Here is a 41,904-nt window from a genome sequence, read left to right on the forward strand (position 1 = left end):
GTCCTGACGGCGTCGGCCTGGCCGGCGAACTTCGGCAGCGCCGAGGCGACGAGCAGGAACGCGGCGAGCAGGATCTGCGCGCCCCACAGCACCTTGCGCAGCGTGCGTCGGTCCCCGGCGGAGGCGCGGGCGTTGGTCTTGCGGGGGGTGGTGACGGGGGTGGTGGTGTGGGTCTGGGCGCTCATGGCGGTGGTCCTTCCGTGCGCTGTCTCATCGGCCTTCACAGACGCGTCGCACGGACCCCCGCCGGATCGACATCCGGCCCAGGATTTCTCCAGATAATTTTCTGCGGCGGTATCAGTGCAGGTGAGAGCCGGTGGACGTGGCATGACCACGCTGATCGGAGCCCGCGACACCGGCCGGGGCGAGAAGGCGGCCGCGGCGCCGCGCGAGGCCGGGCACGACGCCCCGGCTCGCCGCTCTGGGCGGTGACGGCTTCCCCGGCGGGACGGGGGGCGGGGGTTTACTCCTTGCGCGGATGGCGGGCGCGGACGGCGTCGATGCAGCGGTCCCGCGACACCGGGCCTGCGAACCGCAGCCGGTCGTAGGCGGTGAACGGCGGCTCCAGCGCGTCGAGCTCGTCGACCAGCGCGTGCAGGCGCCGCGTCCACGCCGGCGTCCCGGCGTCCGGCTCCGCGGGCGCCGCCTCGATCGCGGTGACCAGGGCGTCCTTGTACCGGATGTTGCGGGGCGTCACCGAGCGCAGGCACACGTACTGCCCGTCCAGGTAGGCGGCCCACTCCCCCTCGGCGGTGGCCGGGTCGTCCCAGTGCGCGAGGAACCAGCCCTCCATCGCGTCCAGGCCCCCTGCCTGCTCGGCGAGGTCGAACAGGTCCCGCGGCACCATCTGCGCGCCGTCGGAGCGCAGGTAGCCGGGCAGGGGCAGCCTGCCCGCCAGCATCAGCCGCCGCACCTGGTCGGTGTCGCGGCCGGCGGCGCGGCACAGGTCCTCCAGGTCGGTGAACCAGGCGGTGACGTAGGCGTCGTCGGCGGCGGTCATCGGATGGTCGCCGTTGACCTCCCGGAACCGTGCCGCCAGCCGCGCCTTCAACTCGGGGTCGCTCATGCGCGCACGCTAGCCCGGGGTCGTTTCGGCATCCGCCGAAACGTCACCGCGCGGCGCTCACCAGGGGGACAGCACGAGCGCCTGGACGGCCAGCGCGGTCACCGCCTGCGCCGCCAGCCACGCCCGCACCCGGGGGCGGTCGACGGCGGCGGCGGCCGTCAGCCAGGCGGCGAACGGCACCCAGATCCGCTCGACCTCCCCGCGCGTGACGCCGGACGCGTCCAGGACCAGCACGCCGATCAGCGCCGCACCCGCCAGCGCCGCCACCGCCGCCGCGGGAGCGGCCGAACGGGCCCGCGCCCCCCGTCCCAGCACGCCCCGCCAGAGGGCGCCCCGGCACAGCTCGGCCAGCGTGCGCGGCAGCGCGTGCGCCACCGCCGGGCCCGTCAGCAGGCCCAGCACCGCCAGGTTCGCGAACAGGAAGTAGGCGTAGGAGCGCTGCGCCGACCCGCGGCTGACCAGGTAGGTGTCCAGGGTGGCGCGGACGCCGTCGGGCCACCAGAACCCCAGCAGCGTGAACGCGGCCGGGACCACCGCCAGCGCGACGCCTGCGGCCGCGAGGACCCGGAGCCGGGGACGGCCGAGCACCACGACCGCGAGCGGCACCGCGAACAGAGGCAGCAGCCCGTAGCTCAGATACGGCAGGCACCCCAGCAGCAGCCCGCCCGCCGCGGCCGGGACGAGCGCCCGTCTTCGCGCGCCGCGCGCGGCGAGCGCCAGCAGGGCCGTGCCCCAGGCCCCGACGGCCAGGAAGAACGCGTCCATCGCCGTGGCGATCCACACCGCCAGCGGCGCCAGCGCCAGGAACGGCACCGCGGCCCGCGCCGCCCGCTCCCCCGCCAGGCACCGCACCGTCACCGCGATCGCCGCCGCCGCCGACGTCCCCGCCGCGACGATCAGCGCCGCCGCCCACCCGGTGCCGCCGAGGCCGGCCTTCTCCAGCGCCCACAGCACCAGCATCGGCAGCGGCGGATGCCCCCGCACGTGGGTGGTGTAGCCGCCGAGCCGCTCGGTGAAGGTCCGCAGCCAGGCCGACGGGTCGGGGCGCAGCTGCGCCAGGCCCGCCGGGTACTCGGTCGGGGCGTCCAGCGGCCGGGCGAGCGCGTCCCATCCGTCGCAGGCGGCCAGGGCCACCGTCCACGCGGCGGAGGCCGCCCACGCGGCCGGCGGCAGCGCCCGCCACGGCAGCCGGGCCGCGAGCGCGGGCAGCGCCGCCACGGCCAGGGCCGCGACGGCGGCCGCGGGCAGGAGCCGCCGGACCGGCGGCGGCCACCCCCGCGCCCGGGCGTGCAGCGGGGGCAGCGGGTCCTCGGTGGCCAGGCCCGCGCGCCGCAGGTACCAGCCCACGGCGAACGCCGCCGCGATCCCGGCCGCCCACACCGCGACGGCGACCCACCCCGGCCATCGGCGCCCCGCCCGCCTCTCGGCCGTCTTCGCGGGGCCGTGCGCCTCGGTGAGCGTCATCGCCGCGCCCCTTTCCGGGAGGGGCGCGGGGCGCGCGTCGCTCCGCCGCGCCCGCCGGCGCGCCCGGCCCTGCGGCGTGCGGCGACCGCGCGGGCCGCCATGACGCAGGCCGCCGCGGCGGCGATGACGCCCAGCACGATCGCCAGGTTGCGGCCGTAGGGCAGCGGAAGGCGGGACGGCTCGTCGGGGCGGCGCCCGTACCCCAGCACGACGGGGATGGCGACCGCGGTCACGCAGGCGCCGATGACCAGCGCTGCGCGCGCGACGCGGCGCTGGCCCGCGGGCACCAGGCCGGTGAGCGCGCCCGCGGCGAGCACCGCCGGGACCAGGACGGCGTCGTGCAGGACGGCCGCGCCGGCGAACCACTTCGCCCACCCGGCGAGGGGAACTTCGTCCACGATCCCGCGCAGCCCGAGGCCGATGAGCGCCAGGCCCGCCGCGTACGCCGCCGCCTTGGTGAGGGTCCCCGCGTTCACGACACCACCAGCCGGTGGATCCATTTGGTCTGCATGACTCCGGGCCGGTTCGGGGCGATGAGGCGGCAGGGGTAGCCGTGGTCGAGGGCCAGGGGCGCGCCGTTCAGGCCGAGGGCCAGCAGCGTCAGCGGGTCGCGCCAGTGCGGCGGGGCGACCATGGAGGTGCGGTAGAGGCCCTGGCGCTGCAGCGACTCGACCCGCACCTGCGCGTCGTCGGCGACGCCGGCCAGGCGCAGGACGTCCCGCAGCCGCACGCCCCGCCAGTCCGCCTCCACGCTCCACCCCTCCACGCAGGAGATGGGCAGCCGCGCGGTGTGCTGGGGCAACGCGGCCAGGTCGGCCAGGGACAGGGTGACCTCTCGCGCGACCCGGCCGGTGACGGTGAGGCGCCAGCGGGGGTCCCGGGCCTCGGCGGTGACGCCGGTCGCGGCGGCCGACTTGTTGACCGGGACGTCCTGCGGCCCGGTGCCGGGGCGGCGGGGCGCCAGCACCGCCAGCGGCGCCAGCGGCGTGACCGCCTCCCCCACCGTGGTCAGCGCGACGACGCCGCTCGCGCCGGCGACGGTGAGCAGGAAGCCGCGGCGGCCGACGCCGTCCTCGGGGCGGGTCATCACGGTGCGGCGCGCCTTGGCCCACTGGTCGGCGATGTGGATGACCAGCGCGCCGACCAGGATGTAGGCCGTCCAGTAGTGCGCGGTGGTGAAGTAGAACCGGAACGCGTACCAGTACGCGACGTTCAGGACACCGGTGACGAACTGGAACAGCGCGGCGGCGACGAGGACGAACACCAGCAGCCGCTGCGCGCCGTGGACGAGCGAGCGGACCGGCGGCCACTGCCACAGCCGCGGGTAGACCGTCCACAGCTTGGCCAGCAGCAGCGGGACGGTCGCCAGCCCGCCGATGACGTGCACGCCCTGGGTGACCCGGTACAGGTTCACCGGCCGCGAGGGCCACAGCATCCATCCGGCGGGATGCTGCATGAAGTGGCTGACCAGCCCGGTCCCGAAGGAGACCAGGACGCTGGCGCCCAGGGCGATGCCGAGCCAGGAGGCGACCCGCTCGTCGTGCAGGCGGCTGGTGAACCGTCCCGGGACACCGCGCAGCACGGCGGTGGGCGCGGGCGGCCTGTACCTGTCGAGTGGAGGTCTCATGGGCGCTCGTCCCTGGAGCGCAGGGTGACGAACCACCGGTCCGCGTCCTCCCAGGATTCGGTCACGGTCGCGGCGCACGCGGCGGCCAGCGCGGCGACGGCGTCGGCGGACACGTGCGCCCAGGGGAACCATTCGCCGACCGACCGGTCCGAGCGCAGCCGCAGCGGCTCGACCCGGGACGCCGTGCCGGGCGGGCCGACCTCCAGGAGCGCCAGGACGCGGCGCAGCAGCGCGGCGGGGTCGCCGCCGATGCCGATGTTGCCGTCGGCGAGCAGCGCGGTGCGCCACCGCCCGGCGCCGGGCACGCGGCCGAACACGTCGCGGCACAGGGCGGGGCCGCCCGCCGCGACAGTCAGCGCGACGGCGGAGGGGGCCAGGTCGATGCCCAGCACCGGCAGGCCGCGGCGGGCCAGCGCCACCGTCAGCCGTCCCGGCCCGGATCCGACGTCCAGGGTGGCGCCCGCGCAGCGGCGCAGCAGCCCGCCGTCGCCGGGCCGCACGGCGAGCCAGTCGTGCACCGGCAGCGGCCGGCGGCGCCCGTCGGCGTGCTCGATCTCCACGGGGGCGCGGCCCCGCAGCGCCTCCTCGTACAGTTCGCCGATCATGCCGGGACGGTCCGGTGGCCGAGGGCCGCGACGGCGGCGGCGAACCGGCCGCCCGGCGCGGCGGCGGCGACGGCCGCGGCGTCGGCGGGGGTGTCGACGTCGGTGAGCTCGGGCAGCGTCGCGGTCCGCAGGCCGGCGGCGCGCAGCCGCGCGAGCTGGACCGCGCCGGTGTCGGGGCGCGACATCGGGACACCGCGCAGCAGCGCCGCGGCGGGCCGGCGCAGCCCGAGCAGCCAGAACCCGCCGTCGCGGGCGGGGCCGAACACCGCGTCGGCGCGGCCGAGCGCGCGGCGGGCGCGGTCGAGCAGCGCGGGGGTGACCTGGGGGGTGTCCATGCCGATCAGCACCAGCGGCCGGCCGGCGTAGGCGTCGGCGAAGGCGTGGGCGAGGCGCTCGTCCAGGCCGCCGCCGCGCTGGGCGATGACGGTGAAGCCATCCGGCAGCCACGGCCCAGGGTCGCCGGCGAGCGCGAGGACCCGGCGGCCGGCCGGTGCGGCGGCGACGGCGGCGAGGGTGTCGCGCAGGGACGCCTCAGCGAGCGCGGCGGCCTCGGCGGGAGTGTAGGCGGGGGTCAGGCGCGTCTTGACCCGGCCGGGGACAGGCTGCTTGGCGATGACGAGGAGGTCGGCGCCGCCGGTTCCGGGTGCGCCGGTCGCGGGTGCGCCGGTCATCGGGCGACCTCCGCCAGGACGCGGCGCATGTCGCGGACGGCGCGGACCGTCCCGCCGAGCGTCCCGGTCACCTTCGAGGCGCCGGTGCGGGGCCGGTAGGGGACGTCGATCTCGCCGATGCGCCATCCGGCGCGGGCGGCGTGCAGCACCATCTCCAGGGGGTAGCCGAAGCGGCGGTCCCTCAGGCCGAGGGCGAGCAGGGCGTCGCGGCGGGCGGCGCGCATCGGCCCGAGGTCGCGCAGCCGGGTCCCGGCGCGCCGGTTCAGCGACCGGGCGAGCACGGCGTTGCCCAGGCGGGCGTGCGGCGGCCACGCGCCCGGCCCGGTCGGCCTCCGCCGCCCCAGCACCAGGCCGGGGGGCGGCGGGCTGGACGGCAGCGCGCGGCCACCGGGCTCCAGGCCGCCGGATTCCAGGTCGTCGAGTGCGGCGACCAGGCGGGGCAGGTCGGCGGGGTCCAGCGAGGCGTCGGCGTCCATCACGCACACGACCTCGGTCCGGGCGGCCCGCAGCCCGGCGTGGCAGGCGGCGCCGAAGCCGCGCTGCGGCGCCGCGACGACGCGGGCGCCGTGGTCGGCGGCGACGCGCGCGGAGTCGTCGGTGGAGGCGTTGTCGACCACCAGGGCCTGGAAACCCTCGGGCATCCGGTCCAGTACCCAGGGCAACGCCTCGGCCTCGTTGAGACAGGGGAGAACCACATCGATCACGGCTCAGACGCTACTTTCGGTGATGGGGCGGCGACCCTTACGAACTGGTGACGTGCGGGCGGGCGAACTCGGCCATGCCCTCGGCGAACGGGACCGCCGGCCGGAAGCCGAGCTCGCGGCGGGCGCGGTCGGGCCGGGCGACGATGTGGCGGACGTCCCCGAGCCGGTAGTCCCCGGTGACACGGGGCCGGGGGCCGCCGAACGCGTCGGCGAGGGCGCCGGCCATGGCACCGACGCTGCGGGGGTCGCCGCTGGCGATGTTGTAGGCGCGCAGGCCGCCGGGCTCGGGCGGCGCGGCCGCGGCCCGCTCCAGCGCCAGCACGCCGGCGCGGGCGACGTCGCGGACGTGGACGAAGTCGCGGCGCTGCGCGCCGTCCTCGAACACCAGCGGCGCCAGGCCGTCCATCAGCCGCGACCGGAAGAGCGCCGCGACGCCGGCGTAGGGGGTGTCGCGCGGCATCCGCGGCCCGTAGACGTTGTGGTAGCGCAGCGCGGCGACGGTACCGCCGGTCGCGCGGGCCCAGGACGCGGCCAGGTGCTCCTGGGCGAGCTTGGTGTCGGCGTAGACGTTGCGGGGGCCGGGCGGGGTCTCCTCGCCGACGGCGCCGGGGGTGAGCGGTTCCCCGCACGCCGGGCACGGCGGCTCGAACCGGCCGGCGCGCAGCGCGTCCTCGGGGCGGGGCCCGGGGCGGACGAGGCCGTGCACGGTGCAGGTGTAGGCGCCCTCCCCGTAGACGACCATCGAGGAGGCCAGCACGAGGGCGCCGACGCCGGCGCGCGCCATCTCGGCCAGCAGCACGGCGGTGCCCTGCACGTTGACGGAGGTGTAGTCGGGCAGGTCGGACACGTCCACGCCGAGGCCGACCTTGGCGGCCTGGTGGCAGACGGCGTCGACGTCCTCCAGCCGCCGCGCGACCGCGGCGGCGTCGCGGACGTCGGCGGGCGGGTCGCCGAGCCCGTCGGGGCGCGTGTCGAGCCCGCGGACGCGGTGGCCGGCGGCGGTCAGCGCCTCGGCGATGTGCGAGCCGATGAATCCGGCCGACCCGGTGAGCAGTACGTTCATGCGCACGAACGTAGGGCGCGGGGCGCGTCCGGGACCGCCGGGACGGGCCGGTCAAGGCACCTTGTTCGAACCTTGTAAGAACTTCACCCGGCGGCGGGGACGAGGGGGGCGAGCAGCCCGGCGGCCTTGTCGACGTCGGCCTCGGTGGTGCTGAGGTGGAACGCGCAGCGCAGCCGCCCGGCGCGCACGGCGGCGATGACGCCGTTGCGTCGCAGCAGGTCGGCGGTGCCGTCCGGGACGGGCAGCGACACGATCGCCGAGTCGCCCGGCGGGAGGCCGAGGCCGGCGGCGAACCGGCGCGCGAGCGCGACGTCGTGGTCGTGGATCGCGGGGATCCCGACCCGTTCCAGCAGTTCCAGTGCGGGGGCCTGCCCGGCCCAGCACTGCCACGCCGGGGACAGGTCCAGGCGGCGGGCGTCGCCGGCCAGGCGCAGCGGCAGCCCGTAGACGGAGTCCCAGATGTCGGCGCCGGCGTACCATCCGGCGCCGATGGCGGGCAGGGCGTCCAGGGCCTCGCGGGTGCCGGTCAGGAAGCAGGTTCCGCGCGGGCCGAGCAGCCACTTGTAGCCGCCGGCGACCAGCCAGTCGACGCGGCCGGCGGGAAGCGGGAGCCATCCGGCGGCCTGGGTGGCGTCCAGCAGGACGCGGGCGCCGTGCGCGCGGGCGGCCTCGATGATCTCGTCCATGGGGGCGATGCGGCCGTCGGCGGACTGCACCGCCGACACCGCGACCAGGCCGGTGCCCGCGCCGACGTGCTCGGCGATGCGCTCCAGCGGGACCGGCCGGACGCTCAGGTCCGGGCGGGCGGCGAACGGGAACAGCAGCGAGGTGAAGTCGCCGTCGGCGACGACGACCTCGGCGCCGGCGGGCAGGGACGCCGCGACGAGCCCGGTGAAGTAGGAGACCTGCGGGCCGCACGCGACGCGATCGGCCGGGACGCCGAGCAGCCGCGCGAACGCCTCCCTGGACCGGGTGACCGCCTCGTCCAGCGCGCCGGGCTCCAGGATCCCGGCGGCGCGGTCGCGCTCGGCGGCGAGCATGGTCTCGTGCGCGGCGCGCGGCGGAAGCCCGTAGGTGGCGGTGTTGAGGAAGGCTACGCCGGCGCCGAACTCGCGCTGCGCCTCCGGCAGGGAAAGGGTCATGTCCCGATCGTGGGACACCGGTGCGCCATAGCGCAAAGTACGGTTTTCTTGGCGTCCCATCAATGGCGTTGATACCTTGCGGCGATGCTGGACCTGCATCGGGGCCGGATCCTGCGCGAGGTGGCGCGGCTCGGGTCGATGACCGCCGCCGCGCGGTCCCTGGCCTACACCCAGCCCGCGGTGTCGCACCACATCGCCCGCCTGGAGGCCGAGGTCGGCACCCCGCTGGTGGTCCGGCACGGCCGGGGCGTGCGGCTGACCGAGGCGGGCCGGGTCCTGGTCGAGCACGTCGAGGACGTGCTGGCCCGCATGAGCGACGCCGAGGAGCGGATCGCGGCGATCGCCGGGCTGCGCGCCGGGCGGGTGCGGGCCGCGGTGTTCCCCACGGCGGCGGGCGGGCTGATGCCCGGCGCCCTGGCCCGGCTGCGGGCCCGCGCGCCGGGGGTGTCGGTGACGCTGGTGGACGCCGAGCCGCCCGAGGCGCTGGCGCTGCTGCGCGCCGGGGAGGCCGACGTCGCGGTGGTGTTCCGGCACGTGTCCATGCCGCCCGAGACCGACGCGCGGTTCCGGGAGGTGGTGCTGTGCGAGGACCCGCTGCGGCTGCTGGTCCCGGCCGCGCATCCGCTGGCGTCGGCGCGGCGGCCGCGGCTGGAGGACCTGGCCGGGGAGACGTGGGCGTCGGGCTGCGCGCGGTGCCGCGACCATCTCCGGTGGGCGTGCGCCAGGGCGGGGTTCGTCCCCGACATCGCGTTCGCCACCGAGGATCATGTCGCGATCCAGCGGCTGGTCGCGCAAGGCCTGGCCGTGACGACGCTGCCGGGGCTGGCGCTCGGCCTGCACTCCGAGCCGGGCGTGGCGCTGCCCGACGTGCCCGGTGTCGGCAGCCGCCGCGTCAGCGCGGTCGTCGCGGCAGGCCCGCGTCCTCCCGCGGTGGCGGCGCTGCTGGACGAACTGGCCGCCGCCGGCACGGCCGGGGCGGGCGACGGCTAGGACAGGTGGCGGTGCAGGTCGGTGAGGCGGCTCGCGGCCGCCATCACCGCCGCGGCCAGGGCGGGCATCGCGTCGTCGCCGAACCGCACCGAGGGGCCCTGCAGCGCGACGGCCGCGAACACGCGCCCGCCGCCGTCGCGGACCGGCGCGGCCACGGCGCGGACCCCGGCCAGCCGCTCCTCGTCGTTGACGGCGTAGCCGCGCTCGCGGACGGCCCGCAGGTCGGCCTCCAGACCGGCGCGGGTGGTGAGGGTCGCGGGGGTGTGGCGGGCGTACGGCTCGTCCATCGCGACGGGGTCGCCGTCGAAGGCCAGCAGCGCCTTGCCCATCGCGCACGCGTGGACCGGGTTGCGGTCGCCGGGCGGCTGGTCGTAGCGCAGCGGGTGGACCGACGGCAGGTGCAGCAGCACCGCGACCTCGTCACCGGCGCGCACGCCGAGGCTGACCGACTCGCCCGTCCCGTCGCGCAGCGCGGTCAGCTCGGGCTGCAGCAGGGTCGCGCCCATCCGCTCCAGCGCGAGGCGGCCGAGGATGGCGGTGGTGGGGCCGAGGAAGTACCGCTCGGTCGCGGGGTCCTGCGCGAGCATCCCGGTGGCGTGCAGGGCGCGGACGATGCGGTGCGCGGTGCTGACCGACAGGCCGAGGCGGTGCGCGATCTGGGTGGGGGTCTGCCGGGCGGCGCCCTCGAAGGAGCGGAGCACCGCCACGGAGCGGTCCACCGTCTGCGTGCCCGGCTTGGGCTGCTGCGTCCCTTCCGCTCGGTCGTCCGTCACGGATCCCATCCTCCCACCGCTCCCGGCGCGGGGACGGCGGGGGGCGTGCGATAGTGGGGCGCGTGGCACCCGACACCCCGGTACGCGCGCCCCGTTCCCGCAAGGCCCGCACGGCGGGCGGGAGGGCGCGGGGCCCCTCGCCGTCGCTGACGGTCCGGCACGGGATCGGGTTCACGCGCAACCCGTGCGCGAGCCTGCTGCGCCTGCACGCCGAGGCGGGCCCGGTCGCGGTCGTCGGGACGCGCCGGATGCCGTTCGTGCACCTGTTCGGCCCCGACGCCAACGCGTTCGTGTTCGCCAACTCGGGCCTGTTCCGGTGGCGGGAGGCGTTCGACCTGCTGGTGCCGGTGAACGGGGAGACCGCGCTGATCGTCAGCGACGGCGCCGACCACCGGCGGCGGCGCCGGCTCGTCCAGCCGGCCTTCCACCACCGGCGCGTCGCCGGGTACGTGGCGCGGATCGCGGCCAACACCGACGTGGCGCTGGAGTCCTGGCGCCCGGGCCGGACGCTGGACGCCTACGCCGAGCTGCGCGCGGTGATCCGCCGCAGCACGGTGGAGGTGCTGTTCGGCGACGGGCTCGCCGCCGACAGCGAGGTGATCGGGCGGCGCCTCCAGGTCGCGCTCGCGGCGGTCGACCGCAACTTCGTGCTGCAGATGGTGCTGCGGTCGGTGCCCAACCCCTACATGCGGCGCGTCGCGGCGTCGCGGGCGCTGGTCGCCGCGCGGGTGGACGAGGAGATCGAGCGGCGGCTGCGCGAGGGCGGCGAGTACGACGACGTGCTGGGCATGCTGCTGGCCTCGCGCGACGAGGACGGCGCGGGCCTGACCCGCCAGGAGCTCCAGGACCAGGTCATCAGCCTCATCTCGGCCGGCTACGACACCACCAGCGCCGCGATGGCGTGGGCGGTGCACGCGCTGCTGGCCCATCCGGAGGCCGAGGAGCGGGCGCGGCGGGAGGTGGCCGAGGTGGTCGGCGACCGGCCGGTCGAGGCCGCAGACCTGCCCGCGCTGGAGTACCTGGACGGGGTGGTGAACGAGACGCTGCGGCTGTTCCCGCCCGCCGTGCTCAGCGCCCGCGTCCCGGTCGAGGACTTCTCCTACGGCGGGCACCGGGTCCCGGCGGGGGCGATGGTGTTCTACTCCCCGTTCGTCACCCACCGGATGCCGGAGGCGTGGCCGCAGGCGGGACGGTTCCGGCCCGAGCGGTGGGACCGTTCCTCGGAGCTGTACCGTCCCACCACCCCGGCGACGTACCTGCCGTTCGGCGGCGGCCCGCACCGCTGCATCGGCTCGACGCTGGCGACGGTGGAGATCAAGACGATGCTGGCGTGCCTGCTGCGCCGCACGCGGCTGTCGCTGGTCTCCACCGCCGCCACGCCGACGAGCGTGACCGCGATGCGCCCCCGCGGCGGCGTACCGGTGCGAGTGCTCGGCTAGCTAGCGCCTGGGATGTGACCTCGTCCACGCGCGCGAACGCGTGACCTGCCCGGTGCCGCGAAGCCGGAGGCGAGCGGAACCGGGCAGATCGCGTTCGCCCAGGCACGGTCACGTAGCGAGCCGCCAGGCGAGCGGAGTGGGCCGGGACTGCGAAACGCAACCTAGTTCTGGCGGAGGCAGACGCAGAAGGGGTGCCCGGCCGGGTCGGTCAGGACGCGCCAGCGGTCGCCGCCGGGCTGGAAGCCGGGCCTGGCGCCGCCGAGGCCGGTGACGGTCTCCTCGGCCTTGTCCAGGTCGTCGACGTAGAAGTCGAGGTGGAACTGCTGGGGGCGGTCCCCCTCGGGCCAGGTGGGCGGCCGGTGCCCGGCGACGCCCTGGAAGTAGACGTCCATGCCGCCCGGCAGCTTGACGGCGGAGGCCTCGGGGGTGTCGTAGGTGACCTCGCCTCCGGTCACCGCCGCGTAGAACGCGGCGAGCACGGGCGGCTCCGGGCAGTCGAGGGTGACGGCGACGAATTCGGCGATACCAGGCATCTATGGGCTCCTTCGTGGTCGGTGTGTTCCCAGGCTCCCAGGGGAAGCTGACATCTTCTGTCAGGTACCGGGAACGCTCTCGCGGCGTTCGCGTACCGGTCGAGGCGGCCCGGCCGGCTCGCTCACCGGGCGGCGCGGGCCAGGCGCTCGGCCATGGCCGCCACGCGGTCGCGCAGCCCGGCCGGTTCGCGGATCTCGAAGTCGATGTCGAGGTAGGCGATGCGCAGCGCCGTCCACTCCAGGGAGTCGGCGGAGGTGCGCAGCACGCAGGTGCGGTCGTCGACCGGCTCGACCTCGCCCTCGGTCACGCGGAACCGGTCGGCCAGTTCCCGCGCGGACGCGTGCACGAGCAGCACCGCCCGCGTCGCCGGGTGCGTCCCGGCCATGAAGCGGGTGACGAACTCGGCCGTGCCGGCGGCGGGCAGCTCGCGCGGCGCGACCCGCACGCCGGTCGGCAGCGGGCCGGACACGCGGTCGACGCGGAAGATCCGCCAGTCGTCGCGGCCGGCGTCGAACGCGACCAGGTACCAGCGCCGCCCCGCCGACACCAGCCCGTGCGGCTCGACCAGGCGCCGGGTCTCCCGGTCGTCGGCGCCGCGGTAGGCGAAGCGGACGCGCTCGTGGTCGCGGCACGCCGCGGCCAGCACCGTCAGGGTCTCGGGGGCGGCGACCGGCCCGGCGGGCGGGGAGCCCAGCGTGGTGGTGGCGGCGTGCAGGGCGGTGACGCGGCGCCGCAGCCGCGCGGGCAGGACCTGTTCGAGCTTGGCCAGGGCCCGCACGGACGCCTCGGCGATGCCCTCGACCGCTCCCCCGGTGGCGGCGCGCAGCCCGACGGCGATCGCGACGGCCTCCTCGTCGTCCAGCAGCAGCGGCGGCATCGCGGCGCCGGCCTCCAGCACGTAGCCGCCGGCCGCGCCGAGCGTGGCGTGCACCGGGTAGCCGAGGCCGCGCAGCCGCTCGATGTCGCGGCGCACGGTCCGGGGGCTGACCGACAGGCGCTCGCACAGCTCGGGCCCGCTCCACTCCCGGCGGGTCTGCAGCAGCGACAGCAGCCGCAGCAAACGTTCGGACGACATACCCCCAGTATGCGGCGAATGCGGTCAGGTTCTGGCCTCTTTGCCGCCTAGCGTGGCGGCCATGAACGGGGACCACATCGTCATCACCGGCGCCAGGAACAACAATCTCAAGGACGTCTCGCTGCGCATCCCCAAGGACCGGCTCGTGGTGTTCACCGGGGTGTCGGGGTCGGGCAAGTCGTCGGTGGTGTTCGGGACGGTCGCGGCGGAGTCGCAGCGGCAGCTGAACGAGACGCTCAGCTGGTTCGCCCGCGACCGGATGCCCCGCCGTGAGCGGCCCGACGCCGACGTCATCGACCGCCTCACGCCCGCGGTCGTGGTCGACCAGCGGCCGATCGGCGGCAACGCCCGCTCCACGGTCGGCACCATCACCGACATCTCCCCCGTCCTGCGGGTCCTGTTCTCCCGGCACGGCACGCCCAGCGCCGGGGAGGCCGCCGCCTACTCCTTCAACGACCCGCGCGGCATGTGCCCCGAATGCGACGGCCTCGGGCACGTCGCGCGGGTGGACCTGGACCTGTTCCTGGACACCGGGCGGTCGCTGAACGAGGGCGCGGTGAACTTCCCCCCGTTCGAGGTGGGGACGTTCGTGTGGCAGCTGTACGCCGAGTCGGGCCTGTTCGACCCGGACAAGCCGCTGCGGGACTTCACCCCCGAGGAGCGGGACCTGCTCCTGCACGGCAAGGGGTTCCGGGTGCCGCGCCGCAACAGGACCGGGTCGATGGGCCACAACGCCTACGAGGGCGTGATCGAGCGGTTCGACCGGCTGTACCTGAAACGGGACCTGGCGTCCCTGCCGCCCAAGGTGCGCGACGCGGCCCGCCGCGTGGTGCGCGAGGACACCTGCCCGGCCTGCGGCGGGGCGCGGCTCAACGCCGCGGCGCTGGCCTCGCGCGTCGGCGGCCGCGGCATCGCCGAGATGTCCCGGATGGAGGTCGGCGACCTGGTCGCCGCGCTCGGCGAGATCACCGACCCGGTCGCCGCGCGGGTCGCCGGGGAGGCCGTCGCGCGGCTGCGGCGGCTCGCCGACATCGGCCTGTCCTACCTGTCCCTGGACCGGCCGACCCGCACCCTGTCGGGCGGGGAGGCGCAGCGGCTCAAGGTCGTCCGGCACCTGGGGTCCAGCCTGACCGGGATGACCTACATCTTCGACGAGCCCAGCGCGGGCCTGCACCCCCGCGACGTCGACCGGCTGAACGCGCTGCTGCTGCGGCTGCGCGACAAGGGCAACACCGTGCTGGTGGTCGAGCACGACCCCGCCGTGATCGCCATCGCCGACCACGTCGTCGACATGGGGCCCGGCGCGGGCGTGCACGGCGGAGAGGTCTTGTTCGCCGGGACGGTCGCGGGGCTGCGCGCGGCCCCGACGCCGACCGGCCGGGCGCTGGGCGCCGCGTCGCCGGTCAAGGCCGCGTTCCGGGAGCCGGACGGCTGGCTGGCGGTGGCCGGCGCCCGCACCCACAACCTCAAGGACGTGACGGTGCGGTTCCCCACGGGCGTGCTCACGGCGGTCACCGGCGTCGCCGGGTCGGGCAAGAGCACCCTGGTCATGGACGAGTTCGCCGCGCGGCACCCCGGCGCGGTCGTGGTGGACCAGTCGGCGATCGCGGCGTCGCGCCGCTCCAGCCCGGCGACCTTCGTCGGCGTGATGGACCCGCTGCGGCGGCTGTTCGCGCGGGTGAGCGGCGCCGGCGCGGCGCTGTTCAGCCACAACTCCAAGGGCGCCTGCCCGGAGTGCGACGGCAACGGCGTCATCGTCACCGACCTGGCGTTCATGGATCCGGTCACCACCACGTGCGAGGCGTGCCGGGGCGGCCGGTACCGTCCGGAGGTCCTCGCGCACACGCTGCGCGGCCGCACGATCGTGGACGTCCTGGCGATGACGGCCGAGGAGGCCCTGGCCTTCTTCGCCGAGCCCGCCGGCGCCCCCGGCGGGGACGCCGGCCGCGCCGAACGTTCGATCGCCGCGCGGCTGCGGGCCCTGGACGACGTGGGGCTCGGCTACATGACGCTCGGGCGGCCGCTGGGCTCGCTGTCGGGCGGCGAGCGGCAGCGCATCAAGCTGGCGACCCGGCTGCACCGCGCCGGCACCGTCTACGTGCTGGACGAGCCCACGACGGGCCTGCACATGTCCGATGTCGGCGCGCTGCTGGCGCTGCTGGACCGGCTGGTGGACGGCGGCGGGACCGTCATCGTCGTCGAGCACGACCCGCAGGTGGTCAAGCACGCCGACTGGGTGGTCGACCTCGGGCCCGGCGGGGGCCGGCACGGCGGCGAGGTCGTGTTCGAGGGAACCCCCGCCGCGCTGCTGGAGGCGCCGTCCTCGGTCACGGCGCGGTTCCTGCGCCGCGGCCTGCCCGGGCAGGCCGCGGCGCGCCGCTAGTTGTCGGGGACCAGGCGGGCGGGGAAGCCGCCGGTCGCGATCGGCCCCCACCGCTCGATGGTGACGCGGATCAGGGACTTGTCCTGGCGGCGCATCGCCTCCCGGTACTCGTCCCAGTCGGGGTGCTCCCCGGCGATGCAGCGGTAGTAGTCGACGAGCGCGTCGGCGGCCTCGGGCATGTCGATGACCTCGGCGGTGCCGTCGACCTGCACGTAGGGGCCGTTGAAGTCGTCGGACAGCACGCACACCGACACGCGCGCGTCACGGCGGGCGTTGCGGGCCTTGGCCCGCTCGGGGTAGGTGGAGACGACGACGCGGCCCTGGCCGTCGACGCCGCACGTCACCGGCGACATCTGGGGCCGCCCGTCGGCGCGGGCGGTGGACAGCAGCGCGTGGTGGCGGGGACGCAGGAACTCCAGCAGTTCGGAGCGGTCCACGCGGTTCGCGGTGGCGATCGAAGGAGCCATGCACGCAACTCTAGGAACCCGGCACCGATGAGTTCCCCTCCGCCCCGCCGTCTACCTCTTCGAAGGCTCCAGGCAGGCCGCTTCCCAAGGGAGGACGACGATGAGCGACCGCGATCCCGTCGAGGCGCGCGACCTCGACATCTACGGCGCCGGAGAGCTGGCGTGGGACGGCGTGCGGGAGGCGCTGGAGGCGGCGCTGCCGAAGGCCGAGACGCCGGTGTTCCTCGGCACGGTCCGCCCGGACGGGCGCCCGCACTCGGCGGGCGTCGGCGCGCTGTGGCACGACGGGGACCTGTACGTCGTCAGCGGGCCCGGCACGCGCAAGTCCCGGAACCTGATGGCGAACCCGGCGTGCACGGTCTCGGTCCGCACCCCTGTCGGGGACGTGGTGCTGGAGGGCGAGGCGGAGCGCGTCACCGACCCGGCCGTCCTGGAGGCGGTCGCGGCCGGCTACCGGGACGGCGGATGGCCGGCGCGGGTGGAGGGCGAGGCGTTCACCGCGCCCTACAGCGCGCAGAGCGCGGGCCGGCCGCCGTGGCACCTCTACCGGATCGCCTTCCACACGGTGTTCACGGTGGGGACGGTGGAGCCGTTCGGCGCGATGCGGTGGACGTTCGCGCGCTGACCCCGCTGACCACGGCGCCGACCGGCGGGCATGCCGGCTCGGCGGTCAGCCGCTCAGCAGGGCGAACAGGCCGGCGCAGGTGAGCGCGACCATGACGGCCGCGACGGGCAGCTGCGCCCGCGCGGCCGGGCCGGGGCCGCGCAGGGCGAGGTCGTGCGCGGCGATGGTGCCACAGATGTGGCCGAGGACGATGGCGTTGACCTGGACCTGCGCGATGAGGGTGGGTCCGGCGAGGTCGTAGTCGACGCGGTTGCCGGTGGAGCCGAGCAGGTTCAGGCCCGTCCCGAAGGGGTCGCCGGCGAGGATGAACGTGGTCTGGCCCTCCAGGACGAAGAACGAGAAGTAGTGGGCGAGGGTGTAGCCGAGGGCGATCGGCAGCAGGGTGGCGGCGAACCGCGCGGGCCAGGACCGGGTGTGCGGGAGGGCGGGGTCGTGGCGGGTCAGCCGTTCGCTGAGCGTCAGCGCCGCGACGTACAGCAGCGCGACGGCGCCGACGGCGGCGGCGAGCCCCAGGGTGCCGGCGGGAACGCTGGCGGGGTCGACGTTGTCGCGCCAGTAGGTGGTGCGGGTGATGCCGTCGAATCCGGTCGAGCCGATCAGCACGCAGGCGGTCGCGGTGAGGCCGGGTTCGGGGTCGCCCTTCATCAGTCCGGTGAGCGGGGTGCGCAGGACGAGGGCGCCGTCGCCGCGCCGCCCGATCGGGCACAGGCGGGCCAGCAGGCTGGAGTAGGCCTCGAACCCGTCGCCGCGGGTGAACCAGTCGCGGCCGAACCACCAGGCGGGGGTCAGGTTCCCGGCGGCGTAGGCGAGGATGAGGGCGCCGACCAGGCGCGGGTCGGAGCGGTGCGGGGCGACCAGTTCCAGCCAGACGAATCCGGTGAGCCAGGCGGCCGCGGGCCAGTAGCCGAGCCGGGCGGGCAGGGGGCGCCGCCCCGACGGCGGGGTGCGGGTGGCGCGGCACAGCGCGGCGTGCAGGGTCCGCAGCGGGTTGACGCGCCGCCACACGGGTCCGAGCAGGACGCTGGCGGGGACCAGGCCGACCCAGAACGTGACGAACAGCGCCCACGGTGCGAGGTTGCGGGCGTCGGAGGGGGGTCCGGCGAACGCGACGGCGACGACCAGGGCGGCCGCGGCCAGGGCGAGAGCGCGTCCGGCCGCGGTGAGGGCGGTCGAGTCCAGCGCGCGGGCGAGGGCGGGCGGCAGCGGGCGTCCGGCGCCGGGGTGGAGGCGGGGCCGCTTCCACGCGGCGGTGAGGGCGAGGAAGGAGGCCGCGACGGCCAGGCCGCCGCCGGCGATGGCGGCGACGGCGTCCAGCGGCAGGTCGGTGCGGCCGCCGAGCCCGTGGGCGAGCACGTGCACGGGTCACCCGACCTGGAGTTCGAGGACGCGGGCGCCGGAGTGGTGCAGTTCGGCCTCGAAGACGCCCGGGGTGCCGGCGGTGAACCGCAGGGTGGCCGCCCGTCCGGGGCGCAGTTCGAGCTCGCGGTCGTAGCCGTGCAGGTGGAACTCGTCGGCGGTGTCGCCGGTGACGGTGATCTCGACGGTGGCGCCGCGCGGGACCTTCACGCGGCGCCGCGCGGTGTGGGCCTTCCCGCCGGTCACGGTCACGGTGATCCGGACGGCGGACGGCCCGGACGCGGCCGGGGCGCTTCCCGGCGCGGCGGGTGAGCCGGACCGCGCGGCCGGCGGGGTCCGGGGCGCGGGCTCGCCGCAGGCGGCCGCGGCCGCCAACGCCGCCGCGGCCGCGATCAGCGCCGTGGTCGCTCTGGTTCGTGTCCGCCGCCGCATGTGTCCCCTTCCGTTCCGGTGTCGCACACCACAAATTGTGACACTAGACAATGACACATTGGGAAGTGGCATACTCCGGCCAGGGGTTCGTCCTGTTCGGTTGAGGGACGTCCCGGTTCGCGCGTCGAGGGAGCAGCGGTGTTGGAGCACGTGACGGGCATGAGCGCGACGATCGGCGGCGCGGGCGCGCGGCTCGCCGCGGCACCGGCCAAGCCGGCGGGCGGCGCCGCCCTCGACCAGATCCTCATCGCCTCCGGCGCCGCGGCCGCGCTGACGGCGGCGCTGCTGGTGCTCGGCTGGGGGCATCGCAGCGGCCGCATCACCGTCCTGGCGAGGGCGGCCGACCTCGCGACGCGCGGCCCGGGCCGCGGCACCCCGGGGTGGGCGGCGCTGCCGATCCCGGTCGCGATGGTGTCGCTGATGGTCGCGCTCCTCGGAATGTACTGGGACATCTCCCTGCACATCTCGCACGGCCGGGACGAGGGGCCGCTGGCCAACATCGCCCACTACCCCATCCTGGTCGGACTGTTCGGCATCTTCACCGCCGGTGTCCTGGCCGTCGTGCTGCCCAGGGGCGAGCGCCCCGGGGCCGCGTCGCTGCGGATCACGCGGGACTGGCACGCCCCCGCGGGCGGCGTGCTGCTGGCCGGCGCCGGCTTCTACGCGCTGCTGGGGTTCCCCCTCGACGACGTGTGGCACCGCATCTTCGGCCAGGACGTCACTCTGTGGGGGCCCACGCACCTGATGCTGATCGGCGGGGCGGGCCTGTCGCTGGTGGCGATGATGGTGCTGGAGCGGGAGGGCCGCCGGGCCTGCGGCGACACCGGCCGGCCGCCGGGATGGCTGCGGTACGCGCGGCGCTGCATGCACGCGGGCGGGCTGCTGATCGGGCTGTCGGTGTTCCAGGCCGAGTACGACTTCGGGGTGCCGCAGTTCCGGCTCGTCCACCAGCCGCTGCTGATCGCGCTGGCGGCGGGCTGCGCGCTGGTCGCCGCGCGGCTGTGGGCCGGGCGCGGCGGCGCCGTGTTCGCCGTGCTGTTCTACATGGTGGTGCGCGGCGGGGTGTCGGTCCTGGTCGGCGGGGTGATCGGGGAGCTGTGGGCGGCGGTGCCGCTGTACTTCGCCGAGGCGCTGTGCGTGGAGATCGCGGCGCTGGTGCTGGCGCGGCGGCCGCTGGCGCTGGGCGCGGTGTCGGGCGTGCTGATCGGCACCGCCGGGTTCGGCGCCGAGTACGCCTACGGGCAGGTGGCGTTCCGGCTGCCGTGGACGCCGGACATCGTGGCCGAGGGCATGGCGATGGCCGTGGCCGGCGGTGTCGCGGGCGGCGTGTGCGGGGCGCTGCTGGCCGAGGGGCTGCACGGCAGGTCGTCGCGGCCGGCGGTGGCGCGCGGGCTGTTCGCGGCGGCGATCCTCGCGGTGGCGGCGGCGGTCGCCAACGGCCTGGTCGTCTCGGTCCCGCAGGGCCGCACGGCCACCGTCACCCTCACCGGCGTCCGCGGCGACGCCGCGCACCGCACCGCCGAGGCCCGCGTCGAGTTCTCCCCCGCCGACGCCGTCGACGGCCCGGCCTGGGTGACGGTCACGGGCTGGCAGGGGCAGGGCCTGCACGTCGACCGCCTGGTGAAGGTGCGCGAGGGCGTCTACCGCACGAGCGGGCCGATGCCGCTGCACGGCGAGTGGAAGACGCTGGTGCGCGTCCACGACGGGCGGACGCTGGCGGGCGTCCCCGTCTACCTGCCCGACGACCCGGCGATCGGCGCGAAGGAGCTGCCCGCTCCGCCGCGCTTCACCCGGGACCTGCAGGGCGAGCGGACCATCCTGCAGCGGGAGCTGAAGACCGACGTGCCGGGCTGGCTGTGGGCGGCGTGCTCGGCGGTGGTGCTGCTGTGCACCCTGGCGCTGGTGCTGTCGCTGGGCTGGGGCGTGGCGCGGATCGCGCGGCGGCTGCCGGACCGTCCCGGGCCCGCCGCCGGACGGGACGGGGAGCGCGCGGGGGCGGGCGCGTGACGGCGCCGGACGGGGTGCTGGCGTCCCATCCGATCATCACGGCGGTGCCGTTCTTCGTGCCGACCTTCGTGGTCGTCGCGGTGATCGTGTTCGTGGTGTGGCGGGACCGCCGCCGCGGCGACGACGACCCGCCGGACGCCCCGTAGACTCTGCGGTCATGAACGACCGGCCGTCTCCCGTCCCGTACCTGTCCGAGCTGTTCTCGCTGGAGGGCAGGGTCGCGGTGGTGACGGGCGGCAGCTCAGGGATCGGCCGGGCGATCGCCGGAGCGCTCGCGCGGGCCGGGGCCTCGGTGGTGGTCGTGGCGCGGCGGGAGGCCGAGCTGGCGGCGACCGTCCGTGAGCTGGAGGGGCACGGCTGCCGGGCGGCGGCGGTGAGCGCCGACCTGGGGTCGCGCGACGCGGTCGCCGAGGCCGCCGATGCCGCGGCGGCGGCGTTCGGCGAGCCCGACATCCTGGTCAACGCGGCGGGGGTGAACCTGCGGCCGCCGATGGACGAGCTCGGCACCGACGTGTGGGACGCCACGATGGCGGTGAACCTGGAGGCGCCGTTCCTGCTCGGGCAGCGGTTCGGGCCGGGGATGGCCGAGCGCGGCTTCGGGCGGCTCATCCACATCGCCTCGCAGCAGGCGTTCCGGGCGTCGGTGACCAGCGGCGCCTACGGGGTGTCCAAGGCGGGGCTGGTGGCGCTGGCCCGGTCGCAGGCCGAGGCGTGGTCGCCCCGCGGCGTCACCGCCAACGCCCTGGTCCCGGGTTTCGTGATGACGCCGCTGAACGCGCGCCTGTCGTCGGACCCGGCGAAGGTCCGGGCGCTCGCCGAGCGGACGATGACCGGCCGCAACGGCCTGGCGGACGACTTCGCCGGCGCGGCGGTGTTCCTGGCCTCGCCGTCGGCCGCCTACGTCACCGGCCAGTCGATCTTCGTCGACGGCGGCTTCTCCGCCCACTAGAGCACCCCCCGGAACGGGCCGGGCGGCTACTGCGACCCTGGCCGTGGCTTCAGGTGTTCTGGGTCTTGCATGAGGACGCTGACCCCGAAGGGCGGCACCGTCATGCGCAGCGGGCCGTCCCCTGGTCCGCCGACCGGCGCGGGGAGGCCGGGATCGAGGATGTCCACCAGCGGACCCCCTGGTTCCACGTCCGTCGAAAGGTCCAGCGCTGAGAGGTCCAGGCGGCGGGCCCGGTCGGCGGTGTTGAGGACGACCAGCGCCGACCCCTCGCGGTGGCGGCGCACGAAGGCGTAGATCCCGGGCCCGCCGGGATCGGAGAAGACCACCTCCTGCTCCCCGAAGCGCAGCGCGGCATGCCGCCGGCGGATCTCGATCAGCCGCCGCGTCCAACCGAACGCCGGCGACGACCGGTCGAACCCGTCGCCGGCGGAACTCGCCGAGACGAATTTCCCCGCCGCGAACATGTCCTCCCGATTTCCCGGATCGGCGGGATCTGCGAGATTCTCCGGATCGAGCCTTCCGGACGCCTGCCGAAATCCCCTCTCGGTACCGTAGTAGAGCATGGGAATGCCGAGCGAGAAGAGAACGAAGGCCAGGCCGACGCGGAGTCGTTCCAGTGGTTCGCCGTCCCTGAGGAACCGGTAGAGGTCGTGGTTGTCGATGAACCTGACGGTGGATCCGTGGTCGCCGCCGAACGCCTTCGCCGCGATCTCGAAGCTGTGCTCCAGTAGGCGGGCGGGCCCGCACCCGTGAAGTGCCCGGTTCTGCCGCCGGTATTCGCCGTAGTTGTACATGGCGCTCACCCCGGACTCGAAGCAGGAGGCGATGAGCGTGTCATCACTGCTGGCGTGTTCTCCGATGACCGCGAAATTCGATTTCCCCAGCGAACGCGCATAGTTCTTGACGGCCGAGCTGAGATCTTGGATGAAAGTGCGGTCCATGTGCCGGATCGCGTCCAGGCGCACACCGTCGATGTCGGTTTCTTTGATCCACCAGCAGGCGATGTACTGGAGCAGTTCCCGGGTCCGGGGATTTTCCGTGGCGAGCCTGCGGTAGTCCGGCGGGAAGTCGCCTTGCGTCTCCTGGTCGGTGTCCTCCCAGTCGTCGATGACGCCGCGCCGGGAGAAATGCTGAGGTGAGGCGAGTTCGATCGGCAGGACCGCGATGCCGTTCGCCGCGACGTCGGCCGCCTCCCGGGTGCCCTTCCATGCGTTGCTGCCGTCCGCGTAGTCGAAGACGGGTCCGGCGTGGTTGAGGACGAGGTCGAGGACGACCCGGAGGCCGAGGCGGTGGGCGGTGTCGACGAGGCGGCGGAGCTCGGCGAGCTCGCCCAGCCTCGGGTCCACGGCCATGAAGTGCACGGGGGCGTAGCCGTGGTAGGCGCCGGATCCGTTGAGCGCCACCGGCGACAGCTGGACGGTGGTGGCGCCGAGATCGTGAACGTAGCCGAGCCGGGACGTCAGTCCGCGCAGGTCTCCGCCGTGGCGCGAGGTCCCGTCCGCGCGGTCTCCTTCGGCCGCGATCGGTTCGGTGGCCTGAAAGCGGTCCGTGACGATCGAATAGAAGATCTCCGCTCGCCAGTCCTCCGGTGAGGGGTGATAACGGCGCCCCGCCGGTTTCTCAAGTGAGGTGGCGGCGATGGACTCTGGTGCGCCGGCCTCGGGGGCGGGCACGGACGGACCGGCGTTCCGGGAGGGGTCCGGAGACTCGATCATGGTGATGACTATAGGCATGCGAGAGCTCGCCGGACCAGTCCCGCCCGCCCTACTTGTCACTGCCCGAAGATGAATGATTCACTGCAGGTGATCGCCGCCTTGACGGTCCGGCGGCCAGGCTTCGAACAGAAGGAGGGCCCGTGTCAGGCCGGGGCAGGGGCGCCGTGTCACATGCCGCCCGGAATCTCGTTCACCGCATCCGGTGGTTCTTGAAAAGAAGGCGGCTGCGGAATGACGATCCATTCATGTACAAGTGAGCGGGGAAACCCGTGATCACCTGGGGGATCTCCGCGCTCTCGCATGACGCGGCCCTGGCCGTCGTCCAAGACGACCGGCTGCTCTTCGCGGCGCATTCAGAGCGCTATTCCCGCGCGAAGAACGACGCGCTGCTCCATTCCGAACTGCTGAGCGAGGCCCGGGCCTTCGGCCCTCCGGACCAGGTGGTCTGGTACGAACGGCCCCTGGTGAAGAAACTCCGGCATCTGAGAGCCGGGCAGTGGGAGCACGCCCTGGCGCGATCGGACCTGCCGAGCCGCTACCTGCGCTCGATCGGCCTGCGGCGCAACATCCCGGTCGCGTACGCGAGTCACCACGAGTCGCACGCCTGGGCCGGGATCGCCACGAGCGGATTCGACTCCGCGGCCGTCGTGGTCGCCGACGCGATCGGCGAGTTCGACTGCTTCAGCATCTTCGGCTACACCGCCCGCGACGGCCTCCGCCCGCGCTACCGGTGCCGCTACCCCCACAGCCTCGGCCTGCTCTACAGTGCGTTCACCCGGCGCTGCGGCTTCAAGCCGAACGAGGACGAGTACATCCTCATGGGGATGGCCGCGTTCGGAGAGCCCCGGCATGTCGACGACATCCTGGACGCCTGGATCCGCCTCGACGGGCCGGGTTACGCCCTCAGGGCCAACGTGCACCGCGGCATCGGCGACTGGCTCCCCGACGCGCGGCCGGAGGACCTCGCCGCCAGCATCCAGGAGATCACCGAGCGGGTCATGCTCAGGGCGGCGGTCTGGGCCCGGGAGGAGACCGGCTCCCCGAACCTGATCCTCATGGGAGGGGTGGCGCTGAACTGCGTCTCCAACGCCGTCGTCGCCCGGGACGCGGGCTTCTCCGAGGTGTGGATCTTTCCCAACCCCGGGGACGCGGGGTCCAGCGTCGGCGCGGTGGCCGCGCACCTGGAGCGGCCGCTGCACTGGCCGGGCCCCTACCTCGGGACCCGCATCGACCGCGAGCTCGACATCGCCGCCGTGGTCCGCAGCCTCACCACGGAGGGCATCGCCGCGGTCGCCAACGGCCCCGCCGAGTTCGGGCCGCGCGCCCTGGGCAACCGGTCGCTGCTGGCCGATCCGCGGCCGGCCGACATGAAGGACCGCGTCAACCGGGTCAAGGGGCGCGAGCGGTTCCGGCCCTTCGCCCCGATGATCCGGGAGGAGCTACTTCACCGGCACTTCGACGTGCCCGTGCGGCACACCCCGTACATGCAGTTCACCGCGCTGTGCCGGAACCCCGGGGAACACCCCGCGGTCGTGCACGTCGACGGCAGCAGCCGCGTCCAGAGCGTCTCCCGCGACCAGCACCCGGCCCTGCACGACCTGCTCACCGCGTGGGAGGACGCCTCGGGCTGTCCGATGCTGCTCAACACCAGCCTCAACTCTCGCGGAGAACCCCTGGTGAACTCCTGGCGGGACGCCGAGCGGTTCGGCGAGCGGGAAGGAGTCCGGGTCCATTGACGTCACGACCGGTACGTCTGCTCGTCGCCAACGGATGCAGCTACACCCGGGGTGCGGAACTCGGGCGGGCGGAGGACGCCTGGCCTGCCCTGGTCGCCGACGCCCTCGGAATCCCGTGGGTGAACCTGGGCTGCGACGGCGGCTCCAATCGGCGCGTCGTCCGCACGACGGTGGGCAACCTCGACCGCCTCGCCGCCGAGCACCATGTGCGGGTCGAGGACGTCTTGGTGATCTGCATGTGGACGGGTCTGTCCCGCCACGAGTGCTTCACCCGGGCCCGCGACAAGGGCCACGGGTTCCGTCCCGCCCTGCCCGACGAACTCCACTGGCACCGGCTGGGGAAATGGCGGATCCAGATGAAGGACCGTCTGGCGGAGGCCTACTACCGGCATCTGTGGAGTGAGCGGGCTTCCCTGACCAACTTCGCGCTGGACTGGCTGATGCTCGACGGCTACCTGCGCTCCCGCGGAGCGTGCGCCCGCTACGTCTTCGCCTGGGACGTGCTGAGGTTCGACCAGGACGACCAGAGCAGGGCCCTCCTCGCGAGCCTGGACCCCGCCGCCGTCTACGGCGGGACGGCGACGCACTCCCGGACCTCCTTCAACGACGAGATCACCGGCAGGTTCCCCCTCGGTGACATGCAGCACCCCTTGGAGGAGGCCCACGCGGCCTTCGGCGCCTCCATGACCCGCTGGCTCCGCACCCAGGGCATCGACACCACGCCCAACCGCTGCTGATCACGGCCGCCCCCGACCGCCGGCCTGGCCACCGGGGCATGCGCGGGCACGAGGGCCGCATCGGCCGCCTGCAAGCGCGTGCCGGGGCACGGGTCAGGGCCACAGGCCGGTGGCGTCGACGGCGGCGGCGGGGTCGGCGGCGTGGACGATGCCGCCGACGGGGCGCCCGTCCTCGTCGTGGACGCGCCAGCCGCCGAGCTGGACGACGGGGATGCGCCCGGCGCGCATGGCCAGGGCGATCTCCGACAGCGTCCCCCAGGACCCGCCGACGGCGATGACGGCGTCGGCGGTGTTGACGATGACGTTGTTGCGGGCCTGGCCGAGGCCGGTGGGGACGGCGACGGTGAGGTCGGGTCCGGCGGCGGCGCGGTCGGCGGCGGGCAGGATCCCGACCACGAGGCCGCCGGCGGTCCGGGCTCCCGCGGCCGCGGCGGCCATCACCCCGCCGTGCCCGCCGCACACGACCACGGCGCCGCGGCCGGCGAGGATGCGGCCGGTCTCGTAGGCGTGGTCCCACTGCCGCTCGGTGCACTCGCCCGGCCCGCACACCGCCACCTGCACGGCCATCGCGGCGCTACCCGGCACCGTGCCGGGCGGCGATCTGGTCGATCACCGCGGCGAGGGCGAAGTCCTTGCCGGTGAGGCCGCCGGCGCTGTGGGTGGACAGGGCGAAGGTCAGGGTGCGCCAGCGGATGTCGATGTCGGGGTGGTGGTCGGCGTCCTCGGCGGCGCGGGCGACGTCGGCGACCACCTCGATCCCGGCCGGGAACGAGGGCGCGGTGACCTGCCTGCGGATCTGGTCGCCGTCCCGGCTCCAGGCGGGCAGGCCGCGCAGGCGGTCGGCGACTTCGGCGGCGTCGAGCGTGTCGGCCATCGGGTCACTCCCTGTTCGCTGATGCCGTTCTCCTGTCTCCCTTCCCGCTGCGGGACGCCCGGTCACCCCGCGCCGGGGGTCAGGTCGTACAGGACGGTGCCGCCGACCCTGGCGGGGGTGTAGTTCGCGGCGACCCAGGCGCTGATCCGCTGGGCGGCGTCGCTGCCGGTGCCGGTGCCGCGCGTCCGGGCGCCTGCCTGGCCGCGGTCTCCGCCGACGAAGTAGTGGATCCTGCCTTGGCGGGCGAGGCGCTGGAACTCGGCGAGGGTGGGGGCGGGGTCGGTGCCGTTGAACCCGCCGACGGCCATCACGGGCCTGCCGGTGGCGAGCTGGTAGCCGGCGGCGGTATTGGAGCCGACGGCGGCGGCGACCCAGGTGTAGGAGGCGGCGCCGGCGTTGAGGGCGGAGGTGACGGCGGCGTCCGGGGTCCCGGCGTTCAGGAGCCCGCCCGGTCCCCCGCCCGGTCCCCCGCCCGGTCCTGCCGCGCCGGGGCGGCCGGTGCGGGGGCCCGCGGGCATGCGCCCGGTGGTTCCGGGGCCCTGGGGCGGGGGCCCGCCGGGGCCGCGGGCCCAGCCGCCGGGTCCGGCGCGTCCGGGGCGCCCGCCCCGGGCGCCGCGTCCTGGGCCGAACCCGGTGGAGGTGGCGGGGCCGGCGGTGACGATGGCGCCGGTGTGCGGGGTGCGGACGGTTTCGGCGGCGTAGGCGGCGGGTCCGGCGAGGCCGGCCAGGACCGCCAGTGCGGCGGCCGCGGTCAGGACGGGCCCGCGCAGCAGCCGCACGGCCGCCAGCCCGGCGGCGGCGAGCAGGCCCGCGGCGGCGACGGCGGGCGCGAGCCAGGGGTGCCAGTCCGGTGACCGGTCCAGCAGGACGTAGGCCCACAGGGCGGTGAGGGCGACGGTCGCCGACAGGACCGCGGCGGCCCCTGGGGTGCGGCGGCGTTCCCACAGCAGCGCGGCGCCCATGCCGGTGAGCGCGGCGATCGCGGGGGCGAGCGCGACGGTGTAGTACTCGTGGAAGATGCCCTGCATCCAGCTGAAGACCGCGGCGGTGAGCAGGAGCCATCCGCCCCACAGCGCCAGCGCGGCGCGGGCGGGGTCGGTGCGGGGCGCGCGTCGCGTCGCCCACAGCCCGGCGGCGAGCAGGAGCAGCGCGGCGGGCAGCAGCCAGGAGATCTGGCCGCCGATGACGGGCCCGAACATGCGGCCCCATCCGGCGTCCTGGTCGAGGTTGCCGAGCCCGCCGGTCTCCTCGCCGTTGAGGCGTCCGAGGCCGTTGTAGCCGAGGGCAAGTTCCAGGACGGAGTCGTGCTGCGACCCGCCGATGTAGGGGCGGGCGGAGGCGGGCACCAGCGCGACGGCCACGACCCACCACCCGGCCGAGGCCAGCAGCACTCCCCCGGCGGCGGCCAGCTGCCACAGCCGCCGCCGCAGGGGCGCGGGCGCGGCGAGCAGGTAGACCAGCGCGAACACCGGGACGACCAGGAACGCCTGGAGCATCTTGGCCAGGAACCCGGTCCCGGTGAGCGCGGCGGCGAGCAGCAGCCAGCGGGTGCTCGCGCTCTCCTGGGCGCGCAGCGCCGCGTAGGCGCCGAGGGTCAGCAGCAGCACCAGCAGCGCGTCGGGGTTGTTGAAACGGAACATCAGCGCGGCCACCGGCGTCACCGCGAGCGCGGCGCCGGCGAGCAGCGCCGCCCAGGCGGGGAAGCGGCGCCGGACGGCCGCGTGCAGGGCCGCGACGGTCGCCACGCCCATGAGCGCCTGCGGGACGAGGATGCTCCAGGTGTTGACGCCGAACACGCGGGCGGTCAGGGCCATCGGCCACAGCGCGGCGGGCGGCTTGTCGACGGTGATGGCGCCGGCGGCGTCGGAGGAGCCGAAGAAGAACGCCTTCCAGCTGGTGGCGCCGGCCTGGACGGCGGCGGAGTAGAACGCGTTGGCCCATCCGGACGCGCCGAGTCCCCAGAGGTAGGCGACGCCGGTGGCGGTGAGCAGGGCCAGCAGCGCGGGCCGGGCCCAGGCGGGGTCGGCGGCGGGGCCGCGCAGCAGCCGCCGCGGGAGGCCGCCCCGCCCGCGCGGGGTGCGGGGCGCGGGCGGGGCGGCCGGGATCGTGGTGGTCATCGTCGTCTTCCCTGTTCAGCCGAGCTTGTACAGCCGGGCGCCGGTCGAGCCGCCGGCGGTGCCGCCGTAGGCGGTCGCGTCGACGGGGGTGGCGTTCTTCTGGACCCAGGCGGTGACGGCGGTGTCGCCGCCGCCGGGGCCCATGCGGCCGCCGAGCAGGATGAAGCGGAGCTCGCCGTCCTTGACGTACTGCTGGAGCTTGGCGACGGTCATGGCGGGGTCGCTGCCGGTGAAGCCGCCCATGGCGATGGCGGGGCGCCCGGTCCGAAGGATGATCGAGGAGGCCTCCTGGGCGCTGGAGACGGCGACGAGCCAGGTGGCGCCGCCCTGGTTCCTCTCCAGGTAGGCGAGCATCCGGGTGTCGACGCCGCCGCCGGGCCCGCCGCCGAAGCCGCCGCGTCCGCCGGTTCCGCCGGGGCGCTGCCCGCGCCCGTCGGCGGCCCGTCCGTTGGCGGCCTGTCCGTCGGGTCCCTGCCCGTTCTGGCCGCCGGCCTGCCACGGGGGCGTCTGCCCGCCGGGCGGCCTGCCGCCGGGCATGGCGGGGGGCGCGCCGCCGCCGGGGAAGGCCCCGGACCGGCCGGGTCCGGCTCCGGGCCCGCCGCCGAGGCCGCCGCCGGAGGCGGGTCCGGCCAGGGGGTTGGTGCCGTTGGAGGTGGTGGAGGCGGCCGCGACGGCGTAGGCGCCCGGGCCCGCCAGGCCCGCGGCCGCGGCGAGGGCGAGACCGGCGACGGTGGCGCGGGTCCCGGCGCGGCCGGAGACCCGTCCGGCGATCAGGGCGGCGACGGCCAGGGCGGTGGCGGCGGCGACGGCCCACCGCAGCCACGGGTTCCAGGACGGGGTGCGGTCCAGCAGGACGAACGCCCACGCGCCGGTGACGGCGACGCCCGAGGGCAGGACCCACGCCCAGGCCCGCGACGTGCGGTGGGCGCGGGCCAGCAGGACGGCTCCGGCGCCGGTGAGCGCGGCGATCGCGGGGGCCATGGCGGTGGAGTAGTAGGGGTGGAAGGTGCCCTGCGCGAAGCTGAACACGACGTAGTGGACGGCGAGCCATCCGCCCCACAGCAGCAGCGCGGCGCGGGCGGGGTCGGTGCGGGGGCGGCGGCGCAGCAGGACCAGGCCGGCGGCCAGGGCGAGGACGGCGAAGGGGATGAGCCAGGAGATCTGGCCGCCGAGGATGTCGTTGAACAGCCGCCCGGCGCCGGACTGGCCGCCGAAGCCGCCGCCTCCTCCGGGGCCGCCGCGACCGCCCGGGCCGCCGCCCTGGCCGAGGATGCGGCCGAGGCCGTTGTAGCCGATGACCAGGTCCCACGCGGTGCCGTCGGTGCTGCCGCCGATGTAGGGGCGGGAGCGGGCGGGGACGGCGTCGACCAGCAGCGTCCACCACAGCGAGGACGCGGCCAGGACGGCGCCGGTGGCGAGCAGGTGCGCGACGCGGCGCGCCGGGCGGGGCCGGGCGGCGACCAGGTAGGCCAGGGCCAGTGCGGGGACGACCAGGAACGCCTGCAGCATCTTGGTGTTGAAGCCGCATCCGACGAGGAACGCGGCGAGCAGCAGGGGCCGCAGCCGTCCGGTGTCGACGGCGCGCTGGCAGGCCCAGGCGGCGGCGACCAGGAACAGCACCAGGAGGGTGTCGGGGTTGTTGTCGCGGTTGATCGCGACGGTGATCGGGGTGAGGGCCAGGACGGCGGCGGCGGTGAGCGCGGCGGCGTGGCCGAACGCGCGGCGGACCGTGGTGTACAGGACGGCGACGGCGGCGACGCCGGCGGCGACCTGCGGGAGCAGCAGGCTCCAGGTCCCGAATCCGAGGACGCGGGCGGTGAGTCCCATGGCCCACAGGGCCATGGGGGGTTTGTCGACGGTGATGTAGGAGCCGGCGTCCAGGGAGCCGAAGAAGAACGCCTTCCAGCTCTGGGTGCCGCTCTTGACGGCGGCGGAGTAGTAGGAGTTGGCGTCGCCCGCGGCCGTCAGGCCCCACGCGTACAGGGCGGTGGCGGCGATGAGGACGGCCCACAGGGCGGGCCGCGCCCAGCGGGGGTCGCCGCCGGGGCCGAGGAGGAGGCGGCGGGCGCGGCTGCGGGGCGCGGTGTGCCCGGCGGCGGGCGGCGGGGTGAGGGTGGAGGTCATGCCGTGGTCCCCCCGGTGTTGTCGTGGGCGGGCGCGGCGACGGTCCCCGCGGCGGGTGCGGCGGGTGCGGTGGGGTGGTGGCCGAGGCGGCGGGGGTGGAAGATCCAGGCGCGCATGAGCAGGAAACGCGCGAGGGTGGCCAGGGCGTTGGCGGTGACGAGCGCGGCGACCTCGACGGCGCGTCCGGCGCCGGGCGCGGCGGCGTGCAGCAGGGCCAGGCCGCCGGTGGACAGGGCCAGGCCGAGCAGGAACGCGGCGCCGCCCTCGAGTTGCTGGCGCAGCGCGCGGCGGTGGCCGGTGACGCCGAAGGTGAAGCGGCGGTTGGCGGCGGTGTTGCCGACGGTGGTGATCACCAGGGAGAGCGCGTTGGCCCACAGCGGCCCGAGGAACAGGCGCAGCAGGACGAACAGGATCAGCTGGGCGAGGGTGCTGAGGACGCCGATGGCGGCGAAGGCGGGCAGCTGGCGGGCCATGCCGGCGGGGAGCGCGTCGGTGGCCCGGCCCGCGGCGGGGCCGGGGCGGCCGCCGACGGGGGCGCGGAACGCGCCGGTGAGCATGCGGTGGGCGACGCGGGCCATGCCGCGCAGGTCGTCGCGGGCGGTGCGCAGGACGTCGACGCGGCTGTCGGGGTCGTCGACCCAGTCGACGGGGACCTCGTGGATGCGCAGCCCGTTGCGTTCGGCGAGCAGCAGCAGCTCGGTGTCGAAGAACCATTCCTCGTCCTCGACCGAGGGCAGCAGCGCCTGCACGATCTCGGTGCGGGCGGCCTTGAAGCCGCACTGGGCGTCGGTGAAGCGGGCGGCCAGTGCGGTGCGCAGCAGCAGGTTGTAGCAGCGGGAGATGATCTCGCGGCGGGGGCCGCGCACGACGGCGGAGCCGCGGGTCAGGCGTGAGCCGATGGCCAGGTCGCTGTGCCCGGAGATGAGGGGGGCGACCAGCGGCAGGAACGCGTCCAGGTCGGTGGACAGGTCGACGTCCATGTAGGCGACGACGTCGGCGTCGCTGGTCCCCCACACGTGGCGCAGCGCCCGGCCCCGGCCCTTGTCGCGCAGCCGGACGGCGCGGACGCGGGGGTGGCGGGCGGCCAGGTCGCGGGCGATGGGCCAGGTGGCGTCGGTGCTGGCGTTGTCGGCGACGGTGATGCGGAACGGGTAGGGGAGGGTGTCGGCGAGGTAGGCGTGCAGGCGTTCGACGCTGGCGGCCAGGACGCGTTCCTCGTTGTGGACGGGGACGACCACCTCGACGAGCCGTCCCCGTCCGCCGTGCTCGTGCGGCGGCGGGGGCGGCGCGGCGGGCGTGCCCGGTTCGGTGATGAGGTGACTCATGGGACCGAGGTTCGGGGGCCGGTGTGGGAGGGCGGTGAGGCGTGTCTTAACGCCGCATGAGAAACGCGCCGGGCCCTGCCCGGGGGTGGTTCAGTCGCCGGGGGCGGGGGTGCCGGGCAGGTGGACGCGGGCGAGGGTGCCGCCGCCGGGCGCGGGTTCCAGGGCGACGCTTCCGCCGTATTCGGCGACGACGCGCGCGACGATGGACAGCCCGAGCCCGGAGCCGGGCAGGCTGCGGGCCGACGGGGAGCGCCAGAACCGTTCGAACACGTGGGGAAGGTCGGCGGCGGGGATGCCGGGGCCGTGGTCGCGGACGGTGAGTTCGCCGTCGTGCAGGCCCGCGGTGACGGTGCCGCCGGGCGGGCTGAACTTCACGGCGTTGTCGAGGAGGTTGACGATGGCGCGTTCCAGGGAGGCGGGGTCGCCGTGGACGTGCCAGGGCCGGGCGTCGCAGGTGATGGTGAGGCCGGGGCCGCGCAGCCGGGCGCGTTCGACGGCGCGGTCCAGGACCTCGTGCAGGGCGACGGTCTCGCGGACGGGTTCGGTGTCGGCGGGGCGGGCCAGTTCCAGCAGGTCGCCGACGAGGCTGGACAGTTCCCGCATCTGGGCGCGGACGCTGGCGAGCAGGTTGCGGCGGGTGCCGGCGGGCAGGTCGCGGCCGGCGGCCTCGGCGCGCAGCAGCAGGTCGATGTTGGTGCGCAGGCTGGTGAGGGGGGTGCGCAGCTCGTGCCCGGCGTCGGCGATGAGCTGCTGCTGGCGTTCGCGGGAGGCGGCCAGGGCGGCGGTCATGGTGTTGAAGGAGCGGCTGAGGCGGGCGATCTCGTCGGTGCCCTCCTCGGGGATGCGGGTGTCCAGGTCCTCGGTGCGGGCGATGTGCTCGACGGCGCCGGTGAGCTCGTCCACGGGACGCAGCGACGCGCGGGCGATCATGAGGCCGGCGGCGGCGGACACCAGGACGCCGAGGGCGGTGACGGCGGTGAGCAGCAGCGCCAGGTTGTCCAGGGGGCCCTGGACCTCGTCGAGGGAGATGGCGTAGGACACGGCGGCGGGGGTGCCGTCGGGCAGCCGGAACGAGCGGGTGAGGACGCGGACGCCGTCCTCGGTCCCGGAGGCGGTGACGCCGGTGCCGTCGTGGTAGGCGTGGTCGCGTTCGCCGCGGGCGACCCGGACGTCCTGCACGGTGACCTGCAGCGCGCCGGCGCCGGGGACGGTGCAGCGCCGCCCGTCGGCGCGGACCAGCTGCATGATCTCGTAGGGGCCGGGCGGCGGGTTCTGGGAGCCGGTGCCGGTGGGCTCGGAGGAGCAGGCGGCCAGGATCGCCTCGGGGCGGCGCGGCAGGCGGGGGCCGCGGAAGGGGGGCTGCCCCTCGCGGTGGACGTCGTCGCGGGCGGCGGGCGGGCCGCCCGACACCGCGCCGAGGCGGCGGTCCAGCTCGCGGTACAGCTGGTTGCGGGTCAGCAGCCAGCCGGCGCTGGCGCAGGCGGCGACGGCGAGCGCGACGGCCGCGGCGGTGAGCAGCGCCATGCGGGCGCGCAGCGTGAGCCGCCGGGTGAGGCGCCGCGCGACCGGGGCGCGGGTGCTCACGGGGACGCCGCCGGGCGCAGCACGTACCCGACGCCGCGGACGGTGTGCACCAGCCGCGGCAGGCCGCCCGCCTCGGTCTTGCGCCGCAGGTACATCACGTACACGTCCAGGGAGTTGGAGGCGGGTTCGAAGTCGAATCCCCAGACGGTCTCGAGGATCTGCTCGCGGGTGAGGACCTGGCGGGGGTGGGTGAGGAACATCTCCAGCAGCATGTACTCGGTGCGGGTCAGTTCCAGGGGGCGCCCGGCGCGGGCGACCTCGCGGGTGAGGGTGTTCATGCGCAGGTCGTCGAAGGCCAGGACGTCGCCGGGGGCCGCGGCGGCGGGGGCGGTCATGGCGGCGCGGCGCAGCAGGGCGCGGACGCGGGCGAGCAGTTCGTCGAGGTCGAAGGGTTTGGCGAGGTAGTCGTCGGCGCCGGCGTCCAGTCCGGTGACGCGGTCGCCGACCATGTCGCGGGCGGTGAGCATGAGCACGGGCATGGTGGCGCCGAGGGCGCGCAGCCGCCGGCAGGTGGTCAGTCCGTCCATGCGGGGCATGAGCACGTCCAGCACGACCAGGTCGGGGTTCTGGCGTTCGACCTGGTCGAGGGCGGCGACGCCGTCGGCGGCGCCGGCGACCCGGTAGCCCTCGAATTCCAGGCTGCTGGTCAGCGACTCGCGGACGGCGGGTTCGTCGTCGACCACGAGGATCCGCGGGGGCGGTGCGTCCTGCGCGCCGGGTTCCATGTACTCACGGTAAACAGCGCCGGTGGGCGCCCCGGCCACCGGCGGGCGTTTCTCATGGTTCTTTCAGGAACTTCTGAGGGGCGGTTCAGTGATCGCGGCCGGGGGGCGTGCCGGTGTCGGCGGTGTCGGCGGTGGCGTCGGCCCACGCGTCGCCACCGGCGGCGGCCGTTTCGACGGTTTCGGTGGTCTCGATCGTGGCGTCGATGACGACGGTGGCGGGCCGGCCGGGCGGTGCGGGGCGGGTGGCGGTGGTCCAGGTGGTCCTGGCGACGTCGACGACGACGTCGCGGGACACCTCGACGATGATGCCGCGCAGGGTGTCGCGCAGGGCGAGCTTGAGGGCGTCGCGGAGCAGTTCGCGCAGGACGGCCTCGACGGCGGCGGTGGCGGCGCGGGCGGCCAGGTCGCGGGCGGTGCGGGCCAGGGCGCTGCCGGCGGCGGCGGTGAGCAGCCCGGCGGCGGTGCGCGCGGCGCCGCGCACGGCGGGGTCGCGGCCGGCGCGGGCGGCCAGGTCGGCCAGCGGCGCGAGCTCGGCGGCGGCGCCGGTGCTCTCGGCGGCGCCGCGGGCGGTGTCGCGCAGGGCGGCGGCCAGGTCGCGGGCGGCCTGCTCGGCGGTCTGGCGGACGACGCGGCCGACGACGTCGCGGCCGGCGGCCATGAGGGCGTCCACGGCGGCGTCGGCGACGGTGTCGACGGCGGCGTCCACGACCATGCGGGTGGCGGCCTGCACGACGGGGGCCGAGGCGGTGCGGCCGGCGACGTCCAGGGCGGTGGCGGCGCGGGCGAGGGGGCTCTGGGCGGCCAGGCGGCGCGCGGCGGCGGCCATGGGGTGGCGGGCGGCCTGCTCGGCGAGGGTCATCGCGGCGGTGGCGGCCTCCAGCGCGCCGGCGGTGGCGGGGTTGGCCGCGGCGGCGGCGCGGGCCTCGGTGACGGCGCGTTCGGCGGCGCCGCGGGCGGCCTTGACGGCGGCGTCCCGCGCGGCCTGCTCGGCGGCCCGCATCACCGGCGTCCCCGCCACCTGCGCCAGGATGCGGTCGGCGGCGAGCGCCGCCGCGCCGCGGGCGGCGTCGCGGACCGGCTCGCTCGCGGCGGCGGCCCGCGCGGCGGCCGGTGCCAGGCCGTCCCAGATCTCCTGCACCCGCCGGGCGGCGGCCCGGTCGGCGCGGTCGAGCCCGGCCGGCCGGTCGCCGCTGTCGCCCCCGTTGTCAGCCTCGTCGTGGGCCTCGTTGTCGGCCATGTGGTCGTCCACGGTCACGCCCCCTCATCGCGATCCCGCCCCAAATCACCATAACTGCCGAACAGTGCCGCCAGTTCCGGGTGCCGCGGTCAGCGGCCGCAGGACGGGCATGGGGTGCGGGTGCGGCGGGCGTAGGCGCGGGCGGCGGCGGCCATGCCGGCGCCCCAGGCGAAGTAGGCGGGGACGGCGACCCAGAAGAACGCCTCGGGCAGGTCGAGGCCGCCTTCGGGCGGGAACGGGTCGCGGCCGTGCAGCCGCTCCCAGAACATCTGCAGCAGCATCAGCCCGAAGTAGACGACCAGCCCGCCGGAGATCGCGGCGCCGGGCCACAGCACCAGCCGCCGCGGGACACCGCGCCCGGCCAGCCCGGGCACCCAGCGCGGCCAGGTCCGCCCGAAGGGGTGGACGAGGGCGAGGGGCAGCAGGCAGCCGCCGAGCACGAACCCGGCCTCGAACAGCATCACCGAGGCGCCGCCCGACAGCGGCGACTCGGCGAACCCGACGACGGCCTGGGCGACGATGCGGATGAGGCAACCGGCGACGGCGAGGTAGGCGGCCCCGTAGGCCCAGGCGGGCGTGCGGGGCAGGGCGCCGGGCGCGGCCGCGGCGCGCCCGCACGCGGCGCAGGCCGGCCCGGTGCGGGTGCGGGCGGTGTAGGCGCGCGCGGACAGCGCCGTCATGATCCCGGCGGCGACGACCGCGGCCCGCGACAGCGCCCCGAGCGGGTAGAACCCCAGGCCGAGGCCGGGCAGGACCGCGCCGACCACGTCCAGCAGGAGCATCGCACCGGAGGCGGCCAGGCACGCCGCGACGGTCCAGGCCGCGCCCGCCAGGGCCAGCCGCGGCGCGCGGGCGAGGCGGTCGGCGCGCGGGAGCGTGAGCGCGGCCAGCACGAGCGCGGCGGCCCCGCACAGGCCGGCGCCCGCCCATCCGGTGAACGCGACGAGGTCGGTGCCGATGGGCGACATGTCCTGCGGCCGATGCCCCGCCGCCCAGTACGCGCGCAGGGCGCCGTAGGCGAGGGTCCAGGCGAGCGCGGTCGCGGGCAGGCGGCGTCCCAGGGCGCGCGGGGACAGGCGCGCGGTCAGCGTGGTGGCCATGGCGACGATCGTGGCCGCGGCGGGGCGGGCGGAGCCTCCCCGCCGCGGCCGAGACCGCTCCCCCGCGCGGGTGAGAAAAAGCGGTTGGCCGGGCGGGGGCGGCCCGGTAGGGTCCCAGGCGGAACCGAAAGGGGGGTGTGGACGTATGGCCGTCGCCGTGGTGGCTGCTGCCCGCAGCAGCATTCAGCCCGTCCTCACTTCCCGGGCCTCCGGCTGATCGTTCTGCTTCGCGCCGCCTGCGGCGCCGTCACGCCGGGGCCCCTTCACGCAAGGGTTCCGATCCGTTGTCTTCCTCTTTCACGGGGTCGTCTCCTCTGGCCGCCTACGGCTGGGACGACGCTCTGGAGCATGAGTTCACCTCCCACCGCGCGGCGGGGCTGATCCCCGCGCGGGTCGCCGCGGTCGACCGCGGCCTGTGCGACGTCGTCACCGAGAACGGCCCGGCGCGGGCCTCCACCGGGTCCACCGGGTCCACTGGTTCCGGTGGTGATCCGGTGGCCGCGCCGTGCACGGGTGACTGGGCCGCGCTGCGCGCCGGCGGCCCGGACGGGCGCCCGGCGGTGGCGGCGCTGCTGCCGCGCCGGACCGCGATCGTGCGGTCGTCGGCGTCGCGGGATTCGCACGGCCAGGTGCTGGCCGCCAACGTCGACACCGTCGCGGTCGCGGTGTCGCTGGCCGCCCCGCTGGATCTGGGGCGGATCGAGCGGCTGCTGGCGCTGGCCTGGGAGAGCGGGGCGCGGCCGGTGGTCGTGCTCACCAAGGCCGACCGGGTCCCCGGCACGGCCGGGGAGCGCGCCGAGGTCGCCGCCGCCGCGCCGGGCGTGGACGTGGTGGCCTGCAGCGCCGCGACCGGTGAGGGCGTGGAGATCGTCCGCGCCGTCGTGTCGGGGACGGTGGTGCTGGTCGGCCCGTCGGGCGCGGGCAAGTCCACGCTGGGCAACGCGCTGCTGGGCGCCGAGGCGCTGGCCACGGGCGAGGTCCGGGCCGGCGACGGCAAGGGCCGGCACACCACGGTGCGGCGGCAGTTGCTGCCGCTGCCGGGCGGCGGCGTCCTGATCGACACGCCGGGGCTGCGCGGCGTGGGCCTGTTCGAGGCGGCGCAGGGCCTGGAGCGGACCTTCGCCGACGTCGAGGAGCTGGCCGCGCGGTGCCGGTTCGGTGACTGCGAGCACCGGTCCGAGCCGGGCTGCGCCGTCCTCGGCGCGGTCGAGGACGGGACGCTGCCGCGCCGCCGCCTCGACAGCTACCGCAAGCTGCTGCGCGAGAACGCGTGGGCGGCCTCGCGCACCGACCGGCGGCTGCGCGCCGAGCGGGAGGACCGCACCAAGGCGATCAGCAGGTGGCAGCGGCAGCTGTACAGGGAGCGGGGCCGCGACCGGTGAGCCGGGCGGCCGGGCGGAACGGCGTGCGCCGACCCGCTGAGCCCCTGACCTGCTGAGACCTGGCCGGCCGGGCCCCGCGCGGGGCCCGGCCGGCCAGGGTTCGCGGCGTGTCCCGCGGTGCCGCCGGCCGTGGGGGTCAGCGGCCGTGGGGGTCAGCGGCCGTGGGGGTCAGCGGCCGTGGGGGTCAGCGGCCGTGGGGGTCAGCGGCCGCGGACGCGGTAGGTGCGCACGGACAGGGGCGCGAACACCGCGAGCAGGAGCAGCGCCCAGCCGAGCGTGGCGGGGACGGGGTGGGCGAGGGGCCAGGCGAGGTCGCCGGCGGGCGCGCCGGGGTTGCCGAACAGTTCGCGGCAGGCGGCGGTGAGGGCGCTGACGGGGTTCCATTCGGCGATGACCTGCAGGACCTTGGGCATGCCGCCGGTGGGGACGAAGGAGTTGGACAGCATGGTGACCGGGAAGACCAGGGGGACGAGGTGGTCGGCGGTCTGCTCGTTCTTGACCACCAGGCCGAGGTAGCAGCCGGCCCAGCTGAGCGCGTACCGCATGAGCGCGAGCAGCGCGAACGCCTCGGCGGTCTGCCAGAGGCCGTTGTGGGCGCGCCAGCCGACGACCAGGCCGGCGACGGCCATGATGACCATGCCGAGGACGCCGTTGAGGATCTCGGCGCCGGTCTGCCCGAACGGGACGGCGGAGCGGGCCATGGGCATGGAGCGGAACCGGTCCATGACGCCGCGGGAGGCGTCGGTGGCGACGCGCATCGTGACGGCCATGGTGGAGGTGAAGGTGACCATGGCGAACAGGCCGGGCATCAGGTACTCGCGGTAGTTGCCGCCGCCGGGGACGGAGATGGCGCTGCCGAACACGTAGCCGAACAGCACGACCATGATCGCGGGGAAGATCAGGGCGGCGACGAGCTCGCCGGGTTCCTGGCGGATGCGGCCGAGTTCGCGGCCGATGAGGGTGAGGCCGTCGGTGAGGGCCCAGAGCAGCCGTCCGGCGCGGGTGGCGGGGGCGGTGAGGGCGGTCATCGGACGGTCTCCTTGCGGCGCTCGGCGTTGTCGGCGGTGTCGGCATTGTCGGCGGGAGTGGTGTCGGGGGCGGGGGCGTCTCCGGTGAGGCGCAGGAACACCTCGTCGAGGGTGGGGCGGCGCAGCCCGACGTCGCCGACGGTGACGCCGGCGCCGTCGAGTTCGCGGACGACGTCGGCCAGGCGCACCGATCCGGCGGTGAGCGGCACCGAGAGCCGCTCGCCTTCCAGGGCGGGGTGGCTGCCGGTGAGGGTGTGCAGGAGCGCGGCGGCGCGGCCGGCCATGGCGGGGTCGTCCAGGACGACGTCGAGGCGGTCGCCGATCGAGGCCTTGAGCCGGTCGGGGGTGCCGGTGGCGATGACGCGGCCGTGGTCGATGACGGCGATGTCGTCGGCGAGCCGGTCGGCCTCGTCCAGGTACTGGGTGGTGAGCAGGACGGTGGTGCCGTCCTGGACCAGGCCGCGGACGGCGTCCCAGATCTCGCCGCGGCTGCGGGGGTCCAGGCCGGTGGTGGGCTCGTCCAGGAACAGCACCTGGGGCCGCAGGATCAGGCTGGTGATCAGGTCGAGGCGGCGGCGCATCCCGCCGGAGTAGCCGGCGACCTGCCGGTCGGCGGCCTCGGCGAGCCCGAAGCGCTCCAGCAGCTCGTCGGCGCGGCGGTGGGCCTCGCGGCGGGGCAGGTGGTAGAGGCGGCCGAACATGCGCAGGTTGCCGCGCCCGGTGAGCTTCTCGTCGACGGCGGCGTACTGGCCGGCCAGGCCGATGCGGGCGCGGACCCGGTCGGGCTCGCGGGCGACGTCGTGGCCGGCGATGCGGGCGTGCCCGGCGTCGGCGTCGGCGAGCGTGGCCAGGATCCGCACGGCGGTGGTCTTTCCGGCGCCGTTGGGGCCGAGGACCCCGCAGACGGTGCCGGCGGGGACGGTCAGGTCGAGGCCGTCCAGGGCCTGGGTGTCTCCGAAGCGCTTGCGCAGCCCCTCGGCCACCACGATCGGTTCGTCGGTCACGGCCCCTCCTCTGGGTACGGTGTACGCAAGTACGGTAGACAACTGGGTACGTCGTACGCAACTAGGATGCTCGGGAGAGTCACGAGGAGGTCCCTTGGCAGGCGGCGAGCGGCACGTCAGCATCTGGTCGGTCCCCGAGCGGCAGGGCCGGGGGCCGCGCCCCGCCTACAGCCGCACCCAGATCACCGAGGCGGCGATCCGCATCGCCGACGCCGAGGGCCTGGAGGCGGCCTCGATGCGCCGCATCGCCGCCGACCTGGGCACCGGCGCGATGTCGCTGTACCGCTACGTGCCCTCCCGCGACGACCTGATCGAGCTGATGATCGACCACGTCGTGCTGGAGATGGACATCCCCGAGCGGCCGAGCGGGGACTGGCGCGCCGACCTCACGCTCATCGCCGAGAACACCCGCGCGATGTGGCGCGGGCACCCCTGGCTGGCGGGCCTGCAACGGCCGCGCGCGTCGTTCGGCCCCAACCGGCTGCGGCTGGCCGAGTTCGCCTTCGGCGCGCTGGACGTCGGCATCCCGATCGACGACATGGTCGCCCTCCTGGACATGCTGAACGGCTACGTCGAGCGCACGGTCCGCGGCGAGATCGAATGGATGCGGGAGATGCGCCAGAGCGGGATGACGCCCGAGCGCTGGATGATGCGGAGCGCACCATACGTCCGCGAACTGCTCGACACCGGCCGGTACCCGATGTTCGAGCGGCTCGTGAAGGACGCGCGCCTGCCCCACATGTCCGACGAGGACCAGTTCCGGTACGGGCTGCGGCGCGTCCTGGACTGCATCGCCGGCGTCCTGCCCGGACCGTCCTGACCGCCCTCACTCCCCCGGGGCGCATGAGCGGGGACGGGCCGGGCACAGAAGCGGCGAGGTGACGATCGCGCTATCGGAGAGGCACATGACCGTCCTTCCCGCCCAGAACGTCCCGCGACCGGCGCCCCGCACCGGCCGGTGGCCGCTGCCGGGCGGCCGGGCGGCGGCGGGCGGCGTCCGCGCGATCGTGCAGGGCGCCCTGCACGTGTGGGGGCTGGGCCCGGCGGCGGCGAGCCTCACCGACCGGCTGGCGCCGCTGATCCAGGACGCGGCGGCGCGGACGGGCGCGCGCAGGCGCGGGCCGCTGGAGCTGCGCCTGGAACTGCACGAACCCGTCCGGCTGCTGCTCGGCGAGGTTCTGCTGCCCGGCGGCTCGCCCGGCGGCGCGATCGCCGTCACCTACGGCACGCGGCCCGTGCGGGGCGGCGGCGCGGGCGCCTGGTACGCCCACGTGTTCGTGTGGCCGCCGGCACCGGGCCCGCCGGGTCGCTGACCTGCTCCCGCCCCGAGGCGGAAGTGCCGCCTCCCCGGCAGGAATCGAACCTGCGGCTTCCGGCTTCGGAGGCCGGCGCTCTGTCCGCTGAGCTACGGGGAGTGGGGTCCCGCCCCCAGGGTGACAGCGGGGACGGGACGGGAGACGCCGGTGGGATTCGAACCCACGTAGGACGGTTCTGCAGACCGCCGCCTGAACCGCTCGGCCACAGCGTCAAGGAGCCGGCCCTCGGGCCGGTGCCACATCGCGGCCGCCCCGCGCGGGGCGGGCACCACGAGGGTCAGCGGCAGGCCCGGCCGGTGGTTCGGGGCCGGGGCGCGGTGCGCGTGCCGCGACAGCGGGTCATCTCCCGTTCCCTCCCTTCCGGTGCCCTGGCCCGCCTTCGCGGGGCCCGTGCGGATGCCGTGCGATCAGAGTGCCCCGCGCCGCGCGGCACCGCAACGGGTTTTCCGCCCGGCGGGTTTCCACTGAGCGGAACGATGATGTTCCCGCCCGCGCCGCGCGTGGTGAGGGTGGGGGTTTCGGCGCGGC

40 protein-coding genes and 2 tRNA genes (1 of these 42 only partly in view) are annotated in these 41,904 nt (G+C 75.9%); 12 read left to right on the forward strand and 30 right to left on the reverse strand.

Features of this window, described 5'->3' with window-relative positions; all coding sequences use genetic code 11:
- The 10 genes from BJY14_RS44080 to BJY14_RS44125 all read right to left on the reverse strand — a co-directional run.
- Positions 1 to 185: the 5' end (the start) of a DoxX family protein gene (locus BJY14_RS44080; RefSeq protein WP_179849034.1), read on the reverse strand. 268 nt of this gene lie to the left of the window's left edge; only the first 185 of its 453 coding nucleotides appear in the window; its start codon is at positions 183 to 185; the stop codon falls past the left edge of the window.
- Between the two features lie 278 nt (positions 186 to 463).
- Complete coding sequence (locus BJY14_RS44085) at positions 464 to 1,066, reverse strand: DUF6058 family natural product biosynthesis protein (RefSeq protein ID WP_179849035.1); 603 nt, start codon at positions 1,064 to 1,066, stop codon at positions 464 to 466.
- Between the two features lie 57 nt (positions 1,067 to 1,123).
- On the reverse strand, positions 1,124 to 2,530 hold the full coding sequence (locus BJY14_RS44755; protein ID WP_218905871.1) for a hypothetical protein: 1,407 nt from the start codon (positions 2,528 to 2,530) through the stop codon (positions 1,124 to 1,126).
- The gene (locus BJY14_RS44095; RefSeq protein ID WP_179849036.1) at positions 2,527 to 3,006 is read right to left on the reverse strand and encodes a hypothetical protein; all 480 of its coding nucleotides are present in this window, start codon (positions 3,004 to 3,006) and stop codon (positions 2,527 to 2,529) included. The genes BJY14_RS44755 and BJY14_RS44095 overlap by 4 nt, the downstream gene beginning before the upstream one ends.
- Complete coding sequence (locus BJY14_RS44100; protein ID WP_179849037.1) at positions 3,003 to 4,157, reverse strand: molybdopterin-dependent oxidoreductase; 1,155 nt, start codon at positions 4,155 to 4,157, stop codon at positions 3,003 to 3,005. The genes BJY14_RS44095 and BJY14_RS44100 overlap by 4 nt, the downstream gene beginning before the upstream one ends.
- Positions 4,154 to 4,762, reverse strand: coding sequence for a class I SAM-dependent methyltransferase (locus tag BJY14_RS44105; protein ID WP_179849038.1), 609 nt, complete (start codon positions 4,760 to 4,762; stop codon positions 4,154 to 4,156). Before BJY14_RS44105 ends, BJY14_RS44100 begins: the two co-directional genes overlap by 4 nt.
- Complete coding sequence (locus BJY14_RS44110; RefSeq protein ID WP_179849039.1) at positions 4,759 to 5,433, reverse strand: TIGR04282 family arsenosugar biosynthesis glycosyltransferase; 675 nt, start codon at positions 5,431 to 5,433, stop codon at positions 4,759 to 4,761. Before BJY14_RS44110 ends, BJY14_RS44105 begins: the two co-directional genes overlap by 4 nt.
- Entirely contained in the window at positions 5,430 to 6,137 is a 708-nt protein-coding gene (locus tag BJY14_RS44115; RefSeq protein WP_312879765.1) for a glycosyltransferase family 2 protein, read from the reverse strand. Before BJY14_RS44115 ends, BJY14_RS44110 begins: the two co-directional genes overlap by 4 nt.
- A 37-nt stretch (positions 6,138 to 6,174) precedes the next feature.
- Positions 6,175 to 7,200, reverse strand: a complete 1,026-nt coding sequence (locus BJY14_RS44120) for an NAD-dependent epimerase/dehydratase family protein (protein ID WP_179849040.1) — start codon at positions 7,198 to 7,200, stop codon at positions 6,175 to 6,177.
- Positions 7,201 to 7,283: 83 nt separating this feature from the next.
- Positions 7,284 to 8,342, reverse strand: a complete 1,059-nt coding sequence (locus BJY14_RS44125; RefSeq protein ID WP_179849041.1) for an aminotransferase class V-fold PLP-dependent enzyme — start codon at positions 8,340 to 8,342, stop codon at positions 7,284 to 7,286.
- 84 nt (positions 8,343 to 8,426) lie between these two features.
- On the opposite strand from BJY14_RS44125, the gene BJY14_RS44130 reads away from it, so the two are divergent.
- Entirely contained in the window at positions 8,427 to 9,332 is a 906-nt protein-coding gene (locus BJY14_RS44130; RefSeq protein WP_179849042.1) for a LysR family transcriptional regulator, read from the forward strand.
- Here BJY14_RS44130 and BJY14_RS44135 read toward each other — a convergent pair.
- The gene (locus tag BJY14_RS44135; protein ID WP_179849043.1) at positions 9,329 to 10,105 is read right to left on the reverse strand and encodes an IclR family transcriptional regulator; all 777 of its coding nucleotides are present in this window, start codon (positions 10,103 to 10,105) and stop codon (positions 9,329 to 9,331) included. The genes BJY14_RS44130 and BJY14_RS44135 overlap by 4 nt on opposite strands.
- A gap of 62 nt (positions 10,106 to 10,167) precedes the next feature.
- On the opposite strand from BJY14_RS44135, the gene BJY14_RS44140 reads away from it, so the two are divergent.
- Positions 10,168 to 11,544, forward strand: coding sequence for a cytochrome P450 (locus tag BJY14_RS44140; protein WP_312879766.1), 1,377 nt, complete (start codon positions 10,168 to 10,170; stop codon positions 11,542 to 11,544).
- Between the two features lie 161 nt (positions 11,545 to 11,705).
- Here BJY14_RS44140 and BJY14_RS44145 read toward each other — a convergent pair whose 3' ends face one another.
- Positions 11,706 to 12,077, reverse strand: a complete 372-nt coding sequence (locus BJY14_RS44145) for a VOC family protein (RefSeq protein WP_179849044.1) — start codon at positions 12,075 to 12,077, stop codon at positions 11,706 to 11,708.
- Positions 12,078 to 12,199: 122 nt separating this feature from the next.
- On the reverse strand, positions 12,200 to 13,153 hold the full coding sequence (locus tag BJY14_RS44150) for a helix-turn-helix transcriptional regulator (RefSeq protein WP_179849045.1): 954 nt from the start codon (positions 13,151 to 13,153) through the stop codon (positions 12,200 to 12,202).
- 61 nt (positions 13,154 to 13,214) lie between these two features.
- Here BJY14_RS44150 and BJY14_RS44155 point away from each other — a divergent pair, with 61 nt between their 5' ends.
- The gene (locus tag BJY14_RS44155; RefSeq protein WP_179849046.1) at positions 13,215 to 15,536 is read left to right on the forward strand and encodes an ATP-binding cassette domain-containing protein; all 2,322 of its coding nucleotides are present in this window, start codon (positions 13,215 to 13,217) and stop codon (positions 15,534 to 15,536) included.
- Here the strand turns inward: BJY14_RS44155 and BJY14_RS44160 are convergent.
- Positions 15,533 to 16,003 carry a PPOX class F420-dependent oxidoreductase gene (locus tag BJY14_RS44160; RefSeq protein WP_179849047.1) on the reverse strand — a complete coding sequence of 157 codons (471 nt, stop codon included), beginning with the start codon at positions 16,001 to 16,003 and terminating at the stop codon, positions 15,533 to 15,535. The genes BJY14_RS44155 and BJY14_RS44160 overlap by 4 nt on opposite strands.
- A gap of 100 nt (positions 16,004 to 16,103) precedes the next feature.
- Here BJY14_RS44160 and BJY14_RS44165 point away from each other — a divergent pair, with 100 nt between their 5' ends.
- Positions 16,104 to 16,628, forward strand: coding sequence for a pyridoxamine 5'-phosphate oxidase family protein (locus tag BJY14_RS44165; RefSeq protein ID WP_179849048.1), 525 nt, complete (start codon positions 16,104 to 16,106; stop codon positions 16,626 to 16,628).
- Positions 16,629 to 16,673: 45 nt separating this feature from the next.
- On the opposite strand, the gene BJY14_RS44170 is transcribed toward BJY14_RS44165, so the two are convergent.
- Together BJY14_RS44170 and BJY14_RS44175 are read right to left on the reverse strand one after the other, a co-directional pair.
- The gene (locus BJY14_RS44170) at positions 16,674 to 17,987 is read right to left on the reverse strand and encodes a hypothetical protein (protein WP_179849049.1); all 1,314 of its coding nucleotides are present in this window, start codon (positions 17,985 to 17,987) and stop codon (positions 16,674 to 16,676) included.
- A gap of 3 nt (positions 17,988 to 17,990) precedes the next feature.
- Positions 17,991 to 18,416 carry a cupredoxin domain-containing protein gene (locus tag BJY14_RS44175; RefSeq protein WP_179849050.1) on the reverse strand — a complete coding sequence of 142 codons (426 nt, stop codon included), beginning with the start codon at positions 18,414 to 18,416 and terminating at the stop codon, positions 17,991 to 17,993.
- Between the two features lie 159 nt (positions 18,417 to 18,575).
- Here BJY14_RS44175 and BJY14_RS44180 point away from each other — a divergent pair, with 159 nt between their 5' ends.
- The 3 genes from BJY14_RS44180 to BJY14_RS44190 are packed head-to-tail and all read left to right on the forward strand — an operon-like array spanning position 18,576 to position 21,372.
- Positions 18,576 to 20,423: a hypothetical protein gene (locus BJY14_RS44180; protein ID WP_179850024.1), complete on the forward strand. Its 1,848-nt coding sequence runs from the start codon at positions 18,576 to 18,578 to the stop codon at positions 20,421 to 20,423.
- A complete protein-coding gene (locus BJY14_RS44185) occupies positions 20,420 to 20,569 on the forward strand; it encodes a hypothetical protein (protein WP_179849051.1) in 150 nt (49 codons plus the stop codon). The genes BJY14_RS44180 and BJY14_RS44185 overlap by 4 nt, the downstream gene beginning before the upstream one ends.
- A gap of 11 nt (positions 20,570 to 20,580) precedes the next feature.
- On the forward strand, positions 20,581 to 21,372 hold the full coding sequence (locus BJY14_RS44190; protein WP_179849052.1) for an SDR family NAD(P)-dependent oxidoreductase: 792 nt from the start codon (positions 20,581 to 20,583) through the stop codon (positions 21,370 to 21,372).
- A gap of 26 nt (positions 21,373 to 21,398) precedes the next feature.
- Here the strand turns inward: BJY14_RS44190 and BJY14_RS44195 are convergent, their stop codons facing one another.
- The gene (locus BJY14_RS44195; RefSeq protein ID WP_179849053.1) at positions 21,399 to 23,147 is read right to left on the reverse strand and encodes an alpha-amylase family glycosyl hydrolase; all 1,749 of its coding nucleotides are present in this window, start codon (positions 23,145 to 23,147) and stop codon (positions 21,399 to 21,401) included.
- A gap of 209 nt (positions 23,148 to 23,356) precedes the next feature.
- Here BJY14_RS44195 and BJY14_RS44200 point away from each other — a divergent pair, with 209 nt between their 5' ends.
- Positions 23,357 to 24,823, forward strand: a complete 1,467-nt coding sequence (locus BJY14_RS44200; protein ID WP_179849054.1) for a carbamoyltransferase C-terminal domain-containing protein — start codon at positions 23,357 to 23,359, stop codon at positions 24,821 to 24,823.
- Complete coding sequence (locus BJY14_RS44205) at positions 24,820 to 25,560, forward strand: DUF6071 family protein (protein WP_179849055.1); 741 nt, start codon at positions 24,820 to 24,822, stop codon at positions 25,558 to 25,560. Before BJY14_RS44200 ends, BJY14_RS44205 begins: the two co-directional genes overlap by 4 nt.
- Before the next feature lie 93 nt (positions 25,561 to 25,653).
- Here the strand turns inward: BJY14_RS44205 and BJY14_RS44210 are convergent, their stop codons facing one another.
- From BJY14_RS44210 to BJY14_RS44250, 9 genes are all read right to left on the reverse strand, one after another.
- Positions 25,654 to 26,127, reverse strand: a complete 474-nt coding sequence (locus tag BJY14_RS44210; RefSeq protein WP_179849056.1) for a TIGR00725 family protein — start codon at positions 26,125 to 26,127, stop codon at positions 25,654 to 25,656.
- A 7-nt stretch (positions 26,128 to 26,134) separates the two neighbouring features.
- The gene (locus BJY14_RS44215; protein ID WP_179849057.1) at positions 26,135 to 26,434 is read right to left on the reverse strand and encodes a 4a-hydroxytetrahydrobiopterin dehydratase; all 300 of its coding nucleotides are present in this window, start codon (positions 26,432 to 26,434) and stop codon (positions 26,135 to 26,137) included.
- Between the two features lie 62 nt (positions 26,435 to 26,496).
- Positions 26,497 to 28,551 carry an ArnT family glycosyltransferase gene (locus tag BJY14_RS47045; RefSeq protein WP_179849058.1) on the reverse strand — a complete coding sequence of 685 codons (2,055 nt, stop codon included), beginning with the start codon at positions 28,549 to 28,551 and terminating at the stop codon, positions 26,497 to 26,499.
- Between the two features lie 15 nt (positions 28,552 to 28,566).
- On the reverse strand, positions 28,567 to 30,675 hold the full coding sequence (locus BJY14_RS47050) for a glycosyltransferase family 39 protein (RefSeq protein ID WP_179849059.1): 2,109 nt from the start codon (positions 30,673 to 30,675) through the stop codon (positions 28,567 to 28,569).
- A complete protein-coding gene (locus BJY14_RS44230; protein ID WP_179849060.1) occupies positions 30,672 to 32,000 on the reverse strand; it encodes a bifunctional glycosyltransferase family 2/GtrA family protein in 1,329 nt (442 codons plus the stop codon). Before BJY14_RS44230 ends, BJY14_RS47050 begins: the two co-directional genes overlap by 4 nt.
- 90 nt (positions 32,001 to 32,090) lie before the next feature.
- On the reverse strand, positions 32,091 to 33,584 hold the full coding sequence (locus tag BJY14_RS44235; protein ID WP_312879767.1) for a HAMP domain-containing sensor histidine kinase: 1,494 nt from the start codon (positions 33,582 to 33,584) through the stop codon (positions 32,091 to 32,093).
- Complete coding sequence (locus tag BJY14_RS44240) at positions 33,581 to 34,309, reverse strand: response regulator transcription factor (RefSeq protein ID WP_179849061.1); 729 nt, start codon at positions 34,307 to 34,309, stop codon at positions 33,581 to 33,583. The genes BJY14_RS44235 and BJY14_RS44240 overlap by 4 nt, the downstream gene beginning before the upstream one ends.
- Positions 34,310 to 34,394: 85 nt before the next feature.
- Positions 34,395 to 35,564 (reverse strand): hypothetical protein, encoded by a 1,170-nt coding sequence (locus BJY14_RS44245; RefSeq protein ID WP_179849062.1) that lies wholly within the window; start codon positions 35,562 to 35,564, stop codon positions 34,395 to 34,397.
- Between the two features lie 71 nt (positions 35,565 to 35,635).
- Positions 35,636 to 36,646 carry a hypothetical protein gene (locus BJY14_RS44250; protein ID WP_179849063.1) on the reverse strand — a complete coding sequence of 337 codons (1,011 nt, stop codon included), beginning with the start codon at positions 36,644 to 36,646 and terminating at the stop codon, positions 35,636 to 35,638.
- 284 nt (positions 36,647 to 36,930) lie between these two features.
- Between BJY14_RS44250 and rsgA the strand changes: the two genes are divergently transcribed.
- The gene (gene rsgA / locus BJY14_RS44255; RefSeq protein WP_179849064.1) at positions 36,931 to 38,028 is read left to right on the forward strand and encodes a ribosome small subunit-dependent GTPase A; all 1,098 of its coding nucleotides are present in this window, start codon (positions 36,931 to 36,933) and stop codon (positions 38,026 to 38,028) included.
- 200 nt (positions 38,029 to 38,228) lie between these two features.
- Here the strand turns inward: rsgA and BJY14_RS44260 are convergent, their stop codons facing one another.
- Together BJY14_RS44260 and BJY14_RS44265 are read right to left on the reverse strand one after the other, a co-directional pair.
- A complete protein-coding gene (locus BJY14_RS44260; RefSeq protein ID WP_179849065.1) occupies positions 38,229 to 39,056 on the reverse strand; it encodes an ABC transporter permease in 828 nt (275 codons plus the stop codon).
- Positions 39,053 to 40,060 carry an efflux ABC transporter ATPase subunit, DrrA-related gene (locus BJY14_RS44265; RefSeq protein ID WP_312879768.1) on the reverse strand — a complete coding sequence of 336 codons (1,008 nt, stop codon included), beginning with the start codon at positions 40,058 to 40,060 and terminating at the stop codon, positions 39,053 to 39,055. The genes BJY14_RS44260 and BJY14_RS44265 overlap by 4 nt, the downstream gene beginning before the upstream one ends.
- Positions 40,061 to 40,154: 94 nt before the next feature.
- On the opposite strand from BJY14_RS44265, the gene BJY14_RS44270 reads away from it, so the two are divergent.
- Positions 40,155 to 40,880 (forward strand): TetR/AcrR family transcriptional regulator, encoded by a 726-nt coding sequence (locus BJY14_RS44270; protein WP_179849067.1) that lies wholly within the window; start codon positions 40,155 to 40,157, stop codon positions 40,878 to 40,880.
- 85 nt (positions 40,881 to 40,965) lie between these two features.
- Positions 40,966 to 41,373 carry a hypothetical protein gene (locus tag BJY14_RS44275; RefSeq protein ID WP_179849068.1) on the forward strand — a complete coding sequence of 136 codons (408 nt, stop codon included), beginning with the start codon at positions 40,966 to 40,968 and terminating at the stop codon, positions 41,371 to 41,373.
- A gap of 29 nt (positions 41,374 to 41,402) precedes the next feature.
- On the opposite strand, the gene BJY14_RS44280 is transcribed toward BJY14_RS44275, so the two are convergent.
- Both BJY14_RS44280 and BJY14_RS44285 read right to left on the reverse strand, forming a co-directional pair.
- Positions 41,403 to 41,475 (reverse strand) — tRNA-Arg (locus BJY14_RS44280).
- 40 nt (positions 41,476 to 41,515) lie between these two features.
- A tRNA-Cys gene (locus tag BJY14_RS44285) sits at positions 41,516 to 41,588 on the reverse strand.
- Positions 41,589 to 41,904: the final 316 nt, after the last annotated feature.

Origin of the sequence: Actinomadura luteofluorescens (assembly GCF_013409365.1) — a bacterium.
Lineage (GTDB): Bacteria > Actinomycetota > Actinomycetes > Streptosporangiales > Streptosporangiaceae > Spirillospora > Spirillospora luteofluorescens.

Bases quoted from the DNA above. Each gene is read 5' to 3' on its own strand.
- BJY14_RS44250 (WP_179849063.1), bottom strand. From the start codon at position 36,646: ATGGCCACCACGCTGACCGCGCGCCTGTCCCCGCGCGCCCTGGGACGC.
- BJY14_RS44100 (WP_179849037.1), bottom strand. From the start codon at position 4,157: ATGAGACCTCCACTCGACAGGTACAGGCCGCCCGCGCCCACCGCCGTG.
- BJY14_RS44110 (WP_179849039.1), bottom strand. From the start codon at position 5,433: ATGACCGGCGCACCCGCGACCGGCGCACCCGGAACCGGCGGCGCCGAC.
- BJY14_RS44125 (WP_179849041.1), bottom strand. From the start codon at position 8,342: ATGACCCTTTCCCTGCCGGAGGCGCAGCGCGAGTTCGGCGCCGGCGTA.
- BJY14_RS44275 (WP_179849068.1), top strand. From the start codon at position 40,966: ATGACCGTCCTTCCCGCCCAGAACGTCCCGCGACCGGCGCCCCGCACC.
- BJY14_RS44130 (WP_179849042.1), top strand. From the start codon at position 8,427: ATGCTGGACCTGCATCGGGGCCGGATCCTGCGCGAGGTGGCGCGGCTC.
- BJY14_RS44260 (WP_179849065.1), bottom strand. From the start codon at position 39,056: ATGACCGCCCTCACCGCCCCCGCCACCCGCGCCGGACGGCTGCTCTGG.
- BJY14_RS44755 (WP_218905871.1), bottom strand. From the start codon at position 2,530: ATGACGCTCACCGAGGCGCACGGCCCCGCGAAGACGGCCGAGAGGCGG.
- BJY14_RS44105 (WP_179849038.1), bottom strand. From the start codon at position 4,762: ATGATCGGCGAACTGTACGAGGAGGCGCTGCGGGGCCGCGCCCCCGTG.
- BJY14_RS47050 (WP_179849059.1), bottom strand. From the start codon at position 30,675: ATGACCTCCACCCTCACCCCGCCGCCCGCCGCCGGGCACACCGCGCCC.
- BJY14_RS44210 (WP_179849056.1), bottom strand. From the start codon at position 26,127: ATGGCCGTGCAGGTGGCGGTGTGCGGGCCGGGCGAGTGCACCGAGCGG.
- BJY14_RS44150 (WP_179849045.1), bottom strand. From the start codon at position 13,153: ATGTCGTCCGAACGTTTGCTGCGGCTGCTGTCGCTGCTGCAGACCCGC.
- BJY14_RS44190 (WP_179849052.1), top strand. From the start codon at position 20,581: ATGAACGACCGGCCGTCTCCCGTCCCGTACCTGTCCGAGCTGTTCTCG.
- BJY14_RS44145 (WP_179849044.1), bottom strand. From the start codon at position 12,077: ATGCCTGGTATCGCCGAATTCGTCGCCGTCACCCTCGACTGCCCGGAG.
- BJY14_RS44120 (WP_179849040.1), bottom strand. From the start codon at position 7,200: ATGAACGTACTGCTCACCGGGTCGGCCGGATTCATCGGCTCGCACATC.
- BJY14_RS44160 (WP_179849047.1), bottom strand. From the start codon at position 16,003: ATGGCTCCTTCGATCGCCACCGCGAACCGCGTGGACCGCTCCGAACTG.
- BJY14_RS44155 (WP_179849046.1), top strand. From the start codon at position 13,215: ATGAACGGGGACCACATCGTCATCACCGGCGCCAGGAACAACAATCTC.
- BJY14_RS44175 (WP_179849050.1), bottom strand. From the start codon at position 18,416: ATGCGGCGGCGGACACGAACCAGAGCGACCACGGCGCTGATCGCGGCC.
- BJY14_RS44180 (WP_179850024.1), top strand. From the start codon at position 18,576: ATGAGCGCGACGATCGGCGGCGCGGGCGCGCGGCTCGCCGCGGCACCG.
- BJY14_RS44240 (WP_179849061.1), bottom strand. From the start codon at position 34,309: ATGGAACCCGGCGCGCAGGACGCACCGCCCCCGCGGATCCTCGTGGTC.
- BJY14_RS44215 (WP_179849057.1), bottom strand. From the start codon at position 26,434: ATGGCCGACACGCTCGACGCCGCCGAAGTCGCCGACCGCCTGCGCGGC.
- BJY14_RS47045 (WP_179849058.1), bottom strand. From the start codon at position 28,551: ATGACCACCACGATCCCGGCCGCCCCGCCCGCGCCCCGCACCCCGCGC.
- BJY14_RS44165 (WP_179849048.1), top strand. From the start codon at position 16,104: ATGAGCGACCGCGATCCCGTCGAGGCGCGCGACCTCGACATCTACGGC.
- BJY14_RS44230 (WP_179849060.1), bottom strand. From the start codon at position 32,000: ATGAGTCACCTCATCACCGAACCGGGCACGCCCGCCGCGCCGCCCCCG.
- BJY14_RS44085 (WP_179849035.1), bottom strand. From the start codon at position 1,066: ATGAGCGACCCCGAGTTGAAGGCGCGGCTGGCGGCACGGTTCCGGGAG.